The 57,671-nt window shown below is 36.9% G+C and carries 49 protein-coding genes (2 of these 49 only partly in view); 20 read left to right on the forward strand and 29 right to left on the reverse strand.

Going from position 1 to position 57,671, the window contains the following annotated elements; all coding sequences use genetic code 11:
* A protein-coding gene (locus ACMA47_RS02900) for a DinB family protein (RefSeq protein WP_413928604.1) crosses the window boundary here: on the reverse strand, nucleotides 1-358 show its 5' portion. It extends 188 nt beyond the left edge of the window; only the first 358 of its 546 coding nucleotides appear in the window; it begins with the start codon at nucleotides 356-358; its stop codon lies off the left edge, out of view.
* 53 nt (nucleotides 359-411) lie between these two features.
* Nucleotides 412-930 (reverse strand): Crp/Fnr family transcriptional regulator, encoded by a 519-nt coding sequence (locus tag ACMA47_RS02905; protein ID WP_413928605.1) that lies wholly within the window; start codon nucleotides 928-930, stop codon nucleotides 412-414.
* A gap of 69 nt (nucleotides 931-999) precedes the next feature.
* Here ACMA47_RS02905 and ACMA47_RS02910 point away from each other — a divergent pair, with 69 nt between their 5' ends.
* Nucleotides 1,000-1,854 (forward strand): hypothetical protein, encoded by an 855-nt coding sequence (locus ACMA47_RS02910; RefSeq protein ID WP_413928606.1) that lies wholly within the window; start codon nucleotides 1,000-1,002, stop codon nucleotides 1,852-1,854.
* 30 nt (nucleotides 1,855-1,884) lie between these two features.
* Nucleotides 1,885-2,901: a hypothetical protein gene (locus tag ACMA47_RS02915; protein ID WP_413928607.1), complete on the forward strand. Its 1,017-nt coding sequence runs from the start codon at nucleotides 1,885-1,887 to the stop codon at nucleotides 2,899-2,901.
* A gap of 235 nt (nucleotides 2,902-3,136) precedes the next feature.
* Here ACMA47_RS02915 and ACMA47_RS02920 read toward each other — a convergent pair whose 3' ends face one another.
* The 3 genes from ACMA47_RS02920 to ACMA47_RS02930 form a co-directional block, all read right to left on the reverse strand.
* Complete coding sequence (locus ACMA47_RS02920; protein WP_413928608.1) at nucleotides 3,137-4,189, reverse strand: alpha/beta hydrolase; 1,053 nt, start codon at nucleotides 4,187-4,189, stop codon at nucleotides 3,137-3,139.
* Nucleotides 4,173-5,447: a PepSY-associated TM helix domain-containing protein gene (locus ACMA47_RS02925; RefSeq protein ID WP_413928609.1), complete on the reverse strand. Its 1,275-nt coding sequence runs from the start codon at nucleotides 5,445-5,447 to the stop codon at nucleotides 4,173-4,175. The genes ACMA47_RS02920 and ACMA47_RS02925 overlap by 17 nt, the downstream gene beginning before the upstream one ends.
* A 214-nt stretch (nucleotides 5,448-5,661) precedes the next feature.
* Nucleotides 5,662-7,812: a TonB-dependent siderophore receptor gene (locus tag ACMA47_RS02930; protein ID WP_413928610.1), complete on the reverse strand. Its 2,151-nt coding sequence runs from the start codon at nucleotides 7,810-7,812 to the stop codon at nucleotides 5,662-5,664.
* A 199-nt stretch (nucleotides 7,813-8,011) separates the two neighbouring features.
* Between ACMA47_RS02930 and ACMA47_RS02935 the strand changes: the two genes are divergently transcribed.
* Nucleotides 8,012-8,413 carry a nuclear transport factor 2 family protein gene (locus ACMA47_RS02935; protein WP_413928611.1) on the forward strand — a complete coding sequence of 134 codons (402 nt, stop codon included), beginning with the start codon at nucleotides 8,012-8,014 and terminating at the stop codon, nucleotides 8,411-8,413.
* 305 nt (nucleotides 8,414-8,718) lie between these two features.
* Here the strand turns inward: ACMA47_RS02935 and ACMA47_RS02940 are convergent, their stop codons facing one another.
* From ACMA47_RS02940 to ACMA47_RS02960, 5 genes are all read right to left on the reverse strand, one after another.
* Nucleotides 8,719-9,219 carry a hypothetical protein gene (locus ACMA47_RS02940; protein ID WP_413928612.1) on the reverse strand — a complete coding sequence of 167 codons (501 nt, stop codon included), beginning with the start codon at nucleotides 9,217-9,219 and terminating at the stop codon, nucleotides 8,719-8,721.
* Between the two features lie 204 nt (nucleotides 9,220-9,423).
* Nucleotides 9,424-10,260, reverse strand: coding sequence for a hypothetical protein (locus ACMA47_RS02945; protein WP_413928613.1), 837 nt, complete (start codon nucleotides 10,258-10,260; stop codon nucleotides 9,424-9,426).
* A 132-nt stretch (nucleotides 10,261-10,392) separates the two neighbouring features.
* On the reverse strand, nucleotides 10,393-13,575 hold the full coding sequence (gene carB / locus ACMA47_RS02950) for a carbamoyl-phosphate synthase large subunit (RefSeq protein WP_413928614.1): 3,183 nt from the start codon (nucleotides 13,573-13,575) through the stop codon (nucleotides 10,393-10,395).
* 160 nt (nucleotides 13,576-13,735) lie between these two features.
* Complete coding sequence (locus ACMA47_RS02955) at nucleotides 13,736-14,809, reverse strand: carbamoyl phosphate synthase small subunit (RefSeq protein ID WP_413928615.1); 1,074 nt, start codon at nucleotides 14,807-14,809, stop codon at nucleotides 13,736-13,738.
* 177 nt (nucleotides 14,810-14,986) lie between these two features.
* Nucleotides 14,987-15,877 carry an aspartate carbamoyltransferase catalytic subunit gene (locus ACMA47_RS02960; RefSeq protein ID WP_034696245.1) on the reverse strand — a complete coding sequence of 297 codons (891 nt, stop codon included), beginning with the start codon at nucleotides 15,875-15,877 and terminating at the stop codon, nucleotides 14,987-14,989.
* Nucleotides 15,878-16,117: 240 nt separating this feature from the next.
* Here ACMA47_RS02960 and ACMA47_RS02965 point away from each other — a divergent pair, with 240 nt between their 5' ends.
* The gene (locus tag ACMA47_RS02965) at nucleotides 16,118-16,579 is read left to right on the forward strand and encodes an Lrp/AsnC family transcriptional regulator (protein WP_034696246.1); all 462 of its coding nucleotides are present in this window, start codon (nucleotides 16,118-16,120) and stop codon (nucleotides 16,577-16,579) included.
* 441 nt (nucleotides 16,580-17,020) lie between these two features.
* Here ACMA47_RS02965 and argH read toward each other — a convergent pair whose 3' ends face one another.
* The 8 genes from argH to ACMA47_RS03005 form a co-directional block, all read right to left on the reverse strand.
* Nucleotides 17,021-18,325 (reverse strand): argininosuccinate lyase, encoded by a 1,305-nt coding sequence (gene argH / locus ACMA47_RS02970; RefSeq protein ID WP_413928616.1) that lies wholly within the window; start codon nucleotides 18,323-18,325, stop codon nucleotides 17,021-17,023.
* A gap of 248 nt (nucleotides 18,326-18,573) precedes the next feature.
* Nucleotides 18,574-19,656: a M20 family metallo-hydrolase gene (locus tag ACMA47_RS02975; RefSeq protein ID WP_413928617.1), complete on the reverse strand. Its 1,083-nt coding sequence runs from the start codon at nucleotides 19,654-19,656 to the stop codon at nucleotides 18,574-18,576.
* Entirely contained in the window at nucleotides 19,631-20,425 is a 795-nt protein-coding gene (argB, locus tag ACMA47_RS02980; protein ID WP_413928618.1) for an acetylglutamate kinase, read from the reverse strand. Before argB ends, ACMA47_RS02975 begins: the two co-directional genes overlap by 26 nt.
* Nucleotides 20,426-20,488: 63 nt before the next feature.
* Nucleotides 20,489-21,445, reverse strand: a complete 957-nt coding sequence (locus ACMA47_RS02985; RefSeq protein WP_413928619.1) for an N-acetylornithine carbamoyltransferase — start codon at nucleotides 21,443-21,445, stop codon at nucleotides 20,489-20,491.
* A gap of 241 nt (nucleotides 21,446-21,686) precedes the next feature.
* Entirely contained in the window at nucleotides 21,687-22,826 is a 1,140-nt protein-coding gene (locus ACMA47_RS02990) for an aspartate aminotransferase family protein (protein WP_413928620.1), read from the reverse strand.
* A 104-nt stretch (nucleotides 22,827-22,930) separates the two neighbouring features.
* Nucleotides 22,931-23,896 (reverse strand): N-acetyl-gamma-glutamyl-phosphate reductase, encoded by a 966-nt coding sequence (gene argC, locus ACMA47_RS02995; protein WP_413928621.1) that lies wholly within the window; start codon nucleotides 23,894-23,896, stop codon nucleotides 22,931-22,933.
* Nucleotides 23,897-23,947: 51 nt separating this feature from the next.
* Nucleotides 23,948-25,144: an argininosuccinate synthase gene (gene argG, locus ACMA47_RS03000; RefSeq protein ID WP_413928622.1), complete on the reverse strand. Its 1,197-nt coding sequence runs from the start codon at nucleotides 25,142-25,144 to the stop codon at nucleotides 23,948-23,950.
* Entirely contained in the window at nucleotides 25,116-25,805 is a 690-nt protein-coding gene (locus ACMA47_RS03005; RefSeq protein ID WP_413928623.1) for a GNAT family N-acetyltransferase, read from the reverse strand. Before ACMA47_RS03005 ends, argG begins: the two co-directional genes overlap by 29 nt.
* Nucleotides 25,806-25,965: 160 nt before the next feature.
* Here ACMA47_RS03005 and ACMA47_RS03010 point away from each other — a divergent pair, with 160 nt between their 5' ends.
* From ACMA47_RS03010 to nhaA, 13 genes are all read left to right on the forward strand, one after another.
* Entirely contained in the window at nucleotides 25,966-26,382 is a 417-nt protein-coding gene (locus ACMA47_RS03010) for a helix-turn-helix domain-containing protein (protein WP_413928624.1), read from the forward strand.
* A 327-nt stretch (nucleotides 26,383-26,709) separates the two neighbouring features.
* On the forward strand, nucleotides 26,710-28,089 hold the full coding sequence (locus ACMA47_RS03015; protein WP_413928625.1) for a porin: 1,380 nt from the start codon (nucleotides 26,710-26,712) through the stop codon (nucleotides 28,087-28,089).
* 188 nt (nucleotides 28,090-28,277) lie between these two features.
* Nucleotides 28,278-29,858, forward strand: a complete 1,581-nt coding sequence (locus ACMA47_RS03020) for an MFS transporter (RefSeq protein ID WP_413928626.1) — start codon at nucleotides 28,278-28,280, stop codon at nucleotides 29,856-29,858.
* 43 nt (nucleotides 29,859-29,901) lie between these two features.
* On the forward strand, nucleotides 29,902-30,129 hold the full coding sequence (locus ACMA47_RS03025; protein WP_034696261.1) for a DUF6814 family protein: 228 nt from the start codon (nucleotides 29,902-29,904) through the stop codon (nucleotides 30,127-30,129).
* A gap of 62 nt (nucleotides 30,130-30,191) precedes the next feature.
* Nucleotides 30,192-30,386, forward strand: a complete 195-nt coding sequence (locus ACMA47_RS03030; protein WP_413928627.1) for a hypothetical protein — start codon at nucleotides 30,192-30,194, stop codon at nucleotides 30,384-30,386.
* Nucleotides 30,379-33,081, forward strand: a complete 2,703-nt coding sequence (locus tag ACMA47_RS03035) for an ATP-binding protein (protein ID WP_413928971.1) — start codon at nucleotides 30,379-30,381, stop codon at nucleotides 33,079-33,081. The genes ACMA47_RS03030 and ACMA47_RS03035 overlap by 8 nt, the downstream gene beginning before the upstream one ends.
* Before the next feature lie 9 nt (nucleotides 33,082-33,090).
* Nucleotides 33,091-33,450: a response regulator transcription factor gene (locus ACMA47_RS03040; protein ID WP_047431895.1), complete on the forward strand. Its 360-nt coding sequence runs from the start codon at nucleotides 33,091-33,093 to the stop codon at nucleotides 33,448-33,450.
* A 69-nt stretch (nucleotides 33,451-33,519) separates the two neighbouring features.
* Nucleotides 33,520-35,406, forward strand: coding sequence for an AMP-binding protein (locus ACMA47_RS03045; RefSeq protein WP_413928628.1), 1,887 nt, complete (start codon nucleotides 33,520-33,522; stop codon nucleotides 35,404-35,406).
* 247 nt (nucleotides 35,407-35,653) lie between these two features.
* A complete protein-coding gene (gene acs, locus ACMA47_RS03050) occupies nucleotides 35,654-37,582 on the forward strand; it encodes an acetate--CoA ligase (RefSeq protein ID WP_413928972.1) in 1,929 nt (642 codons plus the stop codon).
* A gap of 300 nt (nucleotides 37,583-37,882) precedes the next feature.
* On the forward strand, nucleotides 37,883-38,281 hold the full coding sequence (locus ACMA47_RS03055) for a hypothetical protein (RefSeq protein WP_413928629.1): 399 nt from the start codon (nucleotides 37,883-37,885) through the stop codon (nucleotides 38,279-38,281).
* Nucleotides 38,282-38,624: 343 nt separating this feature from the next.
* Complete coding sequence (locus tag ACMA47_RS03060) at nucleotides 38,625-38,990, forward strand: hypothetical protein (RefSeq protein ID WP_079241209.1); 366 nt, start codon at nucleotides 38,625-38,627, stop codon at nucleotides 38,988-38,990.
* 109 nt (nucleotides 38,991-39,099) lie between these two features.
* A complete protein-coding gene (locus ACMA47_RS03065; RefSeq protein WP_047431903.1) occupies nucleotides 39,100-41,310 on the forward strand; it encodes a RelA/SpoT family protein in 2,211 nt (736 codons plus the stop codon).
* Between the two features lie 2 nt (nucleotides 41,311-41,312).
* Nucleotides 41,313-42,491, forward strand: coding sequence for a Na+/H+ antiporter NhaA (nhaA, locus tag ACMA47_RS03070; protein ID WP_034696273.1), 1,179 nt, complete (start codon nucleotides 41,313-41,315; stop codon nucleotides 42,489-42,491).
* Here nhaA and ACMA47_RS03075 read toward each other — a convergent pair.
* Nucleotides 42,488-43,501 carry a YihY/virulence factor BrkB family protein gene (locus ACMA47_RS03075; RefSeq protein WP_034696274.1) on the reverse strand — a complete coding sequence of 338 codons (1,014 nt, stop codon included), beginning with the start codon at nucleotides 43,499-43,501 and terminating at the stop codon, nucleotides 42,488-42,490. The two genes, nhaA and ACMA47_RS03075, sit on opposite strands and share 4 nt — an antisense overlap.
* Before the next feature lie 287 nt (nucleotides 43,502-43,788).
* Here ACMA47_RS03075 and ACMA47_RS03080 point away from each other — a divergent pair, with 287 nt between their 5' ends.
* The gene (locus ACMA47_RS03080; RefSeq protein ID WP_413928630.1) at nucleotides 43,789-44,262 is read left to right on the forward strand and encodes a 23S rRNA (pseudouridine(1915)-N(3))-methyltransferase RlmH; all 474 of its coding nucleotides are present in this window, start codon (nucleotides 43,789-43,791) and stop codon (nucleotides 44,260-44,262) included.
* A 131-nt stretch (nucleotides 44,263-44,393) separates the two neighbouring features.
* Here the strand turns inward: ACMA47_RS03080 and ACMA47_RS03085 are convergent, their stop codons facing one another.
* The 4 genes from ACMA47_RS03085 to ACMA47_RS03100 form a co-directional block, all read right to left on the reverse strand.
* Entirely contained in the window at nucleotides 44,394-44,846 is a 453-nt protein-coding gene (locus ACMA47_RS03085) for a tRNA (cytidine(34)-2'-O)-methyltransferase (RefSeq protein WP_413928631.1), read from the reverse strand.
* 65 nt (nucleotides 44,847-44,911) lie between these two features.
* The gene (locus ACMA47_RS03090; protein ID WP_413928632.1) at nucleotides 44,912-45,724 is read right to left on the reverse strand and encodes a tetratricopeptide repeat protein; all 813 of its coding nucleotides are present in this window, start codon (nucleotides 45,722-45,724) and stop codon (nucleotides 44,912-44,914) included.
* Nucleotides 45,721-46,287 (reverse strand): phosphatase PAP2 family protein, encoded by a 567-nt coding sequence (locus tag ACMA47_RS03095; protein ID WP_253317225.1) that lies wholly within the window; start codon nucleotides 46,285-46,287, stop codon nucleotides 45,721-45,723. Before ACMA47_RS03095 ends, ACMA47_RS03090 begins: the two co-directional genes overlap by 4 nt.
* Before the next feature lie 2 nt (nucleotides 46,288-46,289).
* On the reverse strand, nucleotides 46,290-46,631 hold the full coding sequence (locus ACMA47_RS03100; protein WP_034696279.1) for a twin-arginine translocase TatA/TatE family subunit: 342 nt from the start codon (nucleotides 46,629-46,631) through the stop codon (nucleotides 46,290-46,292).
* A gap of 397 nt (nucleotides 46,632-47,028) precedes the next feature.
* Between ACMA47_RS03100 and ACMA47_RS03105 the strand changes: the two genes are divergently transcribed.
* Nucleotides 47,029-47,976 (forward strand): hypothetical protein, encoded by a 948-nt coding sequence (locus tag ACMA47_RS03105; protein WP_413928633.1) that lies wholly within the window; start codon nucleotides 47,029-47,031, stop codon nucleotides 47,974-47,976.
* 79 nt (nucleotides 47,977-48,055) lie between these two features.
* On the opposite strand, the gene ACMA47_RS03110 is transcribed toward ACMA47_RS03105, so the two are convergent.
* From ACMA47_RS03110 to secD, 5 genes are all read right to left on the reverse strand, one after another.
* Nucleotides 48,056-48,859: an arylamine N-acetyltransferase family protein gene (locus tag ACMA47_RS03110; RefSeq protein WP_413928634.1), complete on the reverse strand. Its 804-nt coding sequence runs from the start codon at nucleotides 48,857-48,859 to the stop codon at nucleotides 48,056-48,058.
* 105 nt (nucleotides 48,860-48,964) lie between these two features.
* Nucleotides 48,965-50,224, reverse strand: a complete 1,260-nt coding sequence (locus ACMA47_RS03115; RefSeq protein WP_413928635.1) for a TCR/Tet family MFS transporter — start codon at nucleotides 50,222-50,224, stop codon at nucleotides 48,965-48,967.
* 215 nt (nucleotides 50,225-50,439) lie between these two features.
* Nucleotides 50,440-51,708: a hypothetical protein gene (locus tag ACMA47_RS03120; protein ID WP_413928636.1), complete on the reverse strand. Its 1,269-nt coding sequence runs from the start codon at nucleotides 51,706-51,708 to the stop codon at nucleotides 50,440-50,442.
* Between the two features lie 82 nt (nucleotides 51,709-51,790).
* Nucleotides 51,791-52,363 (reverse strand): hypothetical protein, encoded by a 573-nt coding sequence (locus ACMA47_RS03125; protein WP_413928637.1) that lies wholly within the window; start codon nucleotides 52,361-52,363, stop codon nucleotides 51,791-51,793.
* Nucleotides 52,364-52,802: 439 nt separating this feature from the next.
* Nucleotides 52,803-55,712, reverse strand: coding sequence for a protein translocase subunit SecD (gene secD, locus ACMA47_RS03130; protein ID WP_413928638.1), 2,910 nt, complete (start codon nucleotides 55,710-55,712; stop codon nucleotides 52,803-52,805).
* Nucleotides 55,713-55,929: 217 nt separating this feature from the next.
* Between secD and ACMA47_RS03135 the strand changes: the two genes are divergently transcribed.
* Nucleotides 55,930-57,300 (forward strand): PQQ-dependent sugar dehydrogenase, encoded by a 1,371-nt coding sequence (locus ACMA47_RS03135; RefSeq protein WP_413928639.1) that lies wholly within the window; start codon nucleotides 55,930-55,932, stop codon nucleotides 57,298-57,300.
* Between the two features lie 296 nt (nucleotides 57,301-57,596).
* Here ACMA47_RS03135 and hemN read toward each other — a convergent pair whose 3' ends face one another.
* On the reverse strand, nucleotides 57,597-57,671 hold the end of the coding sequence (hemN, locus tag ACMA47_RS03140; RefSeq protein WP_413928640.1) for an oxygen-independent coproporphyrinogen III oxidase. Its footprint extends 1,284 nt past the window's final position; the window shows 75 of its 1,359 coding nt (coding positions 1,285-1,359); its start codon lies off the right edge, out of view; the stop codon is at nucleotides 57,597-57,599.

The raw sequence follows: 57,671 nt of genomic DNA on the forward strand, positions 1-57,671 counted from the left end.
TATCCACTACACCTTTATCCAGATTGCTGTGGATAGGATTCATGGCTTTAAGTGTTTTCATTGTATTCAGTTTCTCTTTGGGAAGCATACTTTTAGCAAAATAATTACCAAGAATTCCGGGTTTAAAATAGAGTTGAGAAGATTTTCCGGCAGAAGAAATATTGCGGCTGATTTCAGGAAGATAAAAATCTCCGTAGCGGTTGAGATGCTCCAGACATTCTAATGTACTCCAGCTTTCTGCGGAAGTTCTGAAATTCAGATCATGTTCCGTCTCTAAAGACAACATTTCAGCAAAGTGTAAATGTTCTTCAGTTCTATTTCTTAATTCATTCAGTAATTCTGAGGTTGAAATTTTCATTACGTTTTTTATGCAAATATGCTGATCTGGCTGTTCTTAAATCTTGATTGAACTCAAGATTTTTTAAGCCTGGATAAAGTTTCCGGTGACATTCTCAGATAATTGGCGATGTATTTATTGGGAACTTCCTGAAACAGTTTCGGACTTCGTTTTAAAACCCTTTCAAAACGTTCTCCGGGAGCATTGATCAGCAAATCTTTTTCTCTTTCGAGCTGCTGTAATACGAGATCCTCCAGAATACTCATCCAGAATTTCATATGTTCTTCATTTGATTGTATAAATGCATAAAAATCCTTTTTTGAAGCTACTTTTACCACTGTTTTCTTAATTGCCTGAATGTAAAGATCCGAAGGTTTTCCCGATAAAAAAGAATCCAGGCTGACAATAATATTTCCTGTGTATCCGAAACGAATAATCCTTTCTTCATTTTCATCCATCATAAAAATCCGGACACTTCCGTTTTCTATAAAATAAATAGAGGTATCTGTACTGCCTGAAATCTTCAGAAACTCATTCCGTTTGAATGCTTTCTTTTCCCAATGGATTCCGCTTTGAAGCAATTTTTCAACCATTTCATTTTATTATTTGCTTTTCCAAAGATAATAGGTAATTTTAAAGTTTTAAAACACTAATCACTGATAATGCTCAAAAGAACAGTACTTTTTATACTGCTTTCTATCGGATTTTATGGTATGAAAGCGCAGCAGACCATCCCCTTCCGGATCACCAGGCACAATAATATCATTGTCAAAACCCTTGTCAATAAAAAGGATTCACTGAATCTGATGTTCCAGATTGCGATGAAAGATTATGCTATTTCCCCTGATGGCAAGCAGAAAGCAGATCATATTATTTTCAACAAAGAAGAACTCAGCGACCACAATACCGTACAAATCGGAAAAATCACTCAGAAAAATGTACGTTTTTTTGACAATCAGTTAACAGGTCATGAGGCAGACGGAAAAATCGGGACCGGAATTTTTGAAGGGAAAGCCTTTAAAATTGATTACGACAACAACCAGTTTGTGATGTATGACAAAATGCCGGATCTGAAAGGCTACCAACCCATCAACATCATTCTGGATCATGAAGGGTTTTACCTAGCCGCAGATAATATCCTTGACGGTGATCAGCAGCAGGAAGCCTATTTTGTTTTACAATCCGGATTTTCCGGAGCTATTCTTTATAGCAACGAATTTGCTGAAGAAAAACATCTGGAGAAAAAACTGAAGGTAACAGGAGAAAAAACACTAAAGAATTCTGAAGGTAAAACTTTAACGACCAAACAAGCTGTTCTACCCTATTTCAAGTTGGGAAACAGCGTATTTAAAGATGTTTCCGTAGGATATTTCTCCGGTGAACTGAAAACCCAAAATGTAAGTTATATCGGTGCTGATATGCTCCGCAGGTTTATCTGGATCTTTGATGCGGAAAGGAAAATGGCTTATATCAAACCCAGCAAATATTTTTCAGAACCTTATTACAAAATGAATTAGCATAGTATAAACACTTTAATCTTAAAAAAGATGATGAAGATCAAAACTGTCGCAGCACTTATCTGTTTTCAACTGGTTATTGTGAGCTGTCAGAAAGAAGAGAAGAAAACAGTTACCACAGAAAAAAAAATCACGAATGATACTCTAAAAACAGTAAAAACTGAAGAAAAAATAGATTACACCCATTTTAATATATTCAGCCTGTCTGTTATTTCATCTGCAGAAAAGGATTCTGATATGGATATTTTCATTTCTGTTTCAGATGTCTATAAAGGAGAGCAACCATTGCCTGCAGAGATTGCTAAAAATTATAAGCAGATGACTTATGAAGAACGCCAGCATTTTGAACTGGATGCTTCCAGTAGAAAAAAATTGCTCAACGGAATTCGCCTTACAGAAAATGATTCCCTGTACATCTATGAGTATGGTTCTAATAAACTTCAAAGAATGCCAGTCTCCCAATTAAAAGCTGTGGCCTATTTAAGTCCTTATTCCGATGATCAGGATTTAGATCCGGATTCTTATATGATGGGATTCCAGGTGGCTACTCATCAAAAAACAACAGAATACGACCGTTATAATAATGCCATTGCCTATTTTGGAAATCAAAATCCTTTCGTAGACAATAAAATGAAAGCTGTGAAATGGCAAAAAGCGGGTACAGATATTTCAAAAAAATACTTTTCTCACTCAAAGCTGGCTCTGGGAAAAACGTATCAGTCACACTATGAAAACCTGACCTATTATCTGCAGGATTATCTTGAAGAAGGAAATATTGTTGAGCGTAAACTTGCGGTCATCAATGATCGCAAAGAAAAAATCGCGGAGAAGACCTTCAGTCTTGCAGGAAGTGATGGTGGAGAATTCATGCCTCTTTATGGAATAGATACCGATGAAGCCAATATTTCCCAATGGACAGGTCATCTTTTTAAAGGGAAACCACCTGTTATTTTTGGGTTCATGGCGCAGTCTTTTGGGTGTCCCTCTATTAGTTTTTTAGATCAAAAGGAGAAGGATTTCCCGATTAATTGTGATAACAGACATTAACCTGAAAAGAATCTGCATGGATTCAAACTGGGTGAATAATTATTGAGAATAAATCTGCCCAATCAGCAAAATCTGCGAGAAAAACATTCAATAGGAATGGGCTTTAGCCCGTTTTTACTTTTTAGAAATATTCCATTGGCTTTAGCCAAAACTTATTTTCAGGATTATAATACATATAAAAAGCCAATCTGTTGATGAACGGATTGGCTTTTTTATTTTCTGTATCAGTCGTGTATTATTTCTTAGGATAATACTTGTCTTTCAGATTCATAAAATAGGTTTCTGAGTCTTTGAAAGCATTGCTCTTCATAAATTTGATCACTACATTCAGATAAGTTTCCGAAGGAGTAAAATCTGCTCCCATTTTTTCGGAAAACTTTTTATACTCTTCTTCAAGCAGTTTGGGATTTTTGGCCAACTGTTTTATATCGGTTCTATACCCTTTGAATATAAATTTCAAGGCTTCATAATTTCCGGGATAAGAAACGGTTCCGTGGGTTTCTCCTTCAAAAAAGCGATGTTTATAGTTCAAAGATCCGTTCTTTTCAATGATTCCTTTAAACTCTTCAATAGCCTGCGTCATATCAGAATTCCAGTTTTTCTGCTGTTCTTCATTATCTGCCTGGGAAACATACAAAGATTTTTTTGCAGGAAAGTTCTTATTCTTTTCGAGATAGTCTTTTGTTCTGGAAATCGTCACTTTATGATCCCACCACAAACTCGGGTCGTTGGCAACATAAGCATTAAAATAATCCGGATGCAAAAGGAAGGTATTGATAGCAAATAATCCTCCGAAGGAATGCCCTACCAATACGGAATAATCCTGAGTTCTGTAGTTTTTATTAATAAAAGGTTTCAGCTCTTCCTGCATGAATTTTACAAAATTTTCACCTCCTCCGCTGTCGGCAAAAAGCGTAAGAGCAGGATTTACGGGGCTTTTCTTTTCAGACTTTGTCGGGGTAAGATCTCTTGTTCTTTCTGTATTTTTAATTCCGACAACAATACATTCCGGGATATCAGCATAGGGTGTTCTGGCGATGAAATCCGTTAGTCCAGTGTAATATTCAAAATTGATTTCTCCGTCTAAGAGATAGATCACCGGATATTTTGCAGGATTAATGGTATTGTCGTTATACGTTTTGGGCAGATGAACCCAGAGTTCTCTGTTTTCGTTCAAAATTTTTGAAAATATGTTCTGCTTCTCTCCTATCGTCAATTTTTCCTGAGCTTCTCCCAATGTAAAAAATAAAAATAAGGGAAGGTATATAATTTTAAACCAGTTGTTCATGGTGTGAATCTTTTCTGTGTTGATGAATATTTTTAATTTCTTTATTCTTTTTGGGTGATTTGTTTCTTCGGCCCCACCAGATGAGGAATCCGGTAATCGGGAGACTTGTACAGATAATTCCGATGATGAAGGTGAATATTTTACCGAACATTCCACCCCAATAGCCTACATGAAGATCAAAATTCATGTGCTCTATTACTTCATGCATCTGAACTTCTTTAGGATAATCAATCTCTTTTCCGGTGTATTTATTCGTTTCCATACTTTTCCCGGTGATAAGGCTTTTCAACCCGATAAACTGAGCGACTCCAACATGGTACACCGTTGCTGAATCATTTCTCGGAATACTCATTCTGAACTGTTTTGCTTCAGGAAACTCTTTAAACTTGCTGTCTACAAAATCAGTATAGGACAATGCTTTTTTCTCCGGATCAAACTTAGGTTCATATTTTTCTGCAATAGTATGGGCATCTACAGCTCCTCCGAAAGCCTGCTGGGTAAGATTGGTTAAAACCTCATAGGCCATAATCAATCCTGTAATGGTAATAAACACGGCCGGAAGCAATGAATAAAACCCAAAAACATTATGAAAGTCGTAGTTTTTCCTGCGCCATTTTGTTCCGGATTTAATTTTAAAAGCGGTTGTTCTTGTTGTTTTGTTCCATTTTTTGGGCCACCAGAGAATCAGTCCGCCGATAAGCTGAACAAAAAAGATAATGGAAGCAATTCCAACCACCGTTTTCCCGAACTTTCCTGCCAGCAACTGTGCATGAATATGGGCTACCACATAGAAAAACTCATAGCTTTTTGTAGAGCCTATTACTTTTCCGGTGTAAGGGTTGAGATAATGATAAGCAAATACACCTCGCGGGCCACGGCCTTTTTTCTTCGGTTTTTCTGCTTTGTCCGCACTTTTATCTTTAGGTGGCTTCGTTGCTGAAGCTACTCTGAAACTTCTGTCTGATTCTTTATAAGTATCAAAATAGAACGCTTTTCTGTCCGGAACCTGTTGATGAAACTGAGCAAGTAACGCTTCAGGGGTCATCTTTTTAGTGTGAGCCGGAACATTAACGTATTTAGCACTTCCACCACACCAATCAATGATTTCGTCACAAAAGACAAATACAGTTCCCGAAAGAGTCACTGTCAACACAATGATTCCTGAAACCAGGCCGAGCCACAGATGCAGCCAGCCGGTGATCCTTTTGGTAAGGGATTTCCCCTGCTTTTTTTTAGGATTAGTTTTTTTATTTTCCATATCTTTTTTATCCACTCAAAAATATAATAGTAGAAAATGCAAAGGCGCAATTGTATTTATAATGGCGTGTTTGTAAAGTGAAAAGAGTTATTCCTGCTGCCGTTTACTTTAGCATATTTGAAGGCGTCAGAAATAGGGTGTATTATAAATCAAATCGTTGCACCTTTGCGGTTTTCATCCTTATATTTTTTGAGATTATTTTTGTTTTCAGGTATTAAAATTTGAATGCAAAATTGGCAAGGATTTCTCTTGGCTTCTGTGGCTGTCCGTAGAAGTTCCAATAGTTTTCATTCAATGCATTATTCATTTTCAGACCGATTCTGTATTTTTTCTTGTCATAGAAAATAGTAGCTCCAACGGTGGTATAAGAAGGAGCAAGAAAATGATTCACAATATTGATATAGGTTTGATCTACGAAATTAAATCCGGCTCCGAAACCAAGACCTTCATAAGCTCCATCCATAATTTTATAGCTTGTCCATAGATTGGCTACATGTTTTGGAGTCCAGGCGATTCTTTTCCCGCTGTCTTTGCTTCGGTCATCATATTTGTTGTCGTTATACCCATATCCTGCAACGATATTCCATCCTTTGAAAGGGTTGGCAATGATGCCTATTTCCAGTCCCTGACTTTTGATATTCCCATCCTGAATACTTCCTATTCCGCCCGGATCTGCAACCAGCCTGTTTTTAACATTAATATTATAATAACTCACGGTTGTCAGTAATTTTTTATGGAAAAGATCTACTTTGAAACCTGTTTCAATCTGATTTCCCTGCTCAGGATCCCATTTTGTCAAAACACCGACTTCATTCAGTGATGGAGCATAGTTTTTAAATCCATTCACATAATTGGCAAAGAATGAAATCTGTTCTTTTACAATTTCATAGACCAATCCGAATTTTGGTGAAAATTGGGTCTGGCTGTACCCTGTAACTTTATTTTCAGGATATCCGTTTTTCGTAGAAATTTCAACACCGTTTACCACCGTGTCGTCATTTTTATAGCTGTCTACTCTTAAACTAGCCATCACCAGTAAATTATCTGTAATATTTAAAACATTGGAGATATAACCACTGATCGTTCTGAATGTTGTGATATCAGATTCTGTGGATTTTCTCTCCTTATTCATGAATTTATTTCTTGAGATAGGATCCCATGCTGAAGAGCTGTCCAAGGTTACTTTGTCATAAGGCATGAAAACATTGCTGTATCCATTGGCTTCATAGTAAGGGAACTGATATTTTGTTCTTTGCTGGAAGTAATCTATTCCTACTACCAATCGGTTTCTTAAGCCGCCTATTTTAAAATCTCCTGTAAAATTCTGTTGAATATTGTCTGTGGTTACTTTAAAACTGTCGAAAGGACGGATCATTCTTTCTACCTGATTATTATTCAGATATCTCAGCACTAAAAAGATCGACTCATTTTCATTAGCTTCCCCTCTTTGATAAGATGTTCTTGAAGTCCAATGATCATTGAATTTATGAGTTACCTCAGCCATTGTTACAAAATTGGTTCTTTTGGAACCGATATCATTACTTGTGAATGCTCTTTTGTAAGCCACTTCCAGGTCTTTCATCGAGTGTAAAGTCAGTTTTTCTGAGTTTCTTACATAAGCATTCAATGTTTTTTCAGGAGCATGAAATTCTGTATCAAGTGTTACAGTTGTTTTGTCACTTACTTTATACAAAACACTTCCGGAGAAAAATAATCCTTTGTTGTAGCCCGCATCCTGAAAAGAATCCTGAGAATAGGCAGCGACATTGAATCTTGCCAATGCAGTTTTTTCTTTATTTAAAGGAGTATTCACATCTGCTGTTATTCTGTTCATTCCCCAGCTTCCGGTGGTATAATTGATAATTCCTCCGAAGTTTTCCTGTGGTTTTTTCGTAACGATATTCACCACACCACCATAGTTGGCTAATGTTCCTCCGAATAAAGTTCCTGATGGACCTTTTATTACCTCTACTCTCTCGATATTAGCAATCTCGGACTGAACTCTTGGATTTTGAATCAATCCGTTTCTGAAACTGGCATTGGAACTGAATCCTCTCATGAAGATATCATTCCCGCTGTCGTTAACACTGTTGCTTACCACCACTCCAGGAGCAGAAGCCATGGCTGTGTTAAAGTCCATTGCCCCCATTTCACTGATGATTTCTTTGGGTACAAAGTTGTAAACAGTTGGATTTTCAAGATTTTCAAGAGGAAGTCTTGCGATGGATTCAGATTTTTTGGTTCTGTAATTGTGAGTTCCCTGAAGTGATACGGACTGGATTTCAGCCACTTTAATGGTATCCGTTTCCTGGGCACTCAGCATCGTTACGGCTAATAGAGCTGCAGAAATAATAGTTTTTTTCATGTTTATAATTAAGTTAGTTTTGCAAAATTATCTTATTTTTATTAATTCTAAATAAAAACATGACACAAATCATAAAACTTTCTTCATGAAATACCCCATAAACAAAGGATTTACTGAAAATAAACAACAATTAGAATGTAAATTTTTCTTATCTTCATCACTCTATACAAAGTCAATTATTGATTATAACTTTCAAGAAATGAACAGCAACACCCAAGAAACCATTCAGCAATTTCTACAGTGTATGTCGGAAAGAAATCTGACAGAATTAACCAACCTTTTTTCTGATACTGTGGACTGGTATATACCTGGTGATGAACGAAAAGCACCGTGGTTGGGAGTAAGAAACAATAAACAGGAAGTCGTCGAATTTTTTGAACTGCTATGGAAAAATACGGAACCTGTTTCTTCAAAAATTGATCATATTTTTTCTGATGAGGAAAATGCAGTGATTACAGGAGAATTTGTGACAAAGATGCTTGAAACAGGCAAAATTGTAGAGTCTTTATTCTGTATCCAGATGCGTATTCAAAATCATAAAATTACACGCTACAGACTACTGGAAGATAGTTTGGCTGTTTCAAAGGCGTTGGATAAGTAGTTAACGACTATTTATCTTATTGATAACAAGAGACATTGGAGTTGTTTAAACTTATAAAAATATTGAATATTTCTTAAAAACCATTAAGAAGGACTTAAGCAGTAAAGCATAATTAAGTTAAGATAAATCATTCTGATTTTTAAGCTTAAAGCAAAGCTTATCTTAATACTCTAAACACCTTAATACAATCTTAATGTTTCAAAAAAGTTTAAACAAGTTCATTATAAATGAGATTCTTTGAACAATGTTCGCAGAATTTCATTCTGTGTCAGAATGACATCGCTATTAAAATCTAAAATTATTTTTTATATAACGGCAGCGGCCATCATCGACATATAATAATTGGCACAATGCAGGGCATTAATTAAAACGATTTCTTTTTCGGGGAAGGTTTCAAAGGCATCAGAGGTGGTAATCTGGTATTCGTAATTCATGGAAGTCCATTTCAGATGCGGTTTTATGATCATCAGCTCAACGCCGTCCTGATCTGTAAGGACAAATGATTCTTTAAAAATCCCTCTGTGTTTAAAAAGATAGCCATTTTTAATCCCATCAAAATAGGTCTGCACCACAATTTCCCCGTTCCAGTTCATTCTGAATTTAAGAAGCACTCTTTCATGATCTTTCAGTTCAATTGTAGTTCCCCAAAAACCCTTTGGCTCCACCTGATAGGTCTGACCCTCAGCAATTTCAATGACAGCATTAAATTTAAACCAGCTTGTATAAGTAAGTTTTCCAATTAATTTTTCTTCTCTTGTAACTTCAAAAGATAAAGAATTGCTTGATTTTGCGTAATATTCTGCCATGGTTATATTTTGATTTGGTGGAATTTTTATTAGTTTTTAAATAATAATAACAGCTTGAATTTTAACGCTCTAATTTATAAATAATTCGGTAAACATCATGTATTTTTAAGCTAATCCGATAAAAACGCTCCTGAATTCATTTTAACCCTGTTTTTTGTATTGAAAAATTGCTTTTAAACGTCGAATAATATGACAAAAAATCACTTAATTGCTTCCAAACCAATACTCCCACTTCTTATCATCAATTCCAAATTTTCCTTGCCACCATCTTGCGGGATAACCAACCTCATCATTCCTGATAGGTCTATGCTCTCTTTCGGGATAAGTAATATATTGATCAGCATATGTCAAATGGATATCGTCATGTAAAATTCCGATGACCCCAAGAATCTCCAGGAGTCCTACCCGTTCTCCATCATTTGATTTTACTGTTTTTGAGATTCTCTTTTTAAGTTGAGAAATTCTGTCGATGGGTTCTGATGTTTCAATGATTTCTTTCAGTTCATTGAGAATCCTGTAGTCATTTTCGTTGGGTTTAACGGCTGGTAGTTTTGGAAATTGTTCCAGATCAAATAAAACCTGGATTAAACTATCAAAACAGCATCCATCTTTATATTTGAAATAATTGATGGTATTGAATTCGATAGGATCTTCAAACTCATAAGTATGAAGTCCACATATCGCACAGATGCCTTCATTAGGTTCCGGACTTGGAGTAAAGCTATGTTCTTCCAGACTTTCTGCAATGCAATAGCTGGATAAAAATGAGCGGTATTCTAGTTGTCTTGTGCTTAAACTGTACACAAAAGCATCAACAACGTTCTGTTTTTCAATACCAGCCACAGCACTTTTAATTCTTCTGCAAATTTCATCATGACTTATCTCTTCCTGATCATACATTACAGACTGCTTCTTTGCATACTCAAAGTCATCTTCAGAGATATACTGCATATAGGTTTCCCAATAAAACCAATCCCTTACACTTTCGTTCTGGGAAGTTTTTATGGTGTTAAGTAAGATTTTAATTGCTTTTTTATCCATTCTTCATGGGTTGTTAATTTCTATAAGGACAAATTTATCAAATAAAAATAATGAAAGACTCCTGTTTAAAAGCAAAAAACCTCATAGATTTCAAAAATCTATGAGGTTTAACATATTTATTCTAGTTCGAAATTACATCGTCTCCATTTTGAAGCTCATGCTTTCGATTACTTTTAGGATTGCTTCTACTGTATCCATTGAAGTTAAACAAGGAACACCGTTTTCCACACTCATTCTTCTGATCTGGAATCCGTCTCTTTCTGCCTGCTTACCTTTTGTAGTAGTGTTTACAACATACTGAACTTTTCCTTTCTGAATCAGGTCGATAAGATTTACACTTTCTTCTCCGATTTTGTATCCTATTTTGCAAGGGATTCCTTTTTCTTCAAAGAACTTCGCAGTACCTTCTGTAGCCCAGATTCTGAATCCTACTTCATGGAATCTTGCGGCAAGGGCTGCTGCCTCATCTTTATGCTTATCTGCTACCGTGAACAGGATAGATCCGTGCATAGGAACTTTTCTTCCCGCTGCTACTAACCCTTTGTAAAGTGCTTTTTCAAGGGTTGTATCTTTCCCCATAACTTCTCCTGTAGACTTCATTTCCGGGCCTAAAGAGATATCCACTTTCGTTAGTTTAGAGAAAGAGAATACCGGTACTTTTACAAATACTCCTTCTTTGTTTGGAACCAATCCGTTTTCGTAACCTAAATCTTTCAGTTTTTGTCCTAAGATTGCCTTTGTTGCAAGGTTAGCCATTGGAACTTCTGTGATTTTAGATAAGAAAGGAACTGTTCTTGAAGAACGAGGGTTTACTTCGATTACATATACATTTCCTTCGAAAAGAACGTACTGGATGTTCATTAATCCGATAACGTTTAATCCTTTTGCCAGTCTCTTCGTATAGTCTACTAAAGTATCAATCTCGCTCTGAGAGATATTTTGTGGCGGATATACTGCGATTGAGTCTCCGGAGTGAACTCCTGCTCTTTCGATGTGCTCCATAATTCCTGGAATCACTACGGTTTCACCGTCACAGATGGCATCTACTTCAATCTCCTTTCCTACCATGTATTTGTCTACCAATACTGGGTGCTCAGGGCTTGCTTCTACTGCATTTTCCATGTAGTGAGCCAATTCTGCTTCTGCGTATACAATTTCCATCGCTCTACCTCCAAGAACGTAGCTTGGACGTACCAATACCGGATATCCGATTTCGTTAGCGATTTCTATAGCTTCTTCTTTCGAAGTTGAAGTTCTTCCTTTTGGCTGAGGAATACCAAGCTCCTGAAGTGCTTTTTCGAATTTATCTCTGTTTTCAGCTCTGTCTAGATCTTCTAATGAAGTTCCTAAGATCTGTACTCCGTGAGCGGCTAATTTATCAGCAAGGTTAATCGCAGTCTGTCCTCCGAACTGTACCACTACTCCTTTTGGTTTTTCAAGCTCGATGATGTTCATTACATCTTCTTCTGTAAGCGGCTCGAAGTATAGTTTATCAGAGATAGAGAAGTCTGTAGAAACTGTTTCAGGGTTGTTGTTGATGATAATCGCTTCGTAACCCATTTCTTTGATCGCCCATACGGAGTGAACGGTTGCGTAGTCAAACTCAACACCTTGTCCGATTCTGATAGGTCCTGAACCTAGTACGATGATTTTTTCTTTGTCCGAAACAACACTTTCGTTTTCTTCTTCGTAAGTTCCGTAGAAATAAGGCGTTTCGCTTTCAAATTCAGCAGCACAAGTGTCTACCATTTTGTAAACCGGCATGATTCTGTTTTCTTTTCTGAAGTTGAAAACCTCACGCTCTTTTACATCCCAAAGAACAGCGATATTGATGTCTGCAAAACCTAATCTCTTAGCTTCAATTAGTGTTTCTTTATCAAATTTGTTGTCAGCGATTACTTTTTCGAAGTCAACTAATTTTTTCAGTTTCCAGATAAAGAACTTGTCGATTTTACTCCATTCTACAATCTGCTCCCAGTCGTAACCTCTTCTTAAAGCATCTCCGATGATGAATAATCTCTCGTCATCACACACTCTGATTCTTCTTTCGATTTCTTCAGCAGTAAGTGCCTGAGCCTGCTTTGTTTTTAATCCTAAATGCTTGATTCCTGTTTCTAATGAACGGATTGCTTTCTGTAAAGATTCTTCAAGGTTTCTTCCGATCGCCATTACTTCACCAGTTGCTTTCATCTGAGTAGAAAGTCTTCTGTCTGCCGTTTCGAATTTATCGAATGGGAATCTTGGGAATTTCGTTACCACATAGTCAAGAGCCGGCTCGAAACATGCGTATGTTTTTCCTGTTACCGGGTTCATGATTTCATCCAGCGTTAATCCTACAGCAATTTTTGCAGCAATTTTTGCAATCGGATATCCTGTTGCCTTACTTGCTAACGCTGATGAACGGGAAACTCTAGGGTTTACCTCGATGATATAATATTCGAATGAATGCGGATCTAAAGCTAACTGTACGTTACATCCACCTTCAATTCCTAATGCTCTGATGATTTTCAGGGAAGCATTTCTCAGTAACTGATACTCTCTGTCTGAAAGGGTCTGAGAAGGGGCTACTACGATAGAGTCTCCTGTGTGAACTCCTACCGGGTCAATATTTTCCATGTTACAAACCACAATGGCGTTGTCGTTTGCATCACGCATTACTTCGTATTCAATTTCTTTGAAACCTGCAATTGATTTTTCAATAAGACACTGAGTAACCGGGCTGTGTTTCAGTCCCAATTCAGCAATCTCTTTCAATTCAACTTCTGTAGAGGCGATACCACCTCCGGTACCACCCATTGTAAAGGCAGGACGAACAATTACAGGATACCCGATTTCATTTGCGAAAGCAAGTGCTCCTTCTACCGTATTAACAATATCAGATTCCGGTACCGGCTCGTTCAACTCTCTCATCAACTCACGGAAAAGATCTCTGTCTTCTGCTCTGTTGATGGCAGAAAGTTTTGTTCCCAATACTTCCACTTTGCACTCTTCAAGAATTCCCGACTTCTCCAATTCTACCGCCATATTAAGACCTGTCTGACCTCCTAATGTTGGTAATAATGCATCCGGACGTTCTTTTCTGATGATGTGGCTTACAAACTGTAATGAAATCGGCTCGATATATACTTTATCAGCGATTTCCACATCTGTCATGATCGTTGCAGGGTTTGAGTTGATCAAAATTACTTTGTAGCCTTCTTCTTTCAAAGACAGACAAGCCTGCGTTCCTGCGTAATCAAATTCAGCTGCCTGACCGATGATGATAGGTCCTGAACCGATTACTAAAATTGTTTTTATATCTGTACGTTTTGCCATTTTTCTTTTTTTAGATACTAAAAGTTTGAACTTAAACTTCCAGCATTATGCTTTATTTAAATTGAATTAACACACTTTGTCATTCCGTAGGAATCTAACTTATTATTGTTGAGATTCTTCATTCCGCTTCCGCTTCTTTCAGAATGACAATTGGAGTGTCTTACTTTTTAAAGTCCTCCATCATTTGAATGAACTCGTCAAACAGGTAGTTTGCATCTTCAGGACCAGGGCTCGCTTCAGGGTGATACTGAACTGAGAAACAAGGGTGGATTTTGTGTTTTAATCCTTCGTTTGTTCTGTCGTTCAAGGCAATATGTGTTTCGATAAGGTCTGTTCCTTTTAAACTTTCCTGATCAACTGCATATCCATGGTTCTGAGAAGTAATGGCTACTGTATTTTTCTCCAGATCCAATACCGGGTGGTTTCCTCCTCTGTGTCCGAATTTCAGTTTGAAAGTTTTCGCTCCACAAGCAAGACCGATCAATTGGTGTCCTAGACAGATTCCGAAGATTGGAACTTTTCCTAATAGTCCTCTGATCATATCCAACGCGTGCGGTACATCTTCCGGGTCACCAGGACCGTTTGACAACATAATTCCATCCGGATTCATTAGTAGAATTTCTTCTGCTGTAGTATCCTGAGAAACCACAATGATGTCACAGTTTCTTTGAGATAGCTCTCTGATAATTCCCAATTTTGCACCGAAGTCTACTAAGACTACTTTGAAACCTCTGTTCGGGTTAGCGTAAGGAGTTTTTGTAGAAACCTCCTCTACCTGATTGGTTGGGAAATTTGTTGTCTTCAACTCAGAAGCTACAGCAGTTTCGTCAGCATCAGCATTTACAATTTTTCCTTTTACTACTCCATAGTTACGAAGAACTCTTGTCAGTCTTCTGGTGTCGATTCCTGAAATTCCTGAAAGGTTTTTCTTTTTAAATAATTCATCTAAAGTAATCTGAGTACGGAAGTTGGAAGGAAGATCGCAAAGTTCTTTTACGATAAGCCCTTTAATTGCCGGCTCGATACTTTCATAATCATCACGGTTAATACCATAATTTCCGATAAGCGGATAGGTCATACAAACTATCTGACCGCAGTATGATGGGTCAGAGATCAATTCCTGATACCCTGTCATTCCGGTATTGAAAACTACTTCCCCTGCAGTTTCCAATTCTGCTCCGAAACCTTCTCCATGAAACACTTCACCGGACTCCAGTATTAATTTTTTCTTCATTTTAAACTTTTATCTCTTATTATTTATATATCATTAACAGGTCGCCCTTACAGGGCTTGGATTATTTAAATCCTTTTTATTTCTATGGGCTTCACCCATTGCTATTAGCAGGTCGCTCCTCTGGAGCTCTTTAACTTCTTACTTCTTACTTTTACCTTGGCCCTTTTACCTTGGTTCTTATTTAAAGGTATATCCTTTACTTTCCAACGCTTCTTTTAAAATGGCCATTCTGGCGAAAACACCGTTTTCCATTTGTTTAAAGACTCTTGATCTTTCACATTCTACAAGATCTGAATCTATTTCCACTCCTCTGTTGATCGGAGCCGGGTGCATGACGATTGCTTCTTTTTTCATGGCCTTCTCTCTTTCTTTCGTCAGACCATATCTTTTATGGTATTCTGAAGCAGTGAAGCTCATTGCTGCATCGTGCCTCTCGTGCTGGATTCTTAGCAGCATTAAAACATCAACTTCAGCGATCAGTTCATCCACTGACATATATGTTCCGTTGATCAAAGCTCCTTCGTCAAACCATTGTTCTGGTCCTGAGAAATATACTTTAGCTCCCAATCTTCTTAATGCTTCTGCATTTGAATTGGCAACACGGCTGTGTTTTACATCTCCTACAATTCCCACTTTCAGTCCTTCAAACTTTCCAAATTCCTGATAGATGGTCATCAGATCCAGCATACACTGTGAAGGGTGGTTTCCTGTACCGTCTCCTCCGTTGATTACCGGAATCTTAATATTTTTCAGTTCCTCGAAGTATCTGTCTTTCTTATCACGGATCACTACAAGGTTCACTCCTATACTTTCAATCGTCTTTACAGTGTCATAAAGACTCTCACCTTTGTTTACCGAACTGTGTGATGCATCAAAAGGAACTACCTGAAGTCCCAGTTTTCTTTCCGCAAGATCGAAACTTGTTTTCGTTCTTGTACTGTCTTCGAAGAAAAGGTTTGAGCAAAAAACTTCTCCTTCAATTTTAGCAGTTTTACCATTTGCAAAAGCCAGTGCTTCTGTTAGTATACTGTTGATTCTCTCTGTGCTTAGTTCTGTAATCGTAAACATAATTCTAATTTTTGGGCATAAAAAAAGCGAAGACAACTATCTTCGCTTAATAACAATAAATATCGTAAAGGGCGCTTTCGCCCGGTAAATCTAATGATATAAATGCTTTTTTATTCATTAGGTGCAAAGATACAACAATTTTATGAACCTACAAAAATTATGTTTAAAATAAATTAAAAACTTCAGTCTTTCCTTATTCTCATTTAAAATTAATATTTTTGTTAGCACACAACTTTATTTATGGATTTAAAAGACAAAATGATTCTCAGTATTATTCAGGAAGACTCTACATTATCGGTTAAGGAAATTTCCGAAAAGATAGGTCTTACCTTTACTCCTACGTATGAGCGAATCAAGCAATTGGAGAAACAGGGCATCATTGAAAAATACGTAGGTCTTTTAAACCGTGAAAAACTGGGTCTGAATATCATCGTTTATTGCAATGTCCGTCTTAAGGAACAATCCAAAAAAGTATTGGAAACCTTTGAGGACAACATTTCCAAGTACGATGAAGTTCAGGAAATCACCAGCCTTTCCGGGGAATATGATTATATGCTGAAAATTATCGCGAAAGACATCAATTCCTATAATGAGTTTGCGGTGAGTGTGATTTCAAATCTTCCCAACATCGGACAATATCACAGTTCTATTGTACTTCACGAGGTGAAAAAATCTACCAAGTTCAAAATTGATCTGGAATAATCCCTTCTATTTTAAACTCATTATTTATTCCTATTTCACTTGCTGAAAATCTTTGGATTTTCTTGCATCTTAAAAGTAATATTTATCATACAATTCCTTGCGCCTTTGCGTATACCAACATTTTTCGATTTTTATAATCTCTTATTTTGTTAGAAAACGCAAAGACGCAAAAGAAATTTATAAACTTTATGCTTTAAGGCGCAAAGATTTTATCTCCTATAAAATTTTATGCAGCAGATTTAATCTCAATTTCCAACCATAGTCATTTTAAAGATCAATCATCAAAGTCAAAGAGCGGAATTACAATCCAGCCATTAAGATCACTTAAGCAGATAAGATTTAAGATTAAGGCTTTCACAACGAAAAGACAGCAGGCTAAAATAATTTTAGAATTTCCACTGATTTTTGCCTAAGTTTTTAATGACCTTAATGGCTTAGATTCTAACCCAATAATTTATTTTTCAGCTTATTGAACTGATATTCTATTTTATCCAGACAAAGATTGCCGATACTTCCCTGGTGGGTATGTTCAAGATTTCCAGGTTCAAATTCAAACTCATTGTTTTCGATCTCCTGACCTACTTTTACATAAGCATCACGGAATGAACTTCCGTTTTTCACTTCTTCATTGATCTTTTCTACACTGAAAAGATATTTATACTTTTCATCTTCCAGGATTCCGTCTTTTACCTTAATATTCGGTAAAGTATAACTTAAGATTTCCAGACATTCCTTTAAAGAATCTATTGCCGGGAAAAGTATCTCTTTCGTCAACTGTACATCTCTGTGATAACCGGAAGGCAGATTGTTTGTCAAAAGAATTAATTCGTTGGGAAGTGACTGAATTCTGTTGCAACGTGCACGAACCAACTCAAAGATATCCGGATTCTTTTTATGAGGCATAATGCTGCTTCCTGTAGTAAATTCTTTTGGAAAGCTAATAAAGTCAAAATTCTGGCTTAGATACAAACATACATCATAAGCAAACTTTCCAAGCGTTCCGGCTAAAGTCGCCATTGCCATTGATAACATTTTTTCCGATTTTCCACGGGTCATCTGAGCATACACAGAATTATAATTCATCGACTGAAAGCCTAGATTATAAGTGGTACTTTCACGATTGATCGGGAAAGACGAACCATAACCGGCTGCTGATCCCAGCGGGTTTTTATTAATGATATTCTTTACTGAAAACAACATTTCAACATCATCCAAAAGCGCTTCTGCATAAGCCCCAAACCACAATCCGAATGATGAAGGCATCGCAATCTGCAAATGGGTATATCCCGGGAGCAGAACGTTTTTATGCTGATCTGCCAGTTGAATTAAAATCTGAAAAAACTCATCTGTAAGCGCTGTAATTTCACGGATTTCATCCAATAAGTACAATTTTATATCCAGTAAAACCTGATCATTTCGTGATCTTGCCGTATGGATTTTCTTTCCTGTATCGCCTAATTCTTCAATAAGAATGGCTTCTACCTGAGAATGGATATCCTCAGCATCTTTATCAATTTCAAAACTACCTTCTTCAATTTTATTTAAAATACTATTCAAAACAGATAACATCTGTTCTGATTCTTCCTGAGTGATAATTCCGGTTTCTGCCAGCATTTTGCAATGGGCCATAGAACCTTTTACGTCATATTTCGCTAAACGTTCATCAAAGTCAAGGTCTTTACCCACTGTAAAGTTATTGACTAATATATTGGTGGCAAGGTCATCCTTCTGCCATATTTTTTTCATATTCTCTGATTTAAAATACTGATGGGTTTTGACAAGCCCAGCAAGGCAATCCTTATTATTACTATTAACTATAAAAAAACATTTCCTTATGTAAAGCCTTCATTTCTAATTTTCTTTTTGCATAAATCTTATTAAAAACTAAACTTCTAGTGCCTGCCGGGCGGAGTCAAAACATATATTGAGCTGGAAGCCTGAGGCTGGAGGCAAGAAGCTAATAACTTCCCTCTTCCTACACCCATCTTCCATTTTTATAACACTTTTTCTAAAATTCTGATGTAAATTTCTATTCCTTCCTCTATTTCATGGATATAGATAAATTCATCTGCAGTGTGAGAGCGCCTACTGTCTCCAGGTCCCATTTTCACCGATGTACATGGAATAATCGCCTGATCTGAAGAGGTTGGTGAACCGTAAGTTGTCCTTCCGATTTCAACTCCTGCTTTTACAAACGGATGATCCAGTTCGATTTTGGAGGAATTCAACCTGAACGATCTTGCCGTTAAAGTAGATTTCATCTGAGACTGGATGATATCAAACGCTTCCTGATTAGAATATTCATCCGTTACTCTTACATCCAACGTGAAGTTACAAGATTCCGGAACGACATTATGCTGTACTCCTGCATGAATTCCGGATAAAGTAACCTTAACTTCTCCCAGATATTCTGAAACCTTTGGAAATTTAAAATCTAAAATATTCTGCAGATCCTGCATACATTTTACAATCGAGTTATCGTCATTAGGATGAGCGGCATGAGAAGGAGTACCTTTCATTTCTCCATCAATCACAAGAAGTCCTTTTTCTGCAATCGCCAGATTCATCTGCGTGGGTTCTCCTACAATGGCGAGTTCTACGTTGGGTAGCTGCGGAAACAGAGCTTCTATCCCATCAAATCCTGAGATCTCCTCCTCTGCCGTCAAAGCAATAACTAAATTATATTTTAAATCTTCTTTATCATAAAAATGTAAAAAAACCTGTGCCATAGAAACCAAAGAAGCTCCGGCATCATTACTTCCCAATCCAAATAATTTTCCATCTTTTTCAATAGGAACAAACGGATCCAGCGTATACGCTTTGTTAGGCTTTACGGTATCATGGTGTGTATTCAGTAAAATGGAAGACTTAAAAACATCAAAATGCTTGTTTACCGCCCAGATATTATTTTTAAAACGTTTGGTAGGAATCTGGTGTTTTTTGAAAAAATTCTCAATTTCTACCGATGTATTAAATTCATCTTTACTGAATGAAGGAATCTCAATCAAATTTTTAAGCAATCCGACCGCATTATTCAATAGCTCTTCTTTATTATAAACAGATTTCAGTTCCTGCATGATGATTTTCTATATGGTTTTTCAATTCTGTTTCTTTGATCAGAAACACTTTGTCTACATTATTTTTTATGGCTCCCAGAGCATTTTCAAGTTTGGGTAAAATCCCTTTGTGAAGTTTTCCTTCTTCTTTTAATGTGGTGAAATCTTCCTCAGTTACACTTTTAATGACTGATTCAGGATCATTGACATCTTCTAAGACTCCTTCTTTATCAAAACAATACAACAATTCAACTTCATATTTCTCTGAAAGAGCCTGTGCCATCACCGAAGCAATGGTATCCGCATTGGTATTGAAAAGATTTCCTTTTCTATCGTGGGTAATTGCCGAAAACACAGGAATAAGACCTAGCTTGATGAGTTTTGAAACCAGTTTTCTGTTCACACTTTTCTTATTGATATCCCCAACAAACCCAAAGTCGATTTCCGGATGTTCTCTTTTTTTAGCTTTAATCAGATTTCCATCTGCTCCGGAGAATCCTATGGCATTGCATTTTTTCTGCTGCAGCTTTTCAACGATATTTTTATTGATTCCTCCCGCATATACCATCGTTACAATATCCAATGTCTCTTTATCCGTAATCCTCCTTCCGTTGATCATTTTCTGCTCAATGCCCAGTTTATCCGCCAGCGTTGTTGCCAGTTTTCCACCGCCATGAACAAGAATTTTCTTTTCATTAATTTCAGAAAACTGTTCTAAGAATTGGTTTAATAATTCCTCATCATCAATTAAAGCTCCACCAATTTTTATGATGTATAACTTTTCTTTCATTTGTCAACTTTTTGGGATCCTTTTTTATCCTTGTCAAGGTTTTGAACCTTGACAAGGATGATTTTAAGCTTTTAATTCATCTAAAATTTCACTGAATACAGCTTGTGCCGAGAAAATTCGGTTTTTAGCCTGCTGATAAATGATAGAATGATCTCCATCCATCACTTCATCGCTCAATTCCACATTACGGCGAACCGGAAGACAGTGCATCACTTTTGCTTCATTGGTATTGGCTAATTTTTCGTTGGTAAGCATCCAGTCGCCTTTTACTTCAGGCATTGCTGCATAATCATCAAAAGAAGACCAGTTTTTTACATAAACAAAATCTGCATCTTTCAACGCTTCATCCTGATCATGGAGTACTGTCACATCTTTTGTGAAGTTTTTATCTAAATCATACCCTTCGGGATTGGCAATTACCAATTCCACATCCATTTCCTGCATCCATTCTGCAAAAGAGTTTCCAACAGCATGAGCAATAGGTTTGATATGCGGTGCCCAGGTCAATACCACTTTGGGTTTATGGTCTTTTTTCCAGTTTTCTGTAATCGTGATACAGTCTGCTAAGCTTTGCAGCGGATGACGGGTTGCAGATTCCAATGAAATAACAGGAACTTTTGCATGTTTTTCAAACTGGCTTAAGATGCTTTCATTCACGTCATCTTCTTTGCTCTTCATTCCTGCAAAACAACGCACTGCAATGATGTCGCAATATTGGTTTAACACTTCAATCGCGTCTTTAATATGCTCTACAGTATCACCATTCATTACCGCTCCATCTGCAAACTCAAGATTCCAGGCTTCCTGAGCAGCATTTAATGTCAATACATTTAATCCTAAATTTTGAGCTGCAATCTGACTGCTCAGACGGGTTCTCAAACTTGAATTTAAAAATACAAGTCCGATTGTTTTTCCCTTTCCTTTTTGTGTTTCGGTAAGGGGATCTGCTTTTATCTGTAAAGCTTTTTTTATGATTTCCTGTAAGTTTTCTACATCACTTACAGAGGTAAATTTTTTCATTTTGAATTGATTTTAAAGATTGTGTTTACACATTGATTGTTGATCTAACCACAAAAGGCACAAAAGTTTTTATTAAAATACTTTAGAACACTTAAGTTTTATAAGTTTATTATTTTGAAAATGTATAAGTTCACATAAGAAGAAAATCAAAAGATTTTCAAAAACTTAGATGTACTTCTTAAGCGCTTAGCATTTTCTTAAAATCACTTAAGTGTTTAAATTCTTTTGTGACTTTTGTGGTTTAAATTTTCCCAAGCACTGCTTTCAGAGCATTGATGAAAAGATCCGTTTCCTCTTTTTTGATATTCAGTGCCGGAAGAATCCTCAATACTGTTTTATCATTAGAGTTTCCTGTGAAAATATGATGATCGAACAGTAATTCTTTCCTTACTTCCGAACAGTCTCTATCGAGTTCTATTCCGATCATCAATCCTTTCCTTCGGATGGATTTAATATGTGGTAAATCTTTAATTTCATTTTCAATATACTCACCCATCTGTTGAGCATTTTCAAGAAGATTTTCATCTTTCATAACATCCAGAACGGCAATAGAAGCCGCACAAGCCAGATGATTTCCTCCAAATGTAGTTCCCAGCAAACCATTGCTTGCCTGGAATTTAGGATGGATTAAAACTCCGCCCACAGGAAATCCGTTCCCCATTCCTTTAGCAGTAGTGATGATATCAGCTTCTACACCAAATTCCTGATGAGCAAAGAAATATCCGCTTCTTCCGTATCCGGACTGCACTTCATCCAAAATAAGAACAGCTTCATATTTTTCACACAATTCTTTGATTTTAGATAAAAATTCCGGCATTGGAATCATAATTCCTCCTACTCCCTGAATCCCTTCGATGATCACGGATGAAATTTCATTTCCAAATTTTTCAAAGGTTTCTTCAAGTTGCTGTACATCATTCCATTCTGATTTGATAAATCTTTCTGAAAAGTTAACCGGAGCCACAATCTTTGGATTATCTGTTACAGAAACCGCTGCAGAAGTTCTGCCGTGGAATGAACCAGAGAAATAAAGTACTTTGCTTTTTCCGTTATGAAAAGAAGCCAGTTTCAATGCATTTTCATTCGCTTCCGCTCCAGAATTACATAAGAAAAGGTTATAATCTTCATATCCTGAAAGCTTTCCTAATTTTTCCGCCAGTTCAGTCTGCAATTCATTCTGAACAGAGTTGGAATAGAAAGAAATTTTTCCCAGCTGATCTTTCAGTTTGTTCTGATAATGTGGGTGATTGTGCCCGATAGAAATCACAGCATGACCTCCGTAAAAATCAAGATATTGTTCTCCTTTATCATCCCAAAGAAATGATCCCTGAGCTTTTACCGGATTTATGTTGAATAATGGATATACGTTGAATAAATTCATTTTTTTGTTGCTAGTTGTTAGTTAATGGTTGAAAGCCTACAGATCTAAAGTTATTCTTCATTCTACTGCAACCTATCATCTACCACCTTCTACCTTATTAATAATTAAAATGCTATCGGTTTAAGGTTCAATCCTGCATTTTCTTCCCAGTTCATGGCCAGATTCATATTTTGAACGGCCTGTCCTGAAGCACCTTTTAACAAATTGTCAATCGCTGAGTGAATAACGACAACATTTCCACTCTTTTCGATTTGAATCACACAGCGATTGGTATTGACAACCTGCTTTAAATCAACTGCCCTGCTACTTACCGTAACAAAAGGCTCCTCCGCATAAAAATCCTGATACCATTGTTCTATTTCCTCCAGCGTCAAGTCCGTCTTCATGGTGGAACTTGTAAAAATCCCTCTTGCAAAATCTCCTCTCCATGGAACAAAATTCAGGTTTACTTCTTTATTATTAAATGAAATCAGCTGTTGCAAAATCTCATCGACATGCTGATGAGTTAAGGTTTTATAAGCTGAAACATTATCATTTCTCCAGGTAAAATGAGTGGTTGCCTGCAAAGACTGTCCAGCTCCTGTAGAACCTGTAATCCCTGTAGTAAAAACTTCATTTAACACTCCTTTTTCTGCCAATGGCAACAATGCCAATTGAATAGCCGTAGCAAAACATCCCGGATTCGCAATACTTTTTGCCCCTGTCAGTTGTTTTTTATTGATTTCCGGTAATCCGTAGATAAAATCTCTGTTTCCGAAATTTCCTTCCAAACGGAAGTCGTTTCCAAGATCTATAACCAGCGTTTCATCTTTAACTGGGTTTTGAGTTAACCAATTTTGACTTTCTTTATGCGGAAGACACAGAAAAAGAATATCTACGTCTTCAGGTTTGTCCGTCAAAACCATTTCACAAACCGTCGTTAAATCCGGGTACAGATCTGAAATTCTTGTTCCCGAATTCGAACGACTATATAAAAAACTCAATGTCACATGGGGATGAAAAGCCAGTAAGCGTATTAGCTCACTTCCTGTATAACCGTTGGCACCAATAATTCCTACTGTTTTCTTCATTTTGATTATGACAGCATTTGTGCTGCCTTTCATTACATCGTCCCTTCGGAACTAGTTGATATTTTGGTTAATCTGGTGGTATATATTTAAAGAATTGCTTACAATCTTTGTGTATCCTTTCACATCATCACCCGTCCACGCTCTGTTCGCTTCTCCATAACTTCCGAATTTATCAGACATCAGATCATGATCAGATTCAATTCCATTCAAAATAAATCTGTATGGGTGAAGCGTAACAAATACTTTTCCGCTCACTGTTTTCTGAGAATCCACTAAGAATGACTCAATATTTCTCATGACAGGATCTAAGAAAAGTGCTTCGTGAAGCCAGTTTCCATACCAGTCGGATAACTGAGACTTCATCATTTGCTGATATTTTGAAAGCGTATGCTTTTCTAATAAATGATGCGCTTTAATGATCACCGATGCTGCTGCCGCTTCAAATCCTACTCGTCCTTTAATCCCAACAATGGTATCTCCTACGTGAATATCACGACCAATTCCATATGCCGAAGCCAATTCTTCTATTTTTTGAATAGCGTACACCGAATGCTCAAAGCTTTCTCCATTTACAGCTACCACTTCTCCGTTTTTAAACTCGATCTCCAATTCTGCAGGTTGGGTTTCTTTGATTTGAGATGGAAAGGCTTCTTCAGGAAGATAATTTCTTGACGTCAGTGTTTCTTTCCCTCCTACTGAAGTTCCCCAAAGTCCTTTATTGACAGAATATTGCGCTTTTTGGAATTCCATTTCATAACCATGTTCTTTCAAAAACTCAATTTCTTCTTCACGGGATAAAGCCATATCACGGATCGGCGTAATGATTTCAATATTCGGGCACATCACCTGAAAAATCAAATCGAAACGAACCTGATCGTTTCCTGCTCCTGTGCTTCCGTGAGCAATAGCATCTGCCTGTACTTCAATCGCATATTTTGCAATTTCCTGTGCCTGAATGGTACGCTCAGCACTTACAGAAAGAGGATAGGTATTGTTTTTCAGTACATTCCCGAAAATCAAATATTTCACACATGAATTATAATAGTCTTCCTGAGCGTCTACACACCTGTACTCTTTCACTCCAAGGTTTAAAGCTTTTCTTTCCAATTCTTTTTCTTCTTCTTTTGAAAAACCTCCGGTATTTACAGTGACTGCATACACCTCATATCCTAGTGTTTCACTAAGATATTTAGCACAGTAGGAAGTATCTAAACCTCCGCTAAACGCTAAGATGACTTTCTTTTTCATCTGGACTCTTTTTATTTTTATTAATTGTCAAATGGAACTCATCAATCGAATTCTGAGCAGAATACTCAAAATCAGTCTGACTCATTTCAAAATATTTACTTTCAGGTAGATTATCTACTACCTCATCTTTTTTTTTATCATTTTCAGGAACAAATAACATGGCTGTACACAGACAGTTTTTTCGTTCCTTCATCATTAAAATCTCATAGTTCACGCAGTTTTTGCAACCGTTCCAGAATTCCTCATCCTGAGTCAGTTCAGAATAAATGACCGGTTTATACCCTAGATCACTATTGATTTTCATCACTGCCAAACCTGTTGTCAAACCGAATACTTTCGCATCCGGATATTTATCTCTAGATAATTGGAAAACTTTCTGCTTAATCTGAGTAGCGACTCCCCCGTTCCTGAATTTCGGTGACACAATCAGCCCCGAATTGGCCACAAACTTCCCATGTGACCAGGTCTCTATATAACAGAAACCTACCCACTCACCGTTTTCAGTGGCTACCACAGCATTGCCTTCTGAAATCTTCTTACTCAAATATTCTATAGAACGTTTTGCGATACCCGTCCCTCTACGCTGTGCAGAATCGTACATTTCCTGCTGTATTTCACTCACATACATTAGATGTTCGCATGAGGAAATTTCTATTTCCATTTATTTATCTAATTTTTTTGGCAAATTTAAAATATATTTTCTTTTAAATCCAAATAAAAAAGATATTTTTTTTGTTTTAAAATTTTAAGCAGGTAAAATTATCTTTATTGAAAAATATACATTTGCTAATTTATTATATATTTGCTAAAATAATATAGTTATGGAAAACACCTGTCCTAAATGCAAGAGTATCAAAGTAGTAAAAAGCGGCATCATTAATGAGAAACAGCGCTTCCACTGCAAAGACTGCAACTATTATTTTACCGTTAAAAAATTGGGAAAACAAATTGATGATTACTATGTCACCAAAGCTCTTCAGCTTTATCTGGAAGGTTTAAGTTACCGTGAAATCGAAAGAATTATCGGAGTTTCCCATGTTACGATAAGCGCATGGATTAAAAAATACAATATCACAAGACCTCCTCATTCTGAATTCCATCCTGTCTATAAAATCCTGAAACAAAGTGAACTTATAGAATACATTGCACAGGAAGAGAATATTAAAAATTCCGGAATTATCATCACTCAATTTGCGGATAAATATATGCTGATTAAGTGGGAAAGATTTAAGAAGTAGTGCGGGTTTCGAGGTGCGGGTTTTGGGATGCGAGATGCAAGTTATATGATGCAGCCATGAAGAGATTGCGGGTTATGAGGCTTAAAAATCGAGGTGAAAATATCCTCACAAAATACTGTATATCAAACTATTAAAAATTATAATTTTAAAATATCGAATCCCGAATCACAAAAACCCGAATCCCGAAACCCGAATCCTTCACCCCAAAACTCAAAGTCTCACAAACATTAACTATACTATTACCACTAATATATATTAAATTTTCATAAATAAATTATTAATTACAATTTGGCATTCACAAAAAACAACGCCAAAAATTGATAATTTATGAAGAAATTACTTACATTCATTGGATTAGCCTTAATCAGCAGTTCCTTATATTCACAAGGCTCTCCTGATTATGGCAATGGCTTAAAAATTAACCTCAACCCAAATGGAGATAAATTTGTCAGATTTATTTTATGGGATCAGTTTTGGTTAAGAAACACTTCCATGAACCCGGGAACTATGGTTGGAGGTGAACCTACTGACAATTCATGGAGCCTGGGAAACAGAAGATTACGTGCTTTAACGTATGCTCAAATTTCTAAAAGATATATGATCCTCCTTCATTTCGGAATCAACAATCAGACATTCATTAACGGTGGTGCTTCAGGAACTTCAGGAACAGGAGGTTATGGAAACGGAAAGAAAACACAGTTGTTTTTTCATGATGCCTGGAATGAATACGCAGTTATTTTACCTGGAGAAGCAGGAAAATTCAGTTTAACTTTAGGAGCCGGACTTCATTATTACATGGGACTTTCCCGTATGACTATGGCTTCTACGCTTAATTTCCTCACATTGGACTCTCCCGTTTTCTCATGGCCATTGATTGACAACTCAGACCAGTTTGCAAGACAGCTAGGAATGTTTGCTAAAGGAAAATACGGAAAATTGGAGTATCGTTTCAGCTTAAATAAACCCTTTGCCACAGACCTCGTTCCTGTGAATGTAACAGATCCTTCGAAAGCTGTAGCGGTAGACAACAACGGAAATCCAAGTTTCTCAAAAGCAGGATATGTTGAATATCAATTTCTTGATGAAGAATCCAACACACTTCCTTTTAAAGTGGGATCTTACCTTGGAACAAAAAAAGTATTCAATGTAGGTGCAGGTTTTTATCATCAGGCTGACGGAACAAGAACTTCCGTGAACTCAAACATTGAAAAACATGACATTACCCTTTTTGCAGTCGATGCTTTTGCAGATATTCCTTTGGGAGAAGCAAAAAACAAAATGGCCGTTTCTGCGTATGCCGGATATTATAATTACAATTTCGGACCGAACTATGTAAGAAATCTGGGAACGATGAATATTGGAGCATCTGATCCTAATTTCATAGGCAATAAAGCCATTGCAGGACCAGGAAATCTACAACCGACCATTGGAACAGGTAATATTATCTATGCACAGGCTGGTTTACTATTACCAAGTCAGGCAGAAAAACCGAAAATCAGAATACAGCCTTTTGCAGCTTATACCCGCAAAAGTTTTGAGGCTTTCGATAAATCTTCATCACAATTTGATGTAGGCGCCAATTGGTTCATAGACGGGCATCACGCAAAAATAACCACACAATATTCAACAAGACCGGTTTATACGAATCCTACGGAAAGTCCAACCTCAAAAGGAGAATTTATTGTGCAGTTTCAAATCTACTTGTAAAATTTAAACCATTAAGATAGAGTAAAGAAATTAAGATACGTTAAGCTTCATCAAAGGTGGATAAAGCATACCGCAAAATAAAATAGCTTTAGCTATAATCTCAATTATTCTTACCCCCTTAAAAGCCCTTAATGGTTTAAAACAATTTCAAATTAATCCTATTCCATTAACATCAAAAACTAATCAATATGAGTGAAAATCATCACGAAACCTACGAAAATATGACCGACAGGCAGAAAAACCGCACCATCTGGAGCGTAATTACTGCCTCATCCCTCGGAACATTAATAGAATGGTATGACTTCTACATTTTTGGAAGTTTGGCCGTTGTTTTAGCTACCAAATTTTTCCCTGCTGATAATCCGACTGCAGCCTTTTTATCTACTCTGGCTACTTTTGCTGCCGGATTTGTGGTAAGACCTTTCGGGGCACTATTTTTCGGGAGACTGGGAGATATTATCGGAAGAAAATACACTTTCCTTGTTACTTTACTGATCATGGGATTTTCTACGTTCCTGATCGGATGTATTCCAAGTTATGAAACTATTGGCTTTATGGCTCCGGTTTTGGTTTTAATTTTAAGATTACTTCAGGGACTTGCTTTAGGTGGTGAATATGGCGGCGCTGCCACTTATGTAGCAGAATATGCCCAACCTCATCGCCGCGGATACTGGACTTCATGGATTCAGACGACCGCCACAGCCGGACTTTTCATTTCATTAATTGTTATTCTCATCACGAAGACTACGCTTTCTGCAGAAGAATTTGATACCTGGGGATGGAGAGTTCCGTTCTGGATCTCTATTCTAATGGTAGCTGTCTCTTACATCATCAGAAAGAACATGAAAGAATCTCCTCTTTTTGCCAAAGCCAAAAGTGAAGGTAAAACATCTAAAAATCCTTTGAAAGAAAGTTTTGGAAATAAATACAATTTCAAGTTTGTTTTGCTTGCTTTATTCGGAGCTGCGATGGGACAAGGGGTAATCTGGTATACAGGTCAGTTTTATGCGATGAGTTTCCTTCAAAAGGTAATGAATGTAGAATCTGCACAGGTAGATTCATTGATGGCCACCGCTTTATTCTTAGGAACACCTTTCTTTGTATTTTTCGGATGGCTATCTGATAAAATCGGGCGAAAAGCAGTGATGATGACAGGAATGCTGGTTGCTATTTTAGCCTATAGACCTATTTACGACAGCATGTTCAAGAGTGTCAACCTTGAAAATAAAACGGTTGCAGCCAAGGGGATTACGGAAAAAAGAACGGCAAAAATCCACAACGATATTGCAACAGACAGTTTAGTTACTTTTCATAAAGAAACTCTTTATACCGATGGAACTTTAATCAAAAAAGACAGTGTTGTTCACTGGTCGCCTGCAGGAGTTGCCATGAAAGACGGAAAAGCTGAGGAGGCCAAAGTTTCTCAAAGCTTAAAATTAAGTGATGACACCAAATGGTATCTTATCTTCCTTGTGTTCATTCAGGTAATATTTGTGACTATGGTATACGGGCCTATTGCTGCTTTCCTTGTAGAAATGTTCCCTGTGAGAATCCGATACACTTCAATGTCATTACCTTATCACATCGGAAACGGGGTATTTGGAGGACTTCTTCCAGCAGTGGCAACTTATCTGGTCACCACAGGAAAAGAGGCAGGACATGCAACATGGTATCTGGAAGGACTTTGGTACCCAATTGGAGTCGCTACAGTATGTTTAGTGATCGGATTATTTTATCTTAAAAATAAGAACAATAATCTTCACGATTAGGCACTGAATCACTCAAATTTTTATTAATTTTAAAACAACTAAAATGAACGGACTAAAAAAAATATTAGGTATTCTCTGGATCGCTATTGCGGTGATTGTAGGCTATTTTGGAATTACGGTATTAGGAATCCCCAAAATCGCTTCCGGGAAACAGGAAGATCTTGTTTTTGGCATCATCATTCTTTTTGTACTGATGCCTATTATCTCAGGCGGAATGGCCATTTTCGGTTATTATGCTTTAAAAGGAGAATATTCTGACGATAAAATTTAAAAGTAATAGAGATAATTGATGAATGCTGTGATTCATCAATTATCTTTTATCAAAAATCATTTATGAAAAAAAGACACGAACAAAAACTTATCATACTGAGCGTAGGGCTTATGATTGCTTTCAGTATTCCTATTTCATTGCTTTTCAACAGTGACAGGGAAGTCTTGGGCTATCCTATGATCCTGATCTATCTGTTCGCAGTCTGGATGATCTCCATTGTGATTTCTTTTGTAATTGTAAAAAGGCATGATGAGTAGTTTCGCATTATTTTTTGTTGTTCTGTTTTATCTTGCCCTTCTTTTCTTAGTTGCCTATCTGGCAGAGAAGAAAAGGAGTAAAATCTGGATCAACAATCCTTACATTTATGCTTTGTCTCTTGCTGTATATTGTACTGCGTGGACCTATTATGGAAGCATTGGGGTGGCAGCTACAAGCGGGCTAAACTATCTTCCGATTTATATTGGTCCTATTATGATTATTCCGGCGTGGATCTACATCAATACCCGGATTGTAAGAATTTCAAGAGTCAATAAAATAAGCAGTCTTGCCGATTTCATTTCTTTGAGATATGGCAACAGCAGAAGTCTGAGTGCCATTATCACTGTGGTCTGTCTTCTGGCCATAGTTCCTTATATCGGACTGCAGATCAAAGCTATTTCTGAAACCTTTCACCTGGTAACAGAAACTCCGATGTCTAAAGATATTCTGACAGATAATGCGACTTTTGTAGTGGTTTTAATTGCTTTATTTTCTTCTTATTATGGAACAAGATACGTTGATGCTTCGGAAAAACGTCTGGGAATTATCTCTGCCATTGCTCTGGAAAGCTTTTTAAAACTATTCTTTATTATTATTCTTGGGCTTTTTGTAATTTATTATGCTTTTGACGGATTCTCTGATATTTATGAGAAGGCCAGCAAATTTGAAGATTTTAAAGAAAAAAATACATTCAACGGAATTGAAGGCGCTATGAACTGGATGGTTCTGTGTATGATTTCTGCAACAGCGATCTGCATTCTTCCGAGACAATTTCACACTGCAATTGTTGAGAACAGACAGGAAAAGCACATCAGAACAGCCATTTGGTTTTTTCCGCTTTACCTTTTAATCTTTACCATATTTATCTTCCCGATTGCATGGGGAGGAAGGTTGATTTTTGACGGACAGAAAGTAAACCCTGAGTTCTACTCTATTCTCATTCCACAGCATTTTGACAATACATTGATCACTGTGCTTGTTTTTCTTGGAGGATTAAGCTCTTGTATTTCCATGATTATTATCTCTGCCATTACTTTATCTATCATGCTTTCCAACAACTTGATCATTCCATACGGATTGCTGGGAAAATTAAAGTCTGAAAGCGAAGAAAAAAACACGAGAAGCATCACCAACATTCGAAAATTCAGCATTTTTGCTCTGATCATCATGGCTTTTGCCTTTTATAAATATTTTATTCTGAAAACCTCGCTGGATTCCGTAGGATTAATTTCATTTGTCGTGATCGCACAGCTTGCGCCTGCATTTTTCGGAGCTTTATTCTGGAGAAGAGGAAGCTACAAAGGGGCTGTCACAGGACTTTTAGCCGGATTAGTGATCTGTTATTTCGGATTGATTATTCCACAATATTATTTTTCTTATAACCAGGAGTTTAAAGGAATTATCAGGGAAATGTATGATGCTTTTGGCTTTTTTACCATTCCTTATTTGGGTAGAATTCCTCAGATCTTTTTCTGGTCGATGCTGGTCAATACAAGCCTGTTCACTATTGTTTCCGTGAGTTCAAAAGGAAATTACCGCGAGAGAAACTTTGCCGAACTGTACGTAGACATAGACAAATACATTCAGAATCACGAAAATGCTTTCATCTGGCGTGGAACAGCTTATATCTCGGACATTCAGAATATTCTGGAACGTTTTTTAGGCAAAAATAAAACAGAACAGGCCTTAAGAATTTTTAATTTAAAATATAATATTGATTCAAAAACTGAAACTGCGGATTCTAGATTTATCAAATTTTCGGAGAATCTTTTGGCTGGAAGAATTGGAACCGCTTCAGCAAAAATTTTGATTGAAGGCGTGACCAAAGAAGATAAAATATCTTTAAAAGAGGTTTTGAATATCCTGGAAGAATCAAAAGAAAATATCAGCTTAAATAAAAAACTTACTGAACAGTCTGAAGAATTACAAAAACTCTCAGATGACCTAAGAACAGCTAACGAAAGTCTGATCATCAAAGACCGTCAAAAAGACGACTTCCTGGACTCTGTTGCCCACGAACTGAGAACTCCCATTACTGCTATTCGCTCTGCCGGAGAAATTTTAGCCGATGATGATGATATTCCTTTTGATATCAAACAGGAATTTTTAAACAATATCGTTACAGAATCTGACAGATTGAGTGAAATCATCAATGATATTCTTTATCTGGACAAATTACAGCATGGCGAAATCTCTTTACACATTCAGGAAAATAACATTATTGAAACGTATAAAAAAGCCTTAAATCCTCTCCTTCATCTGATACAGCAGAAAAATATTCATTTGAGTGAAGTTAATCTCCTGAATCAGTTTATATTTGAATATGATGAAGCGAGAATGATTCAGCTGTTTCAGAATATCTGGGGAAACGCCTTAAAATTCACAGAAGAACAGGGAACCATCCAAACTAAATTATTTGAAAAAGACCAAGAGTTGGTAATTACCATTTTCAACACCGGAAAACATATTCCGGAAGAGGATCTGGAAATGATTTTCGATAAATTTTATCAATCGAAAAATCAAAACATATTAAAGCCTACGGGAAGCGGACTGGGACTGGCCATTTCCAAAAAAATAGTACAGGCACACGGTGGAAGTATAAAAGCCGAAAACAGCGGATTGGGCGTCACTTTCACCATAAGCATTCCCGAAAAAACTAAAAAAGAGATTATAAATGAAGTTGAACACCATTAAAACCTTCTTATGAGAAAGATAATCATTGCGGATGACGAACACAAAATATTAATGTCATTAGAATACAGCTTTAAGAAAAACGGCTATGACGTTTATATTGCCCGTGACGGAACGGAAGTCCTTGAATTCCTGAAAACGATGGTTCCAGACGTGATCCTTCTTGATATTATGATGCCGAATCTTGATGGGTACAGCACGCTGGATCTCATTAAACAGGACGAAAAACTGAAAGACACCAAAGTCATCTTTCTGAGCGCCAAAAACAATCCCAGAGATATTGAAAAAGGATTGGAAATGGGAGCTGACGCTTACGTTACGAAACCCTACTCGATTAAGAAACTCATGCAGCAGATTGAGGAAATGTTTTAAGAGATTGCATCGCCTTCGGCTCGCAATGACACGCAGACACTAAACACAACTATTGACCTTGATATTGATATGAATATAGATACCTTATTTAAACAAAGTATAGAAAACAAAGAAGATTTCTGGAAAGAACAGGCAGAAGAAATCAGATGGTTTGAGTTTCCACAACAGATTCTTTCAAATGGTGACAACGATTACCCACAATGGTTTTCGGACGGAAAACTCAATATGTGCTATTTGTGCATTGACAAACACATTGAAGACGGTTTCGGAGATCAGGTGGCAATTGTTTACGATTCTCCTGTAACCAACCAGAAGAAAACCTACACATTCCATCAGGCTAAAGAGGAAATTGCAAAACTGGCAGGAGGATTGGTTTCTCTGGGATTAAATAAAGGAGATACAGCCGTTATTTATATGCCGATGATTCCGCAGACACTTTTTGCTATGCTTGCCTGTGCAAGAATCGGGGTTATTCATAATGTGGTTTTTGGAGGCTTTGCTCCCCATGAATTAGTTGTAAGAATTGACGACTGCAAACCTAAAGTTTTAATTACCGCCACAGCCGGTGTGGAAATTGCGAAGAGAATTCCCTATCTGCCACTGGTAGAAAAAGCAATTGAACTGGCACAGGATAAAGTAGACAACATCATTGTATACAACAGAAAATTAGTAGATAATCAGGATGAAATGTTCGAAGGGCTTATTGATTATGAAGAACTGGTAGAAAAATCTTCTCCCGTAGCCTGCATTTCTGTAGAATCTACTCATCCGCTTTATTTGCTTTACACCTCAGGAACTACCGGAAAACCTAAAGGCATCGTCCGTGACACCGGAGGTTATGCCACTGCATTACAGTTTTCAATGACTTATGTTTATGGTGTAGAACCGGGAGAAGCCTATTGGGCAGCTTCAGACTTTGGATGGGCTGTAGGACATAGTTTTTCTGTATACGGACCATTAATCAACAGAAATACAACGATAATTTTTGAAGGGAAACCGATTATGACTCCTGATGCAGGTACTTTCTGGAGAATCATTTCAGAATATAAAGTTTCGGTGATGTTTACAGCGCCTACCGCCATCAGAGCGATTAAAAAAGAAGATCCAAACGGAGAACTGGTAAAAAAATACGATTTGTCACATTTCAAAAAGCAGTTTCTGGCTGGTGAAAGATGCGATGTTGCCACTTTGGATTGGTTTGCAGAAAATATTGGCATTCCGGCAATAGATCACTGGTGGCAGACAGAATCCGGCTGGCCAATGCTGGGATTATTGACACATGATGAAAATTATCAGATCAAAAGAGCATCCGCAGGAAAACCTGTTCCAGGATATGATATTAAAATCTTCGATGAAAACGGATTGGAACTTGATCCTCACCATGAAGGCTATCTGGTGATCAAACTTCCTCTTCCACCCGGAGCCATGCTTGGAATATGGAAAGATTATGGCCGTTTTGAAAGCAGCTATTTGTCTCAGTATAAAGGATATTATTTTTCTGGAGATGGTGCCATTCAGGACGAAGATGGTTATATTTTCATTACTGGAAGAGTGGATGATGTGATCAATGTAGCGGGACACAGACTTTCCACTTCTGAAATGGAGGAAATTGTTTCTTCACATCCTGATGTTGCAGAATGTGCGGTGGTCGGTATTGATGATGATTTAAAAGGACAGGTTCCTTTTGCCACAGTTGTTGTAAAGAATGGTTCAACTATTTCTGAAGAAGACATTGAAAAAGATATTATCCAGATGGTCCGCAACAAAATCGGAGCAGTGGCTTTTCTGAAAAACGCAATGGTTGTCAAGCGCTTACCTAAGACAAGATCAGGAAAAATTTTAAGAAAACTTATAAGAACACTGCTTGATGGAAAAGATTTTCAGATTCCATCCACCATTGATGATGAAAAAATCATTGATGAAATTCAGGAAAAAATCAAGGAATATAGAGGCTGAACAAGAAATTAAACTTAAATTTAAATACATGTTTAATTCAATAAAAAAATTAAACCATTAAGAAAGATTTAAGCAGTAAAGCATAGTTAAGTTAAGATAAATCCTTCTGATTTTTAAGCTTAAAGCGAAGCTCATCTTAATACTCTAAACGCCTTAATGCAATCTTAATGGTTCAAAAAATGTTAAACAAGTTCCATTTAAAATTTAATGGCTTAAAAATCAAAACATAAAAAATTATCAAAATAAAATCAATAAAAACGAAAGGGATATGAGAAATTACTTAATAGAAGATTTACCACAATATTTTGAAGACTATAAGAAGTCTATCAAAAATCCTAAAAAATTCTGGGATAAGGTAGCGGATCAAAACTTCGTGTGGTATCAAAGATGGAGCAAGGTTGTTAAGTACGATATGAATGAAGCGAAGATCACCTGGTTCAAGAACGCAAAACTCAATATTACTAAAAACTGTATCGACAGACACCTTACCATAAGAGGAGAAAAAACAGCCATCATTTGGGAACCTAACGATCCTAAAGAAGAAGCACAGCATATTTCTTACAATGAACTGTATACACGCGTTAATAAAACAGCCAATATTTTACGCGATATGGGGATTGAAAAGGGAGACAGAGTCTGTATTTATCTTCCCATGATTCCTGAACTCGCCATTACTATGCTTGCCTGTGCAAAACTGGGAGCTGTACATTCCGTTATTTTTGCAGGATTCTCAGCTTCAGCAGTCGCTTCAAGAGTCAATGACTGTGAAGCCAAAATGGTCATCACATCAGACGGAAGCTACAGAGGAAATAAAGTTCTGGATCTGAAAACGATTGTGGATGATGCTCTGGAAAAAACGCCGACTGTCGAGAAAGTTCTTGTCGTAAAGAGAACCCACAATGAAATTACCATGAAGGAAGGAAGAGATTACTGGATGGCTGATTTATATGAGAAAGCTTCTGCAGATTTCGTTACCGTCATTATGGATTCTGAAGATCCGCTTTTCATTCTTTACACTTCAGGATCTACAGGAAAACCTAAAGGAATGCTTCATACCTGTGCAGGCTATATGGTGTACACTGCCTACACCTTCAAAAACGTCTTCAATTATAAGGAAAATGATATTTATTGGTGTACCGCAGATATCGGATGGATTACAGGACACTCTTATATTCTTTACGGGCCGTTATTGAACGGAGCAACCACCGTAATCTTTGAAGGCGTACCTACTTATCCTGAACCGGATCGTTTCTGGGAAGTGATTGAAAAACATAAAATCACTCAGTTTTATACTGCTCCTACTGCTATCCGTTCTTTAGCGAAAGAAAGTGCGGAATGGGTAGATAAACATGATCTGAGCTCTCTGAAAGTAATCGGATCTGTAGGAGAACCTATCAATGATGAAGCATGGCATTGGTTCAACGACCATGTCGGAAAGAAAAAATGTCCGATTGTAGACACATGGTGGCAAACGGAAACAGGAGGAATTATGATTTCGCCACTTCCTTTTGTGACACCTACCAAACCTACTTATGCCACTCTCCCATTGCCTGGTGTACAACCTGTATTAATGGATGATAAACGAAATGAAATTACAGGAAATCAGGTGACTGGAAACCTTTGTATCCGTTTTCCATGGCCGGGAATTGCAAGAACCATCTGGGGTGACCACCAAAGATATAAAGAGACTTATTTCACCGCATTTCCTGGAAAATATTTTACCGGAGATGGTGCTTTAAGGGATGAAGTCGGCTATTACAGAATTACAGGCCGTGTAGATGATGTCATCATTGTTTCTGGGCACAACCTTGGAACAGCACCTATTGAAGACAGTATCAACCAGCATCCTGCCGTAGCGGAGTCTGCTATTGTGGGCTACCCTCACGATATCAAAGGAAATGCATTATATGGTTATGTGATGCTTAAAGAAACCGGAGAAGGACGTGATAAGGAAAATCTGAAAAAAGAAATCAACCAACTGATTTCAGATCAAATCGGACCTATTGCAAAACTGGACAAGATACAGTTCGTTTCCGGTCTTCCAAAAACACGTTCCGGAAAAATTATGCGTAGAATCCTGAGAAAAATTGCAGAAGGTGACTTCAGTAATTTCGGAGATATCAGTACGCTTTTAAATCCTGAAATTGTAGAGGAAATCAAAAACGAAAGAATATAAATTTTATCAATTTTTTAACCAATAGAAGCTCTGGAAGTCATTTTCAGGGCTTCTTAATTACTCTCAGTACTTTACAAGTTTTGATAATTCTAGATTCTTTATGAATTTGTAACTTGCAATTATTTAATACTAAAAATAGTAAAGAAGAAAACAGCTTCTGTTAAAAATGTAGGATCATTAAAAAAGAAAAGTTTTTTTGGAATTCAATCTGATGTTTTGATCTATGGTTTTAAATCACACAAAAGGGTTCGTGCGGTAGCAGGGTTGGGAACAGAATTTAATAAAAATCAAATAAAGAAGATGGAAGAAACTGTTAAAGCTAACTCATTTAGATTACCTAAAAATAAAAAAATAATGAAAATAGTATTTTTTTTAATAATGGTTTTACTGGCCAACAATAGTTGCTCTGCACAAAATAATATTAATTTTTATTATCAGGATAAAACGAAAGCAACAGCAACAGATAGTGCTGCATACAAATCTTATTTGGAAAATATTCCAAAAGAATTTCTTAAAAAAGATGATGAAGTCTTATTATTTTTTAATAATGCTGCTTTTATTGATGATGTTATTACTATAAATGACAAAAGCTATAATTTTGAAAACTATACCTGTGGATATAGACAAATTAGACTTCTTAGAGGAAACGGACAGATTAAGATCCCCGCTACCGCACGAATCCTTTCGTGTGGCAGGTGAAAAAATAAAAGGAGCGGGAATTTATCCTAAGAAAAAGACCACTCCCCCGCTACCGCACAAATCCTTGCCTTTGGCAAATAAACCAAAAACCTCGCAATTTGTGAGGTTTTTTGTTTATAATCTTATGTTTTCAAATGGAAAACAAAACGAAAGAAGTCTCAAGGTTTCAAAAAGACGCATATTATCCAATTGTTAAAATTAAACACCCGTTCAATAACTATTCTTAAACATTATCATTATCTATTGAAAACTGAATGTTAATTAACAAATTATATTGACTCAAATGCAATGATAATCAGAAAATTATTACTAACTTTAATGAGAACTTTAAAACCAATTAACTATGTCACATATATTAGCTGGAGTATTTGGTCATCACAGCGACTACAAAAAACTGGAAAGTGATCTGGAAAATTCAGGATTCGGAACTTCAGATTACATTGTATACCTTAATGATGGTTCCGGTAATTCCCAATATTTGGCAAGTGTTACCGTTAATGATCTTAATCAGATTGACCTTGCACGAAATGCATTTGTTCAGAATGCAGCATTGAAATCCTATCTATTTGAAAACATGAAGATCAATGAAACCAATTACGATACCATCAAAAAGTATATTGATGCAAGAAACAGAGCTGAAATCCACAGCAGCCCTGATATTAAAATCAAAACATCAAGTGACGGTATGAATTCTGAAGTGAAATTCTAATCGATATAAAATCTAATAGCCGAAGATCCGTAGTGTATACTGCGGATCTTTTATGTTTGAAAAAACTAAAAAATTTCGTATTTTCGTCTAATTATAGGCATGTGCACAAATGAGCTACGATTTAGAACAAGAGAATAAAGAGATCCTTGCCCGATATAAGGACCTGATTTCTAACACATACAGAACATTGGATGAGGAAAACAACAAACTCATCCGAAAGGCATTCGATATTGCGCTGGATGCCCACAAGGATCAAAGGAGAAAATCCGGAGAACCTTACATCTACCACCCTATTGCTGTTGCTAAGATTGTAGCAACAGAGATTGGTCTGGGTGCTACTTCTATTGCCTGTGCGCTTTTGCATGACGTGATTGAAGATTCCGATTATACCTACGAAGATCTGAAGAAAATCTTTGGTGAGAAGATTGCCAATATCGTGAATGGACTGACCAAAATTTCCATCATGAACCATCAGAATATCTCTGTGCAGTCTGAAAACTACAGAAAGCTGTTATTGACATTATCTGAGGATTTCAGGGTTATTCTGATTAAAATTGCTGACCGTCTCCATAATATGAGGACTCTGGAAAGCATGGCTCCGGACAAGCAGAAAAAAATTGCTTCCGAAACGGTTTACATCTATGCTCCAATGGCTCACCGTCTTGGATTGTACAACATCAAATCTGAGCTTGAAGATCTTTCCTTAAAATATAATAGCCCTGAAGTCTATAACGAGATCACGGAAAAGTTGGAATTGGCCAAAGAAAGCCGTGAAAGATATATCGAAGAGTTTAAGAAAGAAGTATCTGAAAGACTTCATGAAGAAGGCTTAAACTTTAAAATCAAAGGCCGCGCAAAAGCGATCTCTTCCATTTACAGAAAGATGCTGAAACAGGGAGTTTCCTTTGAAGAAGTTTTTGATAATTACGCCATCAGGATTATTTATAAATCGGATGCAAAAAATGAAAAATTCCTGGCGTGGAAGATCTACTCTATCGTTACGGACGTATACCACAGCAACCCTTCAAGAATGCGTGACTGGATTACACAGCCCCGTTCTACAGGATATGAAAGTTTGCATTTAACCGTTTTAGGGCCAGACAGAAAGTGGATTGAAGTACAGATCCGTTCGGAAAGAATGGATGAAATTGCTGAAAAAGGAGTTGCTGCTCACTATAAATATAAAGAAGGTTACAAGCAGAGTTCTGATGACAGAAACTTTGAAAAATGGGTGACCGAAATCCGCGAAGTATTAGAACAGCAGCAGAACCTTTCTACTTCGGAACTTTTGGATAATATTAAACTTAATTTATATTCGAAAGAAGTATTTGTATTTACTCCAAAAGGAGAAATTAAAATCCTTCCGACTAATGCTACCGCTCTGGATTTTGCCTTCTCTGTTCACTCCGATCTGGGAATGAAATGTTTAGGCGCCAAAATCAATGGAAAACTGGTTCCTATTTCCTACATTCTTCAAAACGGAGATCAGGTAGACATTCTTTCTTCACAGAATCAGAAGCCAAAATCTGACTGGCTGGAATTCGTAGTAACTTCGAAAGCCAAATCCAAGATTAAAAGTTATCTGAACTCTCAGAAAAACCAATTGGTAGAAGAAGGAAAAGAAATTCTGCAGAGAAAACTTCGTCATGCGAAAATCAATTTTAATGATGAAGAAATTAATAAGCTTCAGAAGTTCTTTAATTTAAAATCATCTCAGGAGCTCTTCCTTAAATTCCAAAGTAATGAGCTGGATGTAAGCAGCCTGAGAAAATATATAGAAAGTAAAAACGTATTCAATAACTTACTTTCAAGATTCAGAAAATCGCCTAATAAAAATCAGCATTTCGAGGATCCGAAAGAGGAAAACCTTGACATGATTGTCTTTGGGAAGGACGAAGAGAAGCTTAACTACACGTATGCAAAATGCTGTACCGTGATTCCTGGAGATAAAATCTTCGGATTCATCACGATTTCAGATGGAATCAAGGTTCACAGTGACAACTGCCCGAATGCCATCAATCTGAGAGCACAGTATGATTACCGTGTTATTCCAGCCAAATGGGTGAATGCGGAAAGCTTCAAAAACAGAGTAAAAATTGAAATTGAAGGACTTGACAGAATGGGGATGATTAATGATATTACAACTGTCATCAGTGGAAGTATGGGAATGGATATGAAAAGTATGTCTATTGAATCCAACAATGGTGTTTTCACAGGAAATATCAACCTCGAAGTCAAAAATAAAGGTCAGTTAGAAGAGACCTTTAAAAAACTTAAAAATATTAATGGTGTTTCCAGAGTGAGACGAGTACAATCGTAAACATGAATTTATCTCTTTATTTTAAAAAATTTTTCAACAACAGTCAGTCCTCAGGAATTATTCTTATTTTCTGTGTGCTTATTTCATTGCTTATTGCCAATTCGTCTGCTGCAGAGAACTTTCAGCATTTTTTAGACCAGGAAGTAGGCACTCATCTTTTTGGTTTGGAATATCCTGTCAGCATCTGGATCAATGATGGACTTATGGCCGTATTTTTCCTTTTGGTAGGCCTTGAAATAAAACGTGAACTTGTAGAAGGTGAATTGTCATCCTTTAAAAATGCCTCCCTTCCTATTTTTGCAGCAGTAGGCGGAATGCTTGTTCCTGCAGTAATCTACAGCATTTTCAATACAGGAACGGAATACAGCAATGGTTGGGGAATTCCTATGGCAACCGATATTGCATTTTCCCTGGCTATCATTTCAATGTTAGGTAAAAAGATTCCTAATTCTATCAAGATATTTTTGGCGGCATTAGCTATTGTAGATGACCTGGGAGCGATCCTCGTGATTGCGATTTTCTATACAGAGCAAATCCACTGGAGCTATCTTCTCCTATCTTTTGGAGTGACTGCCCTACTTTTTATTTTAAATTTTTTAAAAGTAACCAAAACAATATTTTACATCATTCCGGGACTGTTTTTATGGTACTTCCTTCATCATTCCGGAATTCATGCGACGATAGCAGGTGTTTTGCTTGCATTTTCCATTCCTACCAATGCTTCGAATGTAGAAATTTCACCATTGGAAAAACTAGAGCATCAGCTTCATATTCCGGTAAGTTTTCTGATCATGCCAATATTTGCTTTAACGAACACCAATATTACTTTTTCCAGTGAAATGGTGGCAGGAGTTACAAGTACATTAGGATTGGGAATTATCTGTGGATTAGTATTGGGTAAACTGATCGGAATCAATTTATTCTCCTTGATAGCCATTAAATTAAAACTCAGCTCCCTGCCTCAAAACAGTAACTGGCTGCAGATGATTGGTGTAGGATTGTTAGCCGGAATCGGGTTTACTATGTCTATTTTTATTGCATTGCTTTCTTTTAAAGGAGAAATTCCAATTCAGGATGAAGCGAAGTTTGCTATCCTGATTGCATCCTTTATTGCTGCCATTGCCGGATTTACCATACTCAGCGTAAGCTCAAAAGAAAACCCTGAACTGGAAGAGAATTAATCTTTCTTCCGGTTCTCCAATTTTCTTTTATGTTCCTCATCACTATCAAAATCAGGTTCAGTAATCTGGGCATGATATTCTGAGGCTTCTTTCTCGATCTCATCAGACAACAGTTTTTCTATTCTGAGTTTTCTGATCGCCATATTCAGCTCATTCCCGAATAAAAGGAGATATACGTTAACATTCACCCAAACCATCAGTAGAATCATACTGCCGATGGATCCGTAAAGTACATTATATCGGGCTATATCTTTTACATAAATGGCAAAAATATAAGTTGTAACCACAAACAATACTGTGGTAAGAATAGCTCCCGGAACCGCTTGTCGGAATCTTGTAATCTTCACAGTGCCCAGCCAGTAAAATAAAGTCAGAAGTATAAAATAAAAAAGTGGGAAAGAAACAAACCCGATAATTTTGGAAAGGTTGTCCACAAGCCACGTTACATCATAAGCCGGAGTAAAAAGCTTCATTACAACCTCTGCATAATATACTCCGAACAGGGTTAAAAAAACAATGGTAATAAAGCCTATGGTGATAAAGAATGAAAGGATAAACTCTTTTACATCACTTAATTTTTCATCTGTATTTTCATTAAAACCGTTGATCAGGGAAAATGTACCATTGGTCGCAAAAATAAGAGCCAGAAGAATGGTCAGGTTACTGATTCCTTTCATGTTTGGAATGATATTGCTTACTATATATCCTTTCACGTCTCCTTCCATGTTGGAAGGGAAAACATTATGCATCAGCACATCAAAAATATAGAACTGAAGTTCATCATATAGTGGCATATGAGGCAGTACAGAAAGCAAAAACAGAATAAACGGAAAGAGGCTTATGGTAAAGCTCCACGAAATAGCAGCTGCTTTTCTTCCTATTTTTCCTTTAAAAATTCCGGAGATATAGATCTGAAACATCTGCCAAAGCGATATTCCCAAAACAGGAATATGAATGCTGTCAAAAAACTCTTGAATCTTTAAAATAAATTTAGGAACCTTTACACTCATCGATCTGTTTGTCTTTATACAAAGGTAGGGGAATTAAATTAAATAGGGAAAAGATAGGGGGTAGATGTTAGGTAGCAGGTGACAGGTTTTAGGGATTAGGGGTTTGAAAGTTTGAGAGTGGGAGGACTTTAGAGTTTAAGGTTCTTTGTCTAAGGTTCAAGGTAACATAACTTGCAACTCGAATCCCGAAACCCGAAACAGATAACCTTGAATCCCGAAACTGCAACCAAAAAACCAGCAACAAATTAGCCGCGAAACCCTATCTTTGCACTCTGAAAATTCTTACAATGCGAATCAGTTTACTTTGTATCGGTAAAACAGACGATAAGGAAATTACCTCTTTAATTAATTATTATCTCAACCGTTTACCCAAACACTGGAATTTTGAAATCACAGAAATTCCGGATGTAAAAAATGCCAAAAACCTATCCCCTGACCTTCTTAAAAAGGAAGAAGCCAAGTTATTCTTAAACCATATTGACAAAAACGATCTGGTGGTGATTCTTGATGAAAAGGGAAAACAGTTTACCAGCCGTGAATTTTCTCAGAAAATTGATACCTGGATGAATTCTTCCGTAAAAAAAGTACATATTCTGATTGGAGGAGCTTATGGCTTTTCTGAAGAGATGTACAACAGAGCCAATGAAAAAATGTCCTTATCAAAAATGACTTTTACCCATCAGATGATCCGTCTGTTTATTGTAGAACAGCTTTACCGTGCTGACCAGATTTTACAGGGAAAACCTTATCATAACGATTAAAAGAAAAGGTATTATCTCAAAAGTCAAATAATTGTTTTTTGTCATTCTGACGAAGGAAGAATCTCATTGATAAACAAAAGCATGAGATTCTTCATTACATTCAGAATGACATTTTTGAAAAAATCTCTTTTTTATTTAAGACTGATCTGTCTCTTTGCTTCACCCACTACAAAAGCTACAGAATTAGCAATATTAAAGCTCCTGATGAGTTTCGACATAGGAATGGTGAGATGATTTTCAAAACGATCCAAGACCTCTTTACTCAATCCTACACTCTCCTTTCCGAAAACCAACCAGTCTCCATCCTGAAATTCAGTTTCCAGATATGATTTTTCAGCATGTGAACTCATTAAAAACACCCGTGATCTATCAGGGATACTTGTAATCCATTCTTCCACATCTGCATATTCAGTAACATCGAGATGCACCCAATAATCCAATCCGGAACGTTTCAGATTTTTATCATTAATTACAAATCCAAACGGATGAATCAGGTGTAATCTGCTTTCGGTTCCTACACACAATCTTCCGATATTTCCTGTATTATTAGGTATTTCAGGCTCTACAAGAACAATATTCAACATCTTTCTATCTCTTTCGTTTTTTAGTATGGATTTATTTAAATGATTTGGGTAGAATATTTTTTAATTTATTTCTTTACACATTTAGCATAAGAATCAGTCAGCACTGCTTTTTCATACCCTAAAGCCACTGCTTTATCCAAATTTTCGCAAGCTTCCTTAATTTTGGAAGTGTCCATCAGAATCATGGCTTTACTTACATAAGATTGGGCAAATTTTGGGTCTATGGAAATTGCTTTATTGGCATCTACCAGTGCTTCTTTATATTTTTTCATTTTAAAATAGACATCTGCTCTGCCGTTATAAAGTAATGATTCAGGTTTTTCAGCAAGAAGTTTATTATAATCTTTTAAAGCTCCGTCAAGATCACCATTATTCTTTTTCAGATTGGCAAGCCCTGTTTTTGCAAAAAGATTGTCAGGAGCAAACGTCAGAATCTGATTAAGGTCTTTGAGTGCAAGTTCTTTTTTTCCCTGACTGTCGTAAATTTTGGAACGTGTAAGATACAAATCCGGAGTTTCAGCATTCACCTGAAGCCCTTTTTCTATATATTCCAAAGCTTTTACCTTATTTCCTTTCTGGCTGTAAAGCGATGAAAGATTGACGTACACAGAAACGGATAAGGGATTTGCTTTCAGGGCAGAATCGTAGGATTTAAAAGCCTGAGTCGTTTTTCCAAGCCTTCTCTGAGCTGTTCCAAGATAATCGTAATATTCCGATTGAAATTTTTGGATCTGTTCTTTTTCTGCCAGTTTTAAATATTGCTCTTCAGCACATTTATAATCAGCTTTTTGGAAGCATTCTTCAGCCAGTTTTTTATCCTGGGCATAGAAATTAAGAGCAAAAAAGAGGGAAATTACGGCTAGTAAAGTTTTTTTCATGAATTTATAGTTTGTTTGTTGATCACTTTTTTGGCGAGTGCACCAAATATCACTCCCAATAAAGATCCAACAAACGCCCCCACCAAAATATCTATCGGGAAATGCACTCCTAAATATATACGGCTGTAGGAAACCACTATAGCCCATACAAATATAGCATATGGAAACCATTTAAGCTTATTTTTTAATAAAATACTTAAAAAGGCTGCCAAAAAGAATGTATTGGAAGCATGAGCAGAATAAAACCCAAACTGTCCACCGCATTTCACGATTCTCATATGATGTTCCAGAGTAGGATCATGACACGGTCTCAACCTTGCCACACCATATTTGAAAACACTGGCCAACTGATCAGAAACCGTTGCTCCAATAGCCAAAAATATAAGGATAAAAACTAATGATCTTAGTTTGTGGTTTTTGTATAAAAAGTAAAGAAATATAATATAAAGAGGCACCCAGATCCAGGTACTGGAAATCAGCATCCAAAACTGGTCGAAAGATGAATCGCCCAAATTATTAAGGTAAAGAAATACCTTCTTATCTTCCTGAATGATTTCCTCCATCGTTATCTGCTTACAGGTCCTTCGTAAGTCTCATCATCTGCAGGCTTCGGTTTTGGAGGCTCATTAGAAGCCACTGAAGAAGGTTCCGTCAGAATATCTTTCTGAATATCATTCATCGGGTTGAAATCCTTTGCAGCATCTTTTACCTTTTCAATCTCACGTTTGATTTCAGAAACAGGATTATCCGTTTCCTTCATGATTTCAGTTTTGATATCTTCTACTGCTCCACGCATCTTTCTAACGCCTGCACCTAAGTCACGCGCAATCTGAGGCAGTTTATCCGGACCGAATAATACAACGATTGCAATGGCAATGAGTGCCATTTCTCCAATGCTTAATTCCATGGCGTAAAATTACGAAAGATTATTGCATTTATGGAATGTAAACTAAAAATTTAAACAAATTTTAAGATTTTATAATGAAGTTCAAAGTTTAAGGTTTAATGTTTTGTGGACGGGTTGCGGGTTTCGAGTTCATTTTGTTGCAGGTTGCTTAGTGACGAGTTTCTGGTATTGGTATGAGTTCCAAGTTTATTTTGTTGCGAGTTGCGAGGTATGGGTTGCGGGTGGCTTTTATTCTTGGTTACTCACAACTTTAAACTCAAACCCTCCCACTCTCAAACTCTCAAACCCTTAAAACCTGCAATCTCGACTTATTAATTAACAAATATTTAATTCAAAACAATGAGAATTACGCAACAATTCTGTATATTTATAACACACAACCAAATAAATATTAATTATGAAAAAACTAGTGACTACTTTTAAAGTTTTCGCCGTGTTATCGGCAATGGTGCTCTACAGCTGCCAGAATGAAAACAACGAAATGAGCCAGCAGGAAACGGTTCAGGCTAAGACAACCATAGATGAACTGAAAAAAGAGATTACTCCTTCTTCTTCTCAGCTTGTTCCTGAAGCAGTACAATTTCAACTGAATGAATCTACCAAAAATCTTGAAACGTATTTAAAAAATGATTTACAGATTGTTGGCGTAGCTGTATTGGGGAAAATTTCGACCCAACAAGGGGTAGAACTATCCAAAAAACTGATTACAGATAAAGATCAGTTCATTGCATCCGGAAATATTATGGATCCATCTTCTGTAAAAATCGGAAAAATTGGAGATTTGTATCATGATGAGGATTTAACAATCGCCCAACAAGGATTAAAAGAAGCCATCACCGAAGAAGTAAAACCAGGAACCCAGGTTATGGAAGTAACCTGGAACAGCAAAAACGGAAAATTTACCACCTTATGTTTTTATGGTGATTCAGGAATTATCTGGGATAATATCTTTGGAGGTCTTGTGATGATGGACACCCGTGGAAATTCAGAAGCATCGAACAATCAGGCTTCAAAAGTGGTTTCTACATGGTATAAACAATGGTGGACAGCCAACTGGCTTTGGGGTTCTAAACGAGGGGAAGCGGGATATCAGATTACCATTTATTATTCAGGGTCTACGGTGTCTAATGCAGATGTAAGTGACTGGGGATATATCAGTTTAGGAAAAGCAAAAAGCGAAAGTAAAATTACCAAAAAGACAGGAGCTTACGGGCAATGTCGCTATGCGCTGGGACTTTGTACCCCTACAGGTTCTTTAAGCTTTAACTCTACTAATTTCTCTGTATCATTCTCCGGATTGGGCAGTAATATTGTAAGTAATGGGACAAAATCCCTTTATCCATAGTTATTTTCATAAAAATCAGATTTTAATCAAAACGGGAAGCTCAGCGAGCTTCCCGTTTATTGTATGTATACTTGTAAGTCTACCAGATTCTGACTTTTGACTTCAATGCTTCTATTGCGTTTTCTTTAAGTCCAAAAGTATTAATCAATATTTCATAGAGCTGTATATCATTTTCTATCGTTATAGACTCCTTTTCACCATCACCAGTCCGGATATTCAGCACATGGTCTGTGTAGGTATAACGGGCATTCTCATCTACTTTTGAAAGAATCAGCCTGTTCTTAAAATGAGAATCCGGATGAGTAGATAAATACCAGTTGGAAATATCAAGATCAACAGGTTCTACATGCTCAGGAATAAAGCGATACACCGGAAGCCACTGCTCTTTCCACATCCAAAGTGTAAAGGTTTCTTCTTTATGGGAAACTTTAAATATTCCGTTGGGTGTTTGCTGCTGCTCTTCTTCGTTTAAAAGTACAGGTGCAGTGAGTGTGGCTGTTCCAAATCCGCAATCTACCACATATTGATCTTCATCAAAATCGACAATAAGCAAAAGATGCGTCTGTGCAGCAATACTATCCTCCTGCCTTCCCCACACTACTCTTCCAAGCTGGAGTTTCACATTGAATCCTAATGTTTTTAAAACTTCACTTAAAAGCAGATTCTGTTCATAGCAATACCCTCCTCTGGATTCGATCACCAGTTTTCTGAAAACATCATCTCCTTTCAAAGAAGGCACTTTTCCAGTATAAGAGTCTATATTTTCGAAGGGAATATATTTAGGATGAAGCTGATGTATTTTCTTCAATGTTTCCATGTTCAACTCCGGAGTTCCGGGGAAATGAATCCGTTCAAAATACTTTTCCAGGTCTGCTGTATTCATAATTTGTTTTTTTCCTGTTTCAACAATAAGTAAAACTATTTCACTATTGTAAAATTATTGAAAGATGTAACCCAAAATCACCTATATCTCATCAATAGAACAAATCTATGGCTTGTGAAAATCTTTTTCCGAAGTTATATCAATTAACTTTTTATTTTTTTTCTGAAAAGCAGAATAGGTAATTACCACACTGATCGCCATTAAAACAAAGGCTAAAAAGAAAGGGGCTCCTGAAAATTTGAAAGGGGCTTCATCATGGGTGAAATAGTAAAATAAATTGGTCATCATCGGAGGTCCGATAATGGATGTGGCACTCATTAAGCTTGTTAATGCTCCCTGAAGTTCTCCCTGTTCATTGGAAGGAACACTTTTCGTGATGACAGACTGTAAAGCTGGTCCGCAGATTCCACCTAAACAATAAGGTACGAGAAACACAAACATCATCCAGCCTTCTGAAGCAAAGGCAAACAATAACATTCCTACCGCATAGAAAGCCAATCCGTAATAAATACTTTTCTGTTCTCCCAGCCTTGGAGTCGTATATCGGATAAGACCACCCTGCACGAGACCTACCAATAAACCTACTACACCTAATGAAATCCCAACCATTCTTTCTGTCCAGCTGAACTTATACATGGTAAAGAAACTCCAGTTACTCTGTACAGCATGACCTGCAATATAAATTAAGATCAAAGAAACGATCAATCCAGAAATTTCAGGGTGTTTCCCTAAAAATTTAAATGAACCAATAGGATTGGCACGTTTCCAGTCGAATTCTCTTCTTTTATCTTTATCCAAACTTTCAGGAAGGATGAAATAGCCATACAGGAAATTAAGCAGACACAGGCCTGCAGCAGCATAGAAAGGAACTCTTGCTCCATAATGTCCAAGAACTCCACCCAGAACAGGTCCTATGATAAATCCGAGCCCAAAAGCAGCGCCTATCAGCCCGAAATTCTTAGCTCTGTCTTCATCCGTGGAAATATCTGCAATGTAAGCACTGGCCGTGGTGACACTCGCACCCGTAATCCCTGCGATAATCCTTCCCAAAAACAACCACCAGATGGTGGGAGCTAAAGCAAGGAAAATATAATCTACTGCAAATCCGAAAAGAGAAATCAGGATAATAGGTCTTCGTCCGTATTTGTCACTAAGGTTTCCTACTAACGGAGAGAATATAAATTGTGTAAATGCATAGGCAAATCCCAACCAACCACCATATTTTGCGGCTTCACTAATATCTGCATGAATAAGTTCCTCAATTAATTTAGGAACAACAGGAATGATGATTCCCCATCCCGTAATATCGATCAGTAAAGTAATAAATATGAAGCCTATAGCCGCTTTTTTCTTTGAATTTTCCATGATGGTGCAAAATTAATCAAATCTGAAAAATAATGATTCTAAATTATGAATACTTCATATAAATTTTAAAAAGCAAAAAGATTAAAATACTATTAAATAACACATTACATTTACCATAGCTTTATTTTTCCTGCATTTTCCTGCCAAACATACAGAATAAACCTGCTCCAAAAATGAATTTGAAACAGGTTACTATTCTTAATTAGAACCCTATATTAGTTGCTGTTCAATGTCGTATATATCATTCTGTTGGTTATGATACACTTAATAAGACAACTTTGTTTTACCGTTACTTTTACTACATTGCTGTATTGATAAGCAGTCGTATTTCCATTCAGAACAGATCTTACTCCACGACGGTAATAAGTTGTCTGTGTAATTGGCGGGGCATCATACGCAGCAGATGTGGCATTCGTGATATTCGTGAACGTTATATTATCCTGAGAACTTTGCCACTGATATTCCGCAGAACCGCTTACCTGTGCTGCTGTAGTCTGACTAAACGCAGAGGGATCATTGCTGATATCCATACACACTGTTTGATCTGCAGCAATAGTTCCCGGGCTGTTTACCGAGTTGACAAAAAGTCGTCCCACAGTAGAAATCGCCTGGAAAGAACAGGTATGAAAGCTGGAATTGGCAACAACTCTATACTGATTATTGTGAAATCCTGCAGGCACATTATTAATAGTAAGAGTGGATGAAGTGACATTCGCATAGTTGGAGCCATTTGCAAGATTAGTCCATGTACTTCCGATAAGAACCTGCCACTGATAGGTAATATTATCCGGTGTTTCATCTGTAGAAGTATTATTGATTACCGCTGTCATCGTTGTAGATCCTCCGGCAGCAACTGTTTTATCAGTAGGCTGAGATAAATAGGTCATAGGTGCCAGATAATATTCGGAAAGGATATTATATACTCTCATCTGACTGAATGAAAAACCAATACCAATAGCTTCTCCGAAGGCCAGCTGCACTTCATCCCATGCAGCCGTAGGAATTACTTTAATAATCCTTCGCTCCTGATTATCTCCGAAATCAAAGAAAAAATGCCCGTTGATACCTGTACGATAGACTTCCTGACCATTGTTATAGAAGACAAAATTACCCCCATTAAAACTTGGGTTAAAATTGAATCCATCGGAAGCAAAATCAATATAAACAGGTTTATTAGCCTGAAAGTCGGCTCCCGAAGTTCCTACCCCGATATACATACTACAGAATAGTCCGGCACCAGTTCCTGGTTTCAAAGATGCATATGAGTTGACATCCGTATCCGTCATATTATTAGGATTAACAGCTTCTTTTCCTAATCTGAAACAAAGAAAACCACCATCACTTGAACTTGAAGTATTGGTATCCAATAATCTTCCACATCCACCATTGGGAAGGGTAACCATCTCCTGCGATATTACTTTGCCTGATACAAAAAGACCTATGGCCATAAGCAAACAGCGTACTATTGAAATTGTTTTCATCATCAATAATTTTTAAAGTTAATTATACGTGATAGACACTCATCCCTGGATAAGGATGATCATAATGACTGTATGTCACTTCAAATTATTTGATTACAAATACAATATTGACAAAAGAGCAGGCCGTTGCCGTTCCTACCACATCATATTTCAATATGCCATTGGGATCAATGCTTACATTGCTTAATACGGTATTGTCGAAATCAGTAACATAATAATACAAATCTGATGCATTAGCAAAGAAAGGGATTCCCCCTGGAGCTCCCGTACTCGAAACCTTAGGGGCCGAAAACTGAGCCTTATAAAGCTGGAACAAGTCTTTTGTTCTTCCTGTACTTAAAACAGAGGTATCAATACTGATGGACGGCATATAGAAGAACTTAACAATATTACCACTGATAGGAACCCAATTGGGACTGGAAGGAGTTCCGATATTCTGGGTTAATGCCTGCCTTTGGAGATCATAAACCAGCAAACCGTTGGCCGGTGTGACTATTGTTGACAGATTGGAAATTCTCGGGATCAGTACACCTTTAGTGGTATTCGTAATATCTAAGGCAGCACTTTTATCAGGATTAGGAGTTCCAATTCCTACCTGTGCTATAAGGAAACTAGCAGCACATAATGCCACAGCAACGAATAATTTTTCGGTTTTCATTTTTGTTTTATTTTATATAAATATAAAATATTTCACTACATAAAACTCTTATTTTTTAATAATTTTCAAATAAAATAATTATTTCCATATAAACTCACAAAAATCCTTTATTATTCAACAATTACACACAATCAAATTATTCTCTAAAATTAGAGTTATTATACATAACTCCAATTAAAACTCATTAAAAAAAGTAAAATCTATAATATAAATTATAAAAAAAAGGTTTAAAAACACTAATAAATAATTACCAATAGAAAACAGATAAAATAATTAAAAACTAGATGAAAATTCAATCATTTAAAACAAAAGCTTTCAAATAGTTAGGGTGAGATTCCCAATTTATCATTTGAAATGATCAAAAAGAAAAAAAAGGATAAGTATATAAAAAAAGACCACTTCTTTCGAAACGGTCTTTACTAATTTATTGTAGTTTGTATTACTTTGAAGCAAGTTCTTCTTTAGCAGAAGTGGATTTTCCATGTACCTCTTCTTCTTTCCCTGTTTTAAGGAAGTCGTAAGCAATTGCAGACGCAATAAAGATGGATGAATAAGTACCGAATCCAATACCAATTAACATCGCAAACATGAATCCTCTCAAGTTATCACCACCGAAGATGAAGATCGCAAGGATAACCAAAATCGTAGTGAATGAGGTGTTGAATGTTCTACCCAATGTACTTGAAATAGAGTCATCAAAAAGACCTGCTAATGTTAAAGATTTTTTCTCTCTCAGGTATTCTCTAATTCTGTCGAAGATAATTACTGTATCGTTAATTGAGTAACCTAATACAGTAAGAATCGCAGCGATGAAATCCTGGTTGATCTCCATGTTGAACGGCATATATTTGTGAAGCAATGAATATGCTCCTAAAATAATTACCGCATCGTGGAATAGAGCAGCAACTGCTCCAAGAGAGAACTGCCATTTTCTAAATCTCACCAAGATATAAACGAAGATCATTGCTAATGCAGCTAATACCGCATAGATACCGTGAGTCTGGATATCATCAGCAACAGAAGGTCCTACTTTCTCAGAAGAAATAATTCCTGCGTGTTCTTTATCAGCAGATTTGAAATCTTTCAATGTAGTTCCTGCCGGTAAGTTTGATTTTAAACCTTCGAATAATTTCTGTTCGATAATCTGGTCAGCTTTTAAAGATTCATCTTCGATAAGGTAATCGGTAGAAATCTTTAATTGTTTGTTGTTTCCGAAAGTTTTAGCTTCTACAGAAGAGTTCTTACCGTCTTCAGTTTTGAATAATGCTACTAATTTTTCTTCAACATCTTCAGCTTTTACATCTTTATCAAATCTTACCACATAGTTTCTACCACCGGTAAAGTCGATACCGTATTTGAAACCGTGCGTTGCGATTGAAATCACACAAATAACGGTAAGAACAGCAGAAACGATGTAAGCATACTTTCTCTTTCCGATGAAATCGATCCAGGTATTTCTGAATAGGTTCTTCGTAGCCGGAGTCCAGACAGAAAGTCCTTTTCCTTTATTTAATCTTGAGAAAATCATTACTCTTGAAAGCAATACAGACGTAAATAATGTCATTAAGATACCGATCATCAACGTCAGTGCAAAACCTTTAATAGGCCCTGTTCCGAAGAAGAACAATACAACTGCCGTTAGGAAAGTCGTAGTGTGACCATCGATAATCGCGTTTAATGCATGTTTGAAACCATCTTTGTAAGCTTCAAGGATACTTTTCCCAGCGAATAATTCTTCTTTAGTTCTTTCATAAATGATAACGTTCGTATCGACCGCTACTGCCATCGTAAGAACGATACCCGCGATACCTGGAAGCGTAAGGGTAAAGTCACCCGAATCCATAATACCGAAAATATAGAATAAGTTGATCACCATCGCAATTACCGCGTATACACCAGCTCCACCGTAGTAGAAAATGATATAAACAATGATAATAGCAAATGCAATGATAAACGACATTAAACCAGAATCAATAGCCTCTTGTCCTAAAGATGGACCTACAACAGTAGCCTGAACTACTTTTGCACCTGCAGGCAATTTACCAGCACCTAACACATCTACCAATTCTTTAGCTTCTTCCTGAGAGAAGTTACCAGAGATCTGAGTTCTACCGTTAGGGATAGCATTTACAACGTTAGGAGCTGTGTATACTCTGTTATCAAGAGTTACGGCAACTGGTTTTCCTACGTTTTTCTCAGTTAATGTTTTCCACTCTTTTGCTCCTTTAGAGTCCATCTGCATATCTACCACTACTCTGCTTAGTTCATCGTAGCTGATCGCAGCAGTTTCCACAGCACCGTCTACCGGAGCTTTTTGGTTGATGTTACCTCTGATCGCATACAATACTAAGCTTTCACTATCTGTAGCTTCAGGTTTGTAACCCCACATGAACTGTGTATATTTAATGTTAGCCGGACGTAAAGACTGACCTACCTTGCTGTTTAAGATTTTATTTACAACTGCAGTATCAGATAATTTTACGTTAGCAACACCATTTGTTCTTAATTTGTCAAGCTGTAAAAGGCTCATGAAGTTCACATTCTTTGCCACTCCCATAGAATCTCCTTTTGTAGCAACCATAGTTGTCAAAGTCTGGAAATAAGGTGCAATTTCAGGAACCTGCTGTACTTCCCAGAACTGAAGTTTTGCAGAAGTCTGAAGCATTTTCTTCACTTTATCGATGTCCTTCATACCAGGCATTTCCACAGAAATTCTCGCTGTACCAGGTACTCTCTGAACGTTTGGCTGGATAGCTCCAAGTTTGTCAATTCTCGTTCTGATTACCTCGAAAGCTGTTCCTACAGATGCATCGATTTTTCTTTTAACAATGCTTTTCACCTGCTCATCAGGCGTGTTGTACTTCACCTCAGTAAGGGTTGTATTTCCGAAAATTTCCGGATCTGCCAACTTAAGGTTTGTCCCTTTAGCTTTGTTAATTACATCGAACTGCTCGAAGAAGTTGTCGATGTAAGGTTTAGTAGAATTCTTCTGTGCTTCATCAGTTTTGTTTAAAGCCTCAATAAGAACAGGATTTGTAGAATAATTGGTTAAATCATTCACAAGATCTCTCTGGTTGATTTCCAAAAGAACGTTGATCCCTCCTTTCAAGTCAAGACCAAGTTTCATTTCCTTGTCTTTGGCTTTAGTGTAATAAAGTTTTGTGAATCCTAAATTCAAAGTATCCTTAGAAAGTCTTGCGATTTCTTTTTGATACTTCTCCGGATTGTCTCCTGCAATAGCAGTCGCCTGCTTTTCAATTTTGCTGGCGTACCATGTTGGTAATAGCTCGTTTAAGCAAATCAACCCTAGTACAATAGCGACAATTGTAATAAGTCCTTTTCCTTGCATTTTGTTATAACTACGTTAAATTAAGTCGGCAAATATAATGATTTTCTTGTATTTTATGAATTTTTAACAACAGAAATGGTTTATTTTCAGATATATTGGTATCGTGATTTCTATTTAAGATTTAACAATTTTTTCATACTATCATAATGAAGTCTTCAAAATATGATTGGTATAAAATTTTCATTCACTTCCCCAACACACTAACTCTCAAAATATTATGAAAAAATTACTTTTTTGCATCAGTATTTTTTCTTCCTTAATTATTAATTCTCAAAGCATTAATTTGGAAGAATTTGTGACAGGACTTACCAGCCCTGTAGAGATTACGAACGCCAATGACAGCCGACTTTTTGTGGTTCAACAGGACGGTATCATTAAAATTATTCAACCCAATGGGACTATTAACACTACCAACTTTCTGAATATCGGATCAAAAATTACTTTCGGCGGTGAAAGAGGCCTTCTCGGTCTTGCCTTTCATCCCCAATACTCTACCAAAGGATATTTTTTTGTGTATTATAACAATCTTTCAGGCAATATTATTGTTGCCCGATACAGTGTAAGTTCAACAGATCCAAACGTAGCAGATCCTGCCTCTGAAAAAATACTGTTGAATATTCCCAAACCATTCGACAATCACAATGGAGGAAGCATTCATTTTGCCCCTGACGGAAAGCTTTGGATCATCACCGGAGACGGAGGAAGTGGTGGCGACCCGAATAATAATGCCCAAAATAAAAATATGTTATTAGGGAAAATGCTGAGAATCGATGTGGATGCTACCGGACCTTATAATATTCCGCCTGACAATCCCTTTGCCGGAGCCGGAGTGGATGGTGCAGACGAGATATGGGCTTATGGTCTCCGAAATGCCTGGAAATTTTCTTTTGATCTGACTACCGGCAATGCCATGATTGCTGATGTTGGCCAGGGAGCAATAGAAGAAATCAACAAAATGCCCATTACTACAGCCGGATTAAATTATGGCTGGCGCTGTTATGAAGGGAATAATGCTTACAATACGGCAGGATGTGCTGCACAGTCCACCATGACCTTCCCTGTTGCTGTATATAACCATTCTGGCGGAAAATGCTCTATCACAGGCGGCTACGTCTACAGAGGAAGCCAATACCCTTCACTTCAGGGGAAATATTTCTTTGCTGATTATTGTTCTTCTCAGATCGGAATGCTGGATACCAATAATGCCATTACATGGACGACTCCTTATTCCGGAAATAACTTTTCTACTTTTGGAGAAGATTATCAGAAAGGATTGTATGTCGCAGATTTAACCAATGGAAAAATTTTCAAAATATCTACAGGAACTTTAGGAACTCATGAAAATACTTTAGGAACAGTAAAAGTTTATCCTAATCCTGCTTCCAAAGAAATTTTCATTGATGGAGTGAAAGATAAAAAAGCAACCCTGGAAATCATCAGTGCGGAGGGAAGAAAATTGATGGAAACGGATCAGATTATTAATGGCAAAGGAATTAATATTTCAGGGATTCCTGCCGGAGTTTATTATATTAATCTAAAATCCGGGGAACTGAAATCATATAGTCAGAAATTGATTATTAAACAGTAGCAGCTGGTTGTAAACGCAAACGAAACGCTAAAGCTTTTAAATTCTCTAAAAAAGGATCGCAAAAGCGTTTCATTAAGCAAAAAAAATTGGATATTTCTTAAACCATTAAGAAGGATTTAAGCAGTAAAGCATAGTTAAGTTAAGATAAATAATTCTGATTTTTAAGCTTAAAGCGAAGCTCATCTTAATACTCTAAACACCTTAATGCAATCTTAATGTTTCAAAAAAGTTTAAACTATTTCAAAATAAGCCCATAGGTCAATAAAAAAGCGGTTCACAACTGAACCGCTTTTGTTTTATATTGTCATTGAGAAAATCCTTGTTTCGGGTTTATTTCTCATCATTCTCAGGTCAAAAACCATCGCCACATT

This window comes from Chryseobacterium sp. T20, assembly GCF_047345655.1.
Classification (GTDB): Bacteria; Bacteroidota; Bacteroidia; order Flavobacteriales; family Weeksellaceae; genus Chryseobacterium.

Bases quoted from the DNA above. Each gene is read 5' to 3' on its own strand.
- ACMA47_RS02905 (WP_413928605.1), bottom strand. From the start codon at position 930: ATGGTTGAAAAATTGCTTCAAAGCGGAATCCATTGGGAAAAGAAAGCA.
- ACMA47_RS02910 (WP_413928606.1), top strand. From the start codon at position 1,000: ATGCTCAAAAGAACAGTACTTTTTATACTGCTTTCTATCGGATTTTAT.
- ACMA47_RS02915 (WP_413928607.1), top strand. From the start codon at position 1,885: ATGATGAAGATCAAAACTGTCGCAGCACTTATCTGTTTTCAACTGGTT.
- ACMA47_RS02920 (WP_413928608.1), bottom strand. From the start codon at position 4,189: ATGAACAACTGGTTTAAAATTATATACCTTCCCTTATTTTTATTTTTT.
- ACMA47_RS02925 (WP_413928609.1), bottom strand. From the start codon at position 5,447: ATGGAAAATAAAAAAACTAATCCTAAAAAAAAGCAGGGGAAATCCCTT.
- ACMA47_RS02930 (WP_413928610.1), bottom strand. From the start codon at position 7,812: ATGAAAAAAACTATTATTTCTGCAGCTCTATTAGCCGTAACGATGCTG.
- ACMA47_RS02935 (WP_413928611.1), top strand. From the start codon at position 8,012: ATGAACAGCAACACCCAAGAAACCATTCAGCAATTTCTACAGTGTATG.
- ACMA47_RS02940 (WP_413928612.1), bottom strand. From the start codon at position 9,219: ATGGCAGAATATTACGCAAAATCAAGCAATTCTTTATCTTTTGAAGTT.
- ACMA47_RS02945 (WP_413928613.1), bottom strand. From the start codon at position 10,260: ATGGATAAAAAAGCAATTAAAATCTTACTTAACACCATAAAAACTTCC.
- carB (WP_413928614.1), bottom strand. From the start codon at position 13,575: ATGGCAAAACGTACAGATATAAAAACAATTTTAGTAATCGGTTCAGGA.
- ACMA47_RS02955 (WP_413928615.1), bottom strand. From the start codon at position 14,809: ATGAAGAAAAAATTAATACTGGAGTCCGGTGAAGTGTTTCATGGAGAA.
- ACMA47_RS02960 (WP_034696245.1), bottom strand. From the start codon at position 15,877: ATGTTTACGATTACAGAACTAAGCACAGAGAGAATCAACAGTATACTA.
- ACMA47_RS02965 (WP_034696246.1), top strand. From the start codon at position 16,118: ATGGATTTAAAAGACAAAATGATTCTCAGTATTATTCAGGAAGACTCT.
- argH (WP_413928616.1), bottom strand. From the start codon at position 18,325: ATGAAAAAAATATGGCAGAAGGATGACCTTGCCACCAATATATTAGTC.
- ACMA47_RS02975 (WP_413928617.1), bottom strand. From the start codon at position 19,656: ATGCAGGAACTGAAATCTGTTTATAATAAAGAAGAGCTATTGAATAAT.
- argB (WP_413928618.1), bottom strand. From the start codon at position 20,425: ATGAAAGAAAAGTTATACATCATAAAAATTGGTGGAGCTTTAATTGAT.
- ACMA47_RS02985 (WP_413928619.1), bottom strand. From the start codon at position 21,445: ATGAAAAAATTTACCTCTGTAAGTGATGTAGAAAACTTACAGGAAATC.
- ACMA47_RS02990 (WP_413928620.1), bottom strand. From the start codon at position 22,826: ATGAATTTATTCAACGTATATCCATTATTCAACATAAATCCGGTAAAA.
- argC (WP_413928621.1), bottom strand. From the start codon at position 23,896: ATGAAGAAAACAGTAGGAATTATTGGTGCCAACGGTTATACAGGAAGT.
- argG (WP_413928622.1), bottom strand. From the start codon at position 25,144: ATGAAAAAGAAAGTCATCTTAGCGTTTAGCGGAGGTTTAGATACTTCC.
- ACMA47_RS03005 (WP_413928623.1), bottom strand. From the start codon at position 25,805: ATGGAAATAGAAATTTCCTCATGCGAACATCTAATGTATGTGAGTGAA.
- ACMA47_RS03010 (WP_413928624.1), top strand. From the start codon at position 25,966: ATGGAAAACACCTGTCCTAAATGCAAGAGTATCAAAGTAGTAAAAAGC.
- ACMA47_RS03015 (WP_413928625.1), top strand. From the start codon at position 26,710: ATGAAGAAATTACTTACATTCATTGGATTAGCCTTAATCAGCAGTTCC.
- ACMA47_RS03020 (WP_413928626.1), top strand. From the start codon at position 28,278: ATGAGTGAAAATCATCACGAAACCTACGAAAATATGACCGACAGGCAG.
- ACMA47_RS03025 (WP_034696261.1), top strand. From the start codon at position 29,902: ATGAACGGACTAAAAAAAATATTAGGTATTCTCTGGATCGCTATTGCG.
- ACMA47_RS03030 (WP_413928627.1), top strand. From the start codon at position 30,192: ATGAAAAAAAGACACGAACAAAAACTTATCATACTGAGCGTAGGGCTT.
- ACMA47_RS03035 (WP_413928971.1), top strand. From the start codon at position 30,379: ATGAGTAGTTTCGCATTATTTTTTGTTGTTCTGTTTTATCTTGCCCTT.
- ACMA47_RS03040 (WP_047431895.1), top strand. From the start codon at position 33,091: ATGAGAAAGATAATCATTGCGGATGACGAACACAAAATATTAATGTCA.
- ACMA47_RS03045 (WP_413928628.1), top strand. From the start codon at position 33,520: ATGAATATAGATACCTTATTTAAACAAAGTATAGAAAACAAAGAAGAT.
- ACMA47_RS03055 (WP_413928629.1), top strand. From the start codon at position 37,883: ATGGAAGAAACTGTTAAAGCTAACTCATTTAGATTACCTAAAAATAAA.
- ACMA47_RS03060 (WP_079241209.1), top strand. From the start codon at position 38,625: ATGTCACATATATTAGCTGGAGTATTTGGTCATCACAGCGACTACAAA.
- ACMA47_RS03065 (WP_047431903.1), top strand. From the start codon at position 39,100: ATGAGCTACGATTTAGAACAAGAGAATAAAGAGATCCTTGCCCGATAT.
- nhaA (WP_034696273.1), top strand. From the start codon at position 41,313: ATGAATTTATCTCTTTATTTTAAAAAATTTTTCAACAACAGTCAGTCC.
- ACMA47_RS03075 (WP_034696274.1), bottom strand. From the start codon at position 43,501: ATGAGTGTAAAGGTTCCTAAATTTATTTTAAAGATTCAAGAGTTTTTT.
- ACMA47_RS03080 (WP_413928630.1), top strand. From the start codon at position 43,789: ATGCGAATCAGTTTACTTTGTATCGGTAAAACAGACGATAAGGAAATT.
- ACMA47_RS03085 (WP_413928631.1), bottom strand. From the start codon at position 44,846: ATGTTGAATATTGTTCTTGTAGAGCCTGAAATACCTAATAATACAGGA.
- ACMA47_RS03090 (WP_413928632.1), bottom strand. From the start codon at position 45,724: ATGAAAAAAACTTTACTAGCCGTAATTTCCCTCTTTTTTGCTCTTAAT.
- ACMA47_RS03095 (WP_253317225.1), bottom strand. From the start codon at position 46,287: ATGGAGGAAATCATTCAGGAAGATAAGAAGGTATTTCTTTACCTTAAT.
- ACMA47_RS03100 (WP_034696279.1), bottom strand. From the start codon at position 46,631: ATGGAATTAAGCATTGGAGAAATGGCACTCATTGCCATTGCAATCGTT.
- ACMA47_RS03105 (WP_413928633.1), top strand. From the start codon at position 47,029: ATGAAAAAACTAGTGACTACTTTTAAAGTTTTCGCCGTGTTATCGGCA.
- ACMA47_RS03110 (WP_413928634.1), bottom strand. From the start codon at position 48,859: ATGAATACAGCAGACCTGGAAAAGTATTTTGAACGGATTCATTTCCCC.
- ACMA47_RS03115 (WP_413928635.1), bottom strand. From the start codon at position 50,224: ATGGAAAATTCAAAGAAAAAAGCGGCTATAGGCTTCATATTTATTACT.
- ACMA47_RS03120 (WP_413928636.1), bottom strand. From the start codon at position 51,708: ATGATGAAAACAATTTCAATAGTACGCTGTTTGCTTATGGCCATAGGT.
- ACMA47_RS03125 (WP_413928637.1), bottom strand. From the start codon at position 52,363: ATGAAAACCGAAAAATTATTCGTTGCTGTGGCATTATGTGCTGCTAGT.
- secD (WP_413928638.1), bottom strand. From the start codon at position 55,712: ATGCAAGGAAAAGGACTTATTACAATTGTCGCTATTGTACTAGGGTTG.
- ACMA47_RS03135 (WP_413928639.1), top strand. From the start codon at position 55,930: ATGAAAAAATTACTTTTTTGCATCAGTATTTTTTCTTCCTTAATTATT.